This is a genomic window from Pseudomonas sp. WS 5010 (assembly GCF_012985565.1).
GTDB lineage: Bacteria > Pseudomonadota > Gammaproteobacteria > Pseudomonadales > Pseudomonadaceae > Aquipseudomonas.
In genome coordinates this window covers 282727-340397 of sequence record NZ_JAAQWQ010000003.1, presented here as the reverse complement: position 1 = coordinate 340397, position 57671 = coordinate 282727, and the positions used below count along the sequence as shown (strand labels likewise).

Here is a 57671-nt window from a genome sequence, read left to right as displayed (position 1 = left end):
CTGCCATCAGCGCCAGGTAAATCAGCATGCCGAACACCCATACCAACTCACGCGGCTTCTGGTACGAGCCGTAGAGCAAGCCACGGAACATGTGCAGATAGACCACGATAAAGAACGCCGAAGCGCCGGTGGAGTGCAGCAGGCGCAGGATCGAGCCGTACTCGACGTCGCGCATGATGTATTCGACGGAGGCAAACGCTTCTTCCGCCGACGGGGTGTAGCTCATGGTCAGCCAGACACCGGTAACGATCTGGTTGACCAGTACCAGCAATGCCAGGGAACCAAAGAAGTAGAAGAAGTTGAAGTTCTTCGGCGCGTAATACTTGCTGAGATGGTCTTCCCACATTTTGGTAGCGGGGAAGCGCGCATCCACCCAATCCATGAACTTGCTCATTACGCGCTCTCCTTATCGACACCAATGACAATAACGTCGTCAGATTCGTAGTTGTGCGGCGGAACCGGCAGGTTCAACGGAGCAGGCTGGGACTTGTAGACGCGACCGGCCAGGTCGTAGTGGGAACCGTGGCAAGGGCAGAAATAGCCACCGACCCAGTCCTTGCCCAGGTCCACTGGCGCGACTTCCGGGCGGAAGGTCGGCGAGCAACCCAGGTGTGTGCAAAGACCGACCAGCAACAGAATCTCTGGCTTGATCGAACGCACTTCGTTTTGGGCGTAGGCGGGTTGGTCGGAATTCTTGGACTCGGGGTCAGACAACTGGCCCTCGATCTTCTTCAGATTCCCCAGGATTTCCTCGGTACGACGAACGATGAATACTGGCTGGCCGCGCCATTCAGCAATCATCTGCTGGCCTGGCTCGATCTTGCTGACATTCACCTTCACCGGTGCACCTGCGGCTTTCGCCTTGGCACTGGGAAACCATGACCCCACGAACGGGACCGCAGCCCCCACCGCTCCTGCAGCACCCACCACGGATGTGGCTGCTACCAAGAAGCGACGCCGGCCTGCATTCACGCCGTCATTGCTCATTCAGTCCTCTCCCATCAGCTTTTTGGCCTGTTAAATCAGGCGTCTACTAAGTATTAAATCTGAACTTATAAAAATTTTGCCGAATGGTAATGAAAAGCCCCACCTCTGACAAGGTAATTACCCGCAGCCTAGCTTCCAAGCCTTGTAGTATAGGGGGTCTACGGATGTGGCAAGTTGTCACACAGAAAAAACCCGCATAAAACGCGGGCAATAAAAAACGCCCAGCTCCGTGAGGAGGCTGGGCGTTTTTGTGGAACGTAAAGCGAATTAACGCTTCGAGTACTGCGGACGCTTACGCGCTTTACGCAGACCGACTTTCTTACGTTCAACTTCACGGGCATCGCGAGTCACGAAGCCAGCTTTGCGCAGAGCGCCGCGCAGGGTTTCGTCGTACTGCATCAGAGCGCGAGTGATACCGTGGCGGATTGCGCCAGCTTGACCACTTACACCGCCACCGATAACGGTGACGTAGATGTCGAACTTTTCAACGGTCTCGGTCAGTTCCAGCGGCTGACGAACTACCATGCGGGCAGTTTCGCGGCCGAAGAAGTTGTCCAGAGTGCGGTTGTTGATCGAGATGTTACCAGTGCCCGGACGCAGGAAAACGCGTGCGGTTGCGGTTTTGCGACGGCCAGTGCCGTAATTTTGAGTCGCCGACATAATGAACTATTCCGTTAAAACTTCAGTTCTTGGGGCTGCTGAGCAGCATGAGGGTGAGCAGCGCCCGCATAGACTTTCAGCTTGCGATACATGTCGCGACCCAGTGGGCCCTTCGGCAGCATACCTTTAACCGCGATCTCGATCGGGGCTTCAGGCTTCTTGGCAATCAGGCCTTCGAAGTTCGAAGACTTGATACCGCCTGGGAAACCGGAGTGACGGTAGTACATTTTGTCGCTTGCTTTGTTGCCGGTTACACGAACCTGCTCAGCGTTGATGATCACGATGTAGTCACCGGTATCGACGTGAGGGGTGTACTCAGGCTTGTGCTTGCCACGCAGACGGCTGGCGACTTCAGTGGCCAGACGACCCAGGGTCTGACCAGCGGCGTCGACGACAAACCAGTCGCGCTGAACTGTTTCCGGTTTTGCAGTAAAAGTTGTCATTCTTTAATAGCCTCAGGGGCCGCCCTGTAAATTAGACGGCGGATCTTACTGAATAGTGCGTACTTTGACAAGTCAAAGGCAGCCGGATACAGACGCTATCGGGGGCTCGGGTCAGCGCGTCCGTTCAACGGCAAGATTCTTCGGCAGGCGGCGCATCACTTCCACTGCAGAAAGAGGTGGGCAATTATGCAGATTGCGAAAAAAAATTCAACCTGCTTTTATGATTGTTTTCCCCAAAGGAGTACCCGATGGATTATCGAAAGCTGGGCCGGACCGATCTGAACGTAAGCACGATCTGCCTCGGGACCATGACCTGGGGCGAGCAGAACACCGAGGCAGAGGCCTTCGCCCAGATTGAGCGGGCCAAAGGCGCAGGGATCAACTTCCTCGATACCGCAGAAATGTACCCGGTGCCGCCCAAGGCCGACACCTACGCCACCACCGAGCGCTACATCGGCAATTACTTCAAGAGCCGTGGCGACCGCGCCGACTGGATCCTCGCCAGCAAGATCGCCGGGCCCGGCAACACCATCGACTACATCCGCGACGGCCAGCTCAAGCACAACCGCAAACACATCATCGACGCCCTGGACGCGAGCCTCAAGCGCCTGCAGACCGACTGGATCGACCTGTACCAGTTGCACTGGCCGGAACGCAGCACCAACTTCTTCGGCCAACTGAGCTACAAGCACCAGGAAGAACCCGACCTGACGCCACTTGAAGAAACCCTCGAAGCCCTCGACGAGCAGGTCAAGGCCGGCAAGATCCGCCATATCGGCCTGTCCAATGAAACGCCGTGGGGCACCATGAAGTTCCTGGCCCTGGCCGAGGCCCGTGGCTGGACCCGCGCGGTGTCGATCCAGAACCCCTACAACCTGCTCAACCGCAGCTTTGAGGTGGGCCTGGCGGAGATTGCCATCCGTGAACAATGTGGCTTGCTGGCGTACTCGCCGTTGGCGTTCGGCATGCTCAGCGGCAAGTACGAAGGCGGCGCACGGCCGGCCAAGGGCCGCTTGAGCCTGTACAGCCGCTTCAGCCGCTACTTCAACCCGCAATCGGAAGCTGCGTGCAGCCGCTATGTGGCCCTGGCCCGCGAGCACGGCCTGGACCCGGCGCAGATGGCCCTGGCGTTTGTCACGCAACAGCCGTTTGTGACCAGCAATATCATTGGGGCGACGACGCTTGCGCAGTTGGACAGCAACATCGCCAGTGCTGACCTGAAGCTGTCGAAAGAGGTGCTGGAGGGGATCGAGGCGATTCAGAAGGATCATCCCAATCCTGCGCCTTGATTGATCTCTAGAACGCCATAGCCGGCAAGCCGGCCCCTACATTTGGAACCCATTCCCCTGTAGGAGCCGGCTTGCCGGCGATAGCAGCACCAACGATTCAAAGCGCCCGCGCAATGATCTCCTTCATGATTTCATTGGTCCCCGCATAAATACGCTGCACCCGCGCATCCGCCCAGGCCCGGGCAATCGGGTATTCCCACATGTAACCGTAGCCGCCGTGTAACTGCACGCACTCGTCGAGCACCTTGCATTGCAAGTCAGTAGTCCAGTATTTGGCCATCGCCGCCGTCGGCACATCCAGCTTGCCTTGCAGATGCTGTTCCAGGCACTTGTCGACGAATACCCGGCCGATCTGCACCTCGGTGGCGATCTCCGCCAGCTTGAAGCGGGTGTTCTGGAAGTCAGCAATCGCCTTGCCAAACGCCTTGCGCTCGCGGGTGTAGTCCAGGGTCCATTGCAACGCCGCTTCGGCCGAGGCCAGGGCGCCAATCGCCACGGTCAGGCGCTCCTGGGGCAGTTCCTGCATCAGGTAGGCAAAACCCATCCCCGCCTGGCCCAGCAGGTTCTCCTTGGGCACCCGCACGTCCTGGAAGAACAGCTCGGAGGTGTCCTGGGCCTTCATCCCCACCTTCTCCAGACGCTTGCCCTTGTCAAAGCCCGGCGTATCGGCCTCCACCAGAAACAGGCTGGTGCCCTTGGCGCCGGCCTTGGGGTCGGTCTTGGCGACCACGATCACCAGGTCCGCCAGGAAACCATTGGTAATAAAAGTTTTGGAGCCGTTGATCACATACTCATCGCCATCCAGCACGGCGGTGGTCTTGACCCCTTGCAGGTCCGACCCGGCGCCCGGCTCAGTCATGGCAATGGCCGTGACCATCTCCCCGGAAACGAGCTTGGGTAGGTACCTGTGCTTCAGCGCCTCACTGCCGTAATGCAGGATGTACGGCGCAACAATGTCCGAGTGCAGGGAGAAGCCAATCCCGGTCAGGCCCAAACGGCCGATCTCTTCGATCACCACGGTGCTGTAGAGAAAGTCCGCGCCCAGGCCTCCGTATTCTTCCGGCAGGTGGGAGCAGAGCATCCCCGCCTCCCCCGCCTTGCTCCACAGGGCGCGGTCAATATGGCCCTGCTTCTCCCATTGCGCATGGAACGGCACCGCGTCTTTTTCGAGGAAGGTGCGCACGCTCTGACGGAAGAGTTCGTGCTCGGAGCTGAACAAGGTTCTGGGAATCATGAGTCACCTGCGTCGATTGTCAGACAAAAACAAGATCACAGAGCCTAAGCTGCACGGACGTCACGGGACACTGGACACATGCGACAAAAAATAAGACGATCCAGCCGTTAGTTGACCACTTTCCCCTATAAGAATAATCGAAATTATGTCTAGCCTCGTCTCCACGCCCTTGCGGCGCGTCAGCATTTTGGCCATTGATCGGGTGTTTGCTTCTACCCTCATGCAAGCCAAGGATTTCTTCCACCTCGCCAGCCTGCGTTACGGCAAACAACAGGGCCTGGGCCTCACGCCGGCCTTTGAAACCCGCCTGGTAAGCCCCGACGGGCAATCGGTATGCAGCTTCAGCGATGTGATCATGCCGGTGGACGGTGGCCTGGAAAACGCCGACATCATTGTGCTGCCGGCGTTCTGGGACGACTTCGACGCCCTGAGCAGACGTTACCCGCAGATCCTGCCATGGCTGCGCGAGCAGCATGCCCGGGGGGCGGTGCTATGCGGTGAGGCCACCGGGGTGTTCTGGCTCGCCGAAGCCGGCCTGCTCGATGGCAAGGAGGCGACCACCTACTGGCGCTTCTTCAACGCCTTCAGCGAACGCTTCCCCAAGGTCCAGCTCAATCAGGACAAGCATCTGACCGACGCCGACAACCTGTACTGCGCCGGCGGCACCACGTCGGCCTGCGATCTGTATATCTATCTGATCGAGCGTTTCTGCGGCGCCAACATCGCCCAGGCCGTGGCCCGCGACATTCTCTACGAAGTGCAGCGCAACTACGCGCCGGGGCGCATCGGTTTTGGCGGGCAGAAGCTGCACCAGGACGTAATCATCCTGCAGATCCAGCATTGGCTTGAGGAGCACTTCGCCGACAAATTCCGCTTTGAAGACGTGGCCCGCGAACACGGCATGAGCATCCGCAACTTTATGCGAAGGTTCCAGACGGCTACCGGCGACAAGCCGTTGCATTACCTGCAACGGCTGCGGATCGAGACGGCCAAGGGCTTGCTGTCGGGCAGCCGCAAGAGCATCAAGACCATCAGCTATGAGGTGGGGTATGACGATGCGAGCTTCTTTGCGCGGCTGTTCAGGCAGCACACGGAGTTGTCGCCGAACCAGTATCGCCAGCAATTCCAGCAGGCCGCCTGAGTAAGGCCACATGCAATCGACTGTGGGAGCTGGCTTGCCTGCGATGGCGGCAAGTCAGTCACTGATGAGCTGGCTGATACACCGCTATCGCAGGCAAGCCAGCTCCCACAATTGATCTTCATTGCTGCCCGCAGCGCATACAAAAAGGCCTGCATCGCTGCAGGCCTTTTTGTCAGGGCTTGTGCGCCCGCGCCAGGAATTCGTGGGACTGCATCTCCAGCAAGCGGCTCAAGGTCCGTTGGAACTCGAAGTTCAAGCGCCCACCGGTGTAGAGGTCCTTGAGTTCGACTTCAGCCGAGATGATCAGCTTGACGTTCCGGTCATAGAATTCATCGACCATGTTGATAAAGCGCCGGGCGATGTCGTCGGTGGTGACGCTCATTTGCTCGACGCCACTCAAGATCACGGCGTGAAAGATCTTGCCCAGTTCGATGTAGTCGTTCTGGCTGCGCGGGCCGTCGCACAGTTCGCGGAAGTCGAACCAGGCCACGTCATCGCAAGTACGCAGGGCAATGATCTGGCGATTTTCGATCATCAACTTATCGTTTTCCACCGCCTGGGTGCATTCCGGGGTCAGCGCGCGGAAGCTCTTGCGCAGGCTTTCGTGGGCCGCGTCGTCCAGGGGGAAGTGGAACAGCTCGGCTTGCTCAAGGTGACGCAGGCGGTAGTCGACGCCGCTGTCGACGTTGACGATATCGGTGTGCTGCTTGATCAGGGCGATGGCCGGCAGGAAGCGCGCGCGCTGCAGGCCGTCCTTGTACAGGCCGTCCGGCACGATGTTCGAGGTGGCGACCAGGGTCACGCCGTTCTTGAACAACTCCTCCATCAGGGTGCCGAGAATCATCGCGTCGGTGATATCGGACACGAAGAACTCATCGAAACAAATCACCCGCGCCTCTTGGGAAAAGCGCTTGGCGATGATAGTCAGCGGGTTCTTCTCGCCGTGCAGGGTCTTCATCTCTTCGTGCACGCGCTTCATGAAGCGGTGGAAGTGAGTGCGTGACTTTTCCTTGAACGGCAGCGCTTCGAAGAAGGTGTCGACCAGGTAAGTCTTGCCGCGACCCACGCCGCCCCAGAAGTACAAGCCCTTGACCGGCGTCTGGTCTTTCTTGCCAAACAGCTTGCTGAGCATCCCCGGCTTGCTCTGGGAAGAGGCGACCAGGTCTTCGTACAGGCGCTGCAAGTGGCGCACCGCCGTTTCCTGGGCAGCATCATGGAAGAAGTCGGGGCGCTTCAGATCAGCTTGATATCGTTCTAGGGGCGTCATAATTTCGTTAGCAAGGCAACAAAAACGGGCCGTCACTGTAACGACGGCCCCGGATAATGGCAATCAACCCTTGGTCGGGTCAGTCTTCGATTGGGGTCAACGCCACGCGCACAGCTTCGATGGCGGCATCCCGCGCAGCGCTATCGGCAAAGGCCGGGCTGTCGGCGATACACGCGCCGTCGAGCCACACCGTAAAACCAAGGGCCTCGCTGCGCACATCCAGCGCCTGGCCGGATTGCAACTGCTTGGTGACAGCGCCCGCCGCCTTGCCATCTGCGAAGTTGCGCGACAACAACAGTTGTTCGCCGTCGGCCGCCAGCAGGCGGAAACGGAAACTGCCGTCGTCTTCACGAAAGCTGACAAAACGCGCAGCCTTGACGGCCTTCTTCTTGGTGCTGGCAGCCTCGGGGGCCTGGTTGACGAACGAGCGCAGGCCTACCGCCTCACGCAGTTCTTGCAGGAATGGACCGGCAACGGCGCGGGCCTTCGTGGCGCCGATCAGCAGCAAGTCTTCCATGTCCGAAGGACGCGCCATCAATTGATGGTAACGCTCGCGGGCTTCGCCCAACTGGCCGTCCAGCAGTTGGAACAGGCGGCTCTTCGCCTCACCCCAACCCAGGCCATCGAGCAGTTCGCTGCGCAGTTGCTGCTCCTGTTCAGGCGTGGCGAACGCCTGGTACAGAGTGAACAGGTGCGAGTTGTCCGGATCCTTGGCTTCACCCGGCGCACGGGAGTCGGTGACGATCCGCGAGATCGCGTCCTTCATGTCCTTGGCGCTGGTGAACAACGGGATGGTGTTGTCATAGCTTTTCGACATCTTGCGCCCATCCAGGCCCGGCAAGGTGGCGACGCTTTCTTCGATCAACGCCTCGGGCATGGTGAAAAACTCCCTGCCCTTGCCAAACAGGTGGTTGAAACGCTGGCCGATATCACGGGCCATTTCCACGTGCTGGATCTGGTCGCGGCCGACCGGCACCTTGTGCGCGTTGAACATCAGGATGTCCGCCGCCATCAATACCGGATAGCTGTACAGGCCCATGCTGATCCCGGCATCCGGGTCTTCGCCGTTTTCCAGGTTCTTGTCCACCGAGGCCTTGTAGGCGTGGGCGCGGTTGAGCAGGCCCTTGGCCGCGACGCAGGTGAGCAGCCAGGTCAGCTCGGGAATTTCCGGGATGTCGGACTGGCGGTAGAACGTCACCCGGTTCACATCCAGGCCACCAGCCAGCCAGGTCGCGGCGATTTCCATGCGCGAGCGCTGGATGCGCTGCGGGTCATCACACTTGATCAGGGCATGGTAGTCGGCCAGGAAGTAGAACGAATCGGCATTGGCATCCTGGCTGGCGAGGATCGCCGGGCGGATGGCACCGGCGTAGTTGCCCAGGTGCGGGGTGCCGGTGGTGGTGATGCCGGTGAGGATACGGGTACGAGTCGTCATGGGTAATCGCTTATCAGACTGCTATCAATTCGAAAGGCGCGGCAGCACCAGATCCTTGAGATCGGTGAGCTTGCCATGAAAAAAGTGCCCGCATTCTGCCACTTTCAGCAGCTCATGGGGGCGTTTGAGGGCCGCGGACCAGTCGTAGACCAGTTGCGGGTCGACCACTTCGTCGGTTTGCGGCTGGATCACGGTCAGCGGGCAGCCCTGTGGAAGCTGGTCCTCATCACGCAAACGCATGACGGCCGGAGCGACCATGAACAGGTGCGCGAGTTTTTCGCCCTTGGCTTCCAGGCGCCCGCCCAGGCTTGCGGCCACAAATCCACCGAACGAGAAACCCAGCAAGGTGATGGGCAGGTCCGGGTGTTTTTCACGCAGCCAACTGACGGCAGCTTCGGCATCGTCCACTTCACCGGTGGCCATGTCATGGGTACCGGCACTGGCACCCACGCCACGGTAATTGAAACGCAAAGTAATCAAACCGGCGTCGCGGGCGGTGCGTTGCAGGGTCGATACGACTTTATTGAGCATGGTCCCACCCTGCACCGGGTTGGGGTGGCAGATCAGCGCCAGGCCACGCGGCTCGGGGTGATCCAGGTACAAGGCTTCCAATTGGCCTAGCGGGCCATCGATCAAAACGGGGGTTTCACGCATGAGCAAGGAATGAACTCCGTGACCTCTCAAGGGGTCGACTCGTCTAGCTAAAAGTCTGTGCATGGCATCATTGCGAGCTTAATCGCGGTATACAGCGCAGGTCCGAGCCGTTAACGTAAAGCAAAGCCGTTTATAGAGGAAGGACTCGTGGAACACTCGCTCTTAGTTTGGTTGTTGCCGACTCTTGCCCTGGTTGCCGGTGTCGCCATTGGATTCCTGGTTGCTCGCCTGCTGCCGAATGCCGCGCCTAACCGCACGCAGCGTCAGCTGGATGACATTCAGGAACGTTTTGACAGTTATCAGAACGAGGTTGTTACCCACTTCAACAGCACCGCGACCCTGGTCAAGAAGCTCACCCAAAGCTACCAGGAAGTACAGGATCACCTCGCCGATGGCGCCAACCGCCTGGCCCTGGACGACATCACCCGTCAGCGCCTGCTGGCCGCGCTGCATTCCGATGCCACGCAAACCCCACGGGAACGCCTGACCCCGCCGCGGGAAAACCAGGAACCGCCGCGGGACTACGCGCCAAAAACGCCGAACGCCCCCGGCATGCTGGATGAGCATTACGGCTTGAAAAAGTAAGGCGTTTTCAAACCATACAAAAAGCCCGGCTGATCGATGATCAGCCGGGCTTTTTGTTGGAACTGGATCGGCAGAACAATGGAGATCCCATGTGGGAGCGGGCTTGCTCGCGAAGGCGCAGTGTCAGTTATTAAAGACTTGACTGACATTCCGCCTTCGCGAGCAAGCCCGCTCCCACACAAGCCCACTCACCGTAGTTCAGCGCCGTACCGGACGCTTCTGCAACTTGCGCTGCAAGGTCCGGCGATGCATGCCCAGGGCGCGGGCAGTGGCCGAAATGTTGCCTTCATGCTCGGTCAGCACGCGCTGGATGTGCTCCCACTGCAGGCGGTCCACCGACATCGGGTTCTCCGGCACGAGGGTGTCGAGGTCGGCATGCTCGGAGAGCAAGGCGGCCAGCACATCATCGGCGTCCGCCGGCTTGCACAGGTAGTTGCAGGCGCCGCGCTTGATCGCCTCGACCGCAGTGGCAATGCTCGAGTACCCGGTGAGGATCAGCACGCGCATTTCCGGGTCCAGCTCCAGCAACTTGGGCAACAGCACCAGGCCCGAGTCCCCGTCCATTTTCAGGTCCAGTGCCGCGTAGTCCGGCAGGTCGGCCTGGGCGATGGTCAGGCCTTCTTCGGCGGAACCTGCGGTGCTGACGCGAAACCCGCGACGGCTCATGGCTCGCGCCATCACGCGGGTAAAGGTGGCATCGTCATCTACCAGCAACAGGTGCGGCAGTTCTTCGCCTTCGACTTGGATCTCGTCACTCATCGATGTCTCCTCGTGCAGCACGGGGCAGGCGCAGCTCGGTGAGCGTGCCGCCTTCCTCATGGGGGTAAAGTTTCACCGAGCCGCCAGCACGGGTCACGCTGGCCTTGCTCAAGAACAGGCCCAGGCCGAAGCCTTTGCCCTTGGTGGTAAAGAATGGCTTGCCGATCTGCTCGGCAATGGCCAACGGCACACCGGCACCGTGGTCGCGAATGCTGATGGTGAGGTTTTCCCAATCCCAGTCCAGCTGCACTTCCAGCCCTTCCGGGCAGGCGTCGGCTGCATTGTTCAACAGGTTCAACAACGCCTGGGTCAAATCCGGTGGTGGCGCCATGCGCGGCACTGCGCCCTGCCCCAGCAGGTGGAAACGGTAACTGGCTTCGGGCCGCATCAAGTGCCAGCGGTTCAGGGCTTCGTCCAGCCACTGGGTGACGTCTTGCATATCCACCGCCAGGCGCCGGTTGGCTTCAGCGGCGCGCACCAGTTGCTGCAGGGTTTGCTTGCACTGCTTGACCTGTTCCTGCAGCACGCTGAGGTCGTCCTGCAAGGCCGGGTCGTGATGGTCCTGGCGCATTTCCTTGATCAGCACGCTCATGGTTGCCAGCGGCGTGCCCAGTTCATGGGCCGCGCCTGCGGCCTGGGTCGCCACTGCCAGCAGTTGCTGGTCGCGCAGGCCTTCTTCACGGCGGATAGCGCGCAGTTCTTCCTGGCGCCGCAGTTCTTCGGCCATGCGCGCGGCAAAAAACGTGATCACCGCCGCCGACAGCGCGAAGCTCAGCCACATGCCGTAGATCTGCAGGTTTTCCCGGGCGATCGGGAAGGTTTCCAGGGGATAGAACTGCGCCAGCAACAAGGTGTACAGCGCCAGGGCAATCCCCGACAGGATCACCGAATAGCGCCACGGCAAGGTCACGGCGGCGATGGTCAGCGGTACCAGGTAATAGGAAACGAAGGGGTTGGTGGAACCACCGGAGAAATACAGCAACACACTGTGGATAAACAGGTCGCAGGCCAGTTGCAGGGCGTACTCAAGCTCGGTCACTGGCCAGGTGGTGCGCAGCCGGATGGCGGTGAACACACACAGCACCGTGGAAAAGGCCAGGGTCACCCACAGTTGCAGCCAAGGCAGCGGCAGCAGTTCAAACCAATAGGCGAGCCCGACGGAACCGGCCTGTGCGGCCAGCACCAGGGTGCGGATAAACGTCAGGCGCCAGAGGTTCTGGCGAGTGGCGGAAGTCAGTTTTACGGGGGCGAGCATGAGCTCTCCTGATGAGCGCTCCAGGCGGATCGCAGCAAGTATAAACGAAGCGACAGTACAGGCAGCGCGTGTGTGGCCCTTTGACGCAGGTCATGGCTTATATGAAGGGTCAAGGCGGATTTTACCGTTCGTCGGCATCGTACCCAGATGTAGAGAATTTGTAACCCGCCGAACCCCAATCGCCCGTCTACAGTCTTACCGAACACGATCACCCTCAAGGAGCTTCCATGTCACGTTTCACTCGCAGTGCCGCCCTTATTGCCCTCAGCGTTGGCAGCGTAGCCAGCCTGCCTGCGCTGGCCGCCGATCAACTGCACTACAACCAGATTTCCCTGCGGGCCGAAGTCAGCCAGGAAGTGGCCCGTGACAAGATGATCGTCACTCTCTACACCGAGTCGCAAAACACCGACCCGGCCAAGCTCGCCGCCGAAGTCACGACCATCATGAACAAGGCGTTGGGCGAGGCTCGCGAAGTAAAAGGCGTGACCCTGCGCCAGGGCAGCCGCAACAGCTATCCGATCTACGACAACAAGAACCAGAAGATCACCGGCTGGCGCGAGCGCGCCGAACTGCGCCTGGAAAGCGCGGACTTCCCGGCGCTGTCCAAGCTCACCGGCGAGCTGCTCAACACCCTGAAAATGGACAATATGGACTTCGCCATTGCCGACCCAACCCGCAAGGCCAGCGAAGATGCCCTGCTCAAGGATGCGGTCGCCGCGTTCAAGGCCCGCGCCCAACTGGCCACCGATGCACTCGGCGGCAAGGGCTACAAGATCGTTAACCTGAACTTCAACACCAACGGCTACCCAATGCCGTACGCGCGAAATGGCGGCATGATGATGAAGGCGGCGGCAATGGATTCGGCGCCGACACCTGAAGTCGAAGCCGGCACCAGCCAGGTCAGCATGAGCGCCGATGGCGTGATTGAAGTACAGATGCCATAAGCCTTACCTGATGACCCACAACGGCGGTAACCTCGGTGACCGCCGTTTTTTTTGGCCGTTGTTTACCTGCCATCTCAGGGGTCACCATGGATAGAACTGTCTTCAAGCCGCTCCTTCTCGCTGCCAGCCTGCTGGCGTGCATGCCCACGGCCCAGGCGGCAAGCACCCTGGTCTACTGCTCCGAAGCCAGCCCCGCCGGGTTCGATCCAAGCCAGTACACCAGCGGCACCGATTTTGATGCCTCGGCCGAAACCGTGTTCAACCGCCTGACCCAGTTCAAGCGCGGCGGGACCGAAGTCGAGCCGGGCCTGGCGACCCGTTGGGAGGTGTCCAAGGACGGCCTGGCCTACACCTTTCACCTGCGCGACGGGGTCAAGTTCCACAGCACCGAGTACTTCACCCCGACCCGCGACTTCAATGCCGACGATGTGCTGTTCACTTTCCAGCGCCTGCTGGACGCCAACCATCCATTCCGCCAGGCCTACCCGTCCGAGTCGCCGTACTTCACCGATATGGGCCTGAACACCACGATCAAAAGTGTGGAAAAGCTCGACGAGCAAAGCGTGCGCTTCAACCTCAATAACGTCGATGCCGCTTTCGTACAGAACCTGGCCATGAGCTTTGCATCCGTGCAATCGGCCGAGTACGCGGCGCAGTTGCTTAAAGACGGCAAGGCCGCCGATATCAACCAGAAACCGATCGGCACCGGGCCGTTTGTGTTCAAGCGCTACCAGAAGGACTCGCAGATTCGCTACGTCGCCAATAAAGACTATTGGAAGCCTGAGGATGTGAAACTCGACAGCCTGGTATTTGCGATCACCCCGGACGCCGCGTCGCGCCTGCAAAAGCTCAAGGCCGGCGAATGCCAGGTCAGCGGCTATCCGCGCCCCTCGGATATCGAGGTGATGAAGCAGGATCCAAACCTGCGTGTGCTGCAGCAGGCGGGCTTCAACCTGGGCTTCCTGGCCTACAACGTGACCCATCCGCCGCTGGACCAGCTCAAGGTGCGCCAGGCCCTGGACATGGCCATCGATAAGCCGGCGATTATCCAGGCGGTGTACCAAAGTGCCGGGCAATTGGCGCAGAACGCACTGCCGCCGGCCCAGTGGTCTTATGACCCCAGCATCAAGGACGCACCGCACGACCCTGCCAAGGCCCGGGCGCTACTAAAAGAAGCAGGGGTTGCACCAGGTACCACCATCAATCTGTGGGCGATGACTGTGCAGCGCGCCTCCAATCCCAACGCGCGAATGTCGGCGCAGATGATCCAGCAGGATTGGGCCAAAGTCGGGATCACTGCCAATATCGTCAGCTATGAGTGGGGCGAGTACATCAAGCGCGCAAAAAACGGCGAGCACGATGTGATGATCTACGGCTGGACCGGCGACAACGGCGACCCGGATAACTGGCTGGGCGTGCTCTACAGTTGTGCCGCGGTCAAGGGCAGCAACTATGCAAAATGGTGTAACCCGCAGTACGACCAACTGGTGCAGAAGGCCAAGCTCAGCAGTGACCGTGACCAACGCATCAAGTGGTATCAGCAGGCGCAAAAAATACTTAAGGATCAAGTACCTATAACGCCTATTGCGAACTCGACGGTTTTCCAGCCGCTGCGCAAGGAAGTCCATGACTTCAAGATCAGCCCGTTTGGCCTGACACCGTTCTACGGCGTAAGTCTGAATAAGTAACAACCATGCCCCAACCGGGTGCGCCAGACACCTCGGTTGGGCTTATTCGGTGCACTCCACGCACCGAAAAAAGCCCTCGAAAATACAGTTTCGTGTCGAAAATTACATGAATGCGACATTCCTGTACGTTCGTACCACTCTTTGGCAGTTGTAGCCTCTCAACGTCTTGCAATGGGTATGGGGCCTGCATAAGTATCCGCAGGCCGACTCACGAGGTCGCCCTCAATTCCAAAAATGACAACAAATCATGAGGCCAACATGCTTAAACACGCAGTCATTCCGTTTTTAGTCAGCGCCGGTTTAATGGCCGCTGCACCTTTCGCCCAGGCGGCGACTAATCTGGTGTTCTGCTCCGAAGGGAGCCCGGCGGGTTTCGACCCAGGCCAGTACACCACCGGAACAGACTTCGATGCTTCGGCCGAAACCATGTTCAACCGGCTCAGCCAGTTCGAACGCGGCGGCACCGCCGTGATTCCTGGCCTGGCCACCAGTTGGGACGTTTCCGAAGACGGCCTGACCTACACCTTCCACCTGCGCGAAGGGGTCAAGTTCCACACCACGCCGTACTTCAAGCCAACTCGTGAATTCAACGCCGACGACGTCCTCTTCACCTTCAACCGGATGATCAATAAAGACGATCCATTCCGTAAGGCCTACCCCACCGAGTTCCCGTACTTCACGGACATGGGGATGGACACCAACATCAAGAACATCGAGAAAATCGACGACCACACCGTCAAGTTCACCCTTGGCACCGTGGACGCCGCGTTTATCCAAAACCTGGCCATGAGCTTCGCCTCGCTACAGTCGGCTGAGTACGCCGCCCAACTGTTGAAGGAAGGCAAGCCCCAGGACATCAACCAGAAGCCGGTCGGCACTGGTCCGTTCGTGTTCAAGAGCTACCAGAAAGACTCCAACATCCGCTACACCGGCAACAAGGACTACTGGAAGCCTGAAGACGTGAAGATCGATAACCTGATCTTCGCCATCACCACCGACCCATCGGTGCGTATCCAGAAGCTCAAGAAGAACGAATGCCAGGTGACCTTGTTCCCACGTCCGGCCGACCTCAAGGCACTGGGCGAGGACAAGACTTTGAAACTGCCGCACCAGGCCGGTTTCAACCTGGGCTATATCGCCTACAACGTCATGCCTGTGCTCAAGGGCCAGACTGCTGCCAACCCATTGGCCGACCTGCGCGTGCGCCAAGCCCTGGACATGTCGGTCAACAAGCAGCAGATCATCGACTCGGTATACCAGGGCGCAGGCCAACTGGCGGTCAACGCCATGCCGCCGACCCAGTGGTCCTATGACGAGACCATCAAGGACGTCCCGCACGACGTGGCCAAGGCCAAGGAACTGCTCAAGCAAGCCGGCGTCAAGGAAGGCACCGAGATCACCTTGTGGGCCATGCCCGTCCAGCGTCCGTACAACCCCAACGCCAAGCTGATGGCCGAGATGCTGCAAAACGACTGGAAGCAGATCGGCTTGAAGGTCAACATCGTCAGCTACGAGTGGGGTGAGTACATCAAGCGCTCCAAGGGCGGCGAGAACCAGGCCATGATCATCGGCTGGAGCGGTGATAACGGTGACCCGGACAACTGGCTGAACGTGCTGTTCGGCTGCGACTCCCTGTCCGGCAACAACTTCTCCAAATGGTGTGACAAGAAATTCGACGGCATCGTAAAAGAAGCCAAGGCCACCTCGGACGTCGCCAAGCGCACCGAACTGTATAAACAGGCGCAACACGTCCTCAAAGATGCAGTCCCCATGACACCTATCGCGCACTCGACGGTGTATCAACCCATGCGTTCCAACGTGCAGGACTTCAAGATCAGCCCATTTGGCTTGAATTCCTTCTACGGGGTGAGCGTCAGCAAGTAGTGATCTTTGACGGCGACGTTTCATAACGTCGCCGTTATTGCATCCGCCAAGATCCTAGGAATCGAACTACTTTCGCAGAGGCTGCCGTCCTACAGCAGCTAACTGCGCAGGTTCCGTCCGATACCTACACGGTCTGTCCGGTTCTGCGCATTTACTGCCCTGCCCTCGTTCCCTAACGTCGAGGTAGGCAAACGCGTAGTTCCGATACGGCATTTGCTGTGGATGGGAGCAGTGCTTTCGCCAAGCCAGGTAAGGCGTGGCGACTGTTCACTGACGAAAACGATAAACATGGATTGGGGGACAGTCATGCGCCATACCACCGTTCTATCCGCGATATTTGGCACCGGCCTGTTGGCCGTCGCCTCGATAGGCCAGGCTGCCGAGAAGAAAAGCCTGGTGTTCTGCTCCGAAGGCAGCCCGGCCGGGTTCGACACCGCGCAATACACCACCGCCACCGACAACGATGCGGCCGAACCGATCTACAACCGCCTGGTTGAGTTCGAAAAGGGTGAAACCGGCGTCGTACCAGGGCTGGCTACTAAGTGGGATATTTCGCCAGACGGCCTGACCTACACCTTCCACTTGCGCGAAGGGGTGAAGTTCCACAGCAACAAGGAATTCAAGCCAACACGGGATTTCAACGCCGATGACGTGCTATTCACCTTCAATCGCATGCTTGACCCCGACCACCCGTTTCGCAAGGCCTACCCCACCGAGTTCCCGTACTTCAACGGGATGAGCCTGAACAAGAACATCGCCAAGGTCGAGAAAACCGACCCGCACACCGTGGTGATGACCCTGAACACGGTCGACGCCGCGTTTATCCAGAACATCGCCATGAGCTTCGCCGCGATCCTCTCGGCCGAATATGCCGAGCAACTGCTCAAGGCCGGCAAACCCAGCGATATCAACCAGAAGCCGATCGGCACCGGGCCGTTCGTGTTCCAGCGTTACCAGAAGGATTCGCAGATCCGTTTCGCCGGCAACAAACACTACTGGGACCCGAGCAAGGTCAAGCTCGACCAGCTGATTTTCGCCATCAACACCGACGCCTCGGTGCGCGTGCAGAAGCTCAAGGCCAACGAATGCCAGGTCACCCTGCATCCACGCCCCGCCGACGTCGACGCCCTCAAGGCCGACCCGAACCTGCAACTGCTGACCAAGCCCGGCTTCAACCTCGGCTACATCGCCTACAACGTGCGACACAAGCCCTTCGACCAGCTCGAAGTGCGCCAGGCCCTGGACATGGCGGTGAACAAGCAGAGCATTCTCAATGCCGTATACCAGGGCGCGGGGCAACTGGCGGTCAACGGTATGCCGCCAACCCAGTGGTCCTATGACGACACCATCAAGGACAGCGCCTACAACCCGGAAAAAGCCAAGGAATTGCTCAAGGCTGCCGGCGTCAAGGAAGGCACCGAGATCACCCTGTGGGCCATGCCCGTCCAGCGCCCGTACAACCCCAACGCCAAGCTGATGGCCGAGATGCTGCAAAGCGACTGGGCCAAGATCGGCCTCAAGGTCAAGATCGTCAGCTATGAGTGGGGCGAGTACATCAAGCGCATCAAGAACGGCGAGCACGATATCAGCCTGATCGGCTGGACCGGCGACAACGGCGACCCGGACAACTGGCTGGGCACCCTCTACAGCTGCGACGCCATCGGCGGGAACAACTACTCGATGTGGTGTGACCCGGCGTACGACAAGCTGATCAAGCAAGCCAAGGTCGTCACCGACCGTGAACAAAGGACTGTTCTGTACAAACAGGCGCAGCAACTGCTCAAACAGCAGGTGCCGATCACGCCTGTCGCCCACTCGACGGTCAACCAGCCGTTAAGCACCAAGGTCGAAGGTTTCAAAGTGAGCCCCTTCGGCCGCAACGTGTTCTCGGGCGTCAGTATCACCCCATAAAAAAATAACCGGATGCGCAGGGCCACGTTGGCCCTGTCGCAAACGTGTAGCTGTAATTCGCGAAATCTCCTACAGCAAACGTTTGCAAATGCTTGAAGAGTTACACACCCAATAGCCGGTTCACCCAATAAGGCCGGCATAAAAAAAAGAGAACCAAAGGAGCTCCACCCATGAAATTGAGCAGCAAAGTGCTACTGGCCATGGCCATCAGCAGCATCACCGCCACCGCTTACGCCGAACCTGCAAGCCAGCAATTCGTGCCGACCACGCTGGCCAGTGCCAGCGCCCAAAGCGAGGCCAAGGGCTTTATCGAAGATTTCAGCCTGGGCGGCACCACGCGTAACTGGTACTCCCACGAGAGCCTGTACCGTGGTGGCAAGTTCAAATACAAAGAGCACGGTGTGGCGAAGACCGACCGCAACCGTACCAACTGGATCCAGGGCACCATCCTCAACGCCAGCTCGGGGTTCACCCAGGGCACTGTTGGCGTCAAGACCGAAGTAGCGGTGTACAACGCTCTGGTTCTGGACCGCAGCAAACGCGATATCAAGGGCGGCTCTAACCGTACCTTGGCTGACTCTGACGGTAATGCCGTAGACCAGTGGAGCAAACTGGGCCTGGCCAACGTGCAGTTCCGTGTCTCCAACACCACCTTGACGGCCGGTCGCCAGAACTTCAGCAGCGGCATCGTCGATACCATCGGCAACCGTCCCCTGCCATCGAGCTTCCAGGGTGTGAGCTTCAACAGCGAAGAGTTCAGCAACCTGTCGTTCCAGGGCGGCGTGTTTGACCGCGTCTCCCCACGTTCCGAACAGAGCCTGTCGAAGTTCCGCAGCGAGTACAGCCAACAAGGCGCCAACAGTGCGACAACCGACAAGGTCTACACCCTGGGCGCCAACTACCAGCCGTTCGAGAGCCTGAAAACCAGCTTCTTCGGCGCCAACGTCAAGGACTTCTGGAACCAGTACTACTTCGGTGCAACCCACCAGCTGGGTGACAGCCAAGTCCTGGCCTTGACCACCGGCCTGAACTATTACAAGACCGTCGATGAAGGCAAAAAACTGATGGGGGAGATCGACAACGATACCTACTCCCTGTCCCTTGGATTGGCTCACCAGGCTCACAGCCTGACCTTCTCCTACCAGCAAGTGAACGGTAACGAGTACTTCGACTACCTGCACGAAACCAACGGCATCTACCTGGCCAACTCCCTGACGTCGGACTTCAACGGCCCGAACGAGAAATCCTTCCAGGTCGCCTACGCCATCAACATGGCCGAATACGGCGTGCCGGGCCTGAAGTTCAACATCTACTCCGCACGCGGCTGGGGCATCGACGGTACCCACTACACGGGGAACAGCAACGGCGCCTACGCCTACACCGGCATCGAGACCCAGGACGGCGAAAAACACCAGGAATACGGCGTGGGCGCGGCATACGCGGTCCAGAGCGGCCCGCTCAAGGCCACCGCGATTCGTGCCACCTACGTCGAACACCGTGGCAGCGCCAACCAGTTTGACGGCAGCGTCAAAGAATTCCGTCTGGTTACCACCGTCCCGTTCAACATTCTTTAAATCGCACCAGGTAGACGGCGGGCTCAGGACGAGCCCGCCGTCTACGCTTGCCTGGTCCCATCGATTGCAGAGGGCTCTGAATGAAAATGCTCCCGCTACAAGCTGCCGTTGCCGCTGCGCTATTAAGCGTCGCTATCGGCGTATCGGCCAAACCCCTGGTGGTCTGCACCGAAGCCAGTCCGGAAGGCTTCGACCCGGTCCTGTACACCACGGCCGTCACCGCCGATGCCGCCGCCGAAACCATGTTCAACCGCCTGGTGGACTTCAAGCCCGGCACCACTGAAATCCAACCCGCACTCGCCAAATCGTGGGACATCAGCGAGGACGGCCTGACCTATACCTTCCACCTGCGAGATGACGTCAAGTTCCACACCACCGACTACTTCAAGCCCACGCGCAACCTGAATGCCGACGACGTGCTCTGGAGCTTCCAGCGCCAACTGGACCCCAAACACCCGTGGCACAACAAGTCCACCACCGGCTTCCCCTATTTCGAAAGCATGGGTTTCAAGGAACTGCTCAAAAGCGTCGAGAAGACCGATGACCACACCGTGGTCTTCACCCTGACCCGCCCTGAAGCTCCGTTCCTGGCCGATGTCGCGATGCCCTTCACCGCCATCCACTCTGCCGAGTACGCCGACAAGCTGCTGGCCGCCAACAAGACCGGCGAGCTCAACAGCAAGCCGATCGGCACCGGCCCGTTCATCTTTACCCGCTACCAGAAGGACGCCCAGGTGCGCTTCAAGGCCAACCCGGAATACTTCCGTGGCAAGCCGCCCGCCGACCCGCTGATCCTCGCCATCGCGGTGGATAACAACGTGCGCCTGCAAAAGCTCAAGGCCAATGAGTGCCAGATCGCCCTGTATCCCAAGCCTGACGACCTGCCCAGCATCAAGGCCGATCCAAACCTGAAGGTCGCGGAACTGGCGGCGATGACCACCGCCTACACCGCCATGAACACCACCCACAAGTACATGAGCGACGCGCGGGTACGCCACGCAATCAACATCGCGTTCGACAAACATGGCTATAACGAATCCCTGTACGGCAAAGGCAATGCCATCGACGCCACCGGCCCGTACCCGCCGACCCTGCTAGGCTTCAACGACAAGCTGAAAAACCCGGCCCGCGACCTGGACAAGGCCCGTGCCCTGCTCAAGGAAGCCGGCGTGCCGGAAGGCACCGAGTTCAGCCTGTTCACCCGCAACGGCGGCGGCCCGACCAACCCCAACCCGATGCTCGGCGCCCAGCGCATGCAGGCGGATCTGGCGCAGATTGGCCTCAAGGTCAATATCAAGGTCATGGAGTGGGGCGAGATGCTCAAGCGCGCCAAAGCCGGCGAGCACGACATGGTTTCCGCCGGCTGGGCCGGGGACAACGGCGACCCAGACAACTTCCTCACGCCGAACCTGAGTTGCGATGCAGCGAAAAACGGCGAAAACTACGCCCGCTGGTGTAACGAAGAGTTTCAGGGCCTGATCGACAAGGCCCGCGCCGTGGCTGAACCCGCCGCGCGCGCCACACTCTATGAACAAGCGCTGGACGTTTTCGACAAGGACCAACCGTGGATCCCCATGGCTTACCCGAAAATGTTCACTGCCATGCGCAAGAACGTCGAGGGTTATACCCAAAGCCCCCTGACCAACAATAACTTCGCCACCACCCAGGTGAAGTAATAAGAGACGCCCGGCCCCGTCGACGTTGACGGGGCCGGACCTGCCTAACCGGCTGATTGAGGTACACAACACGATGTTTAGTTTTATTGCCCGCCGATTGGGGTTATTGATCCCCACATTCTTCGGCATCACGCTGCTGACCTTTGCGTTGATTCGCATGATCCCTGGCGACCCCGTAGAAGTCATGATGGGCGAAAGGCGGGTTGACCCCGAGATGCACGCCCAGGCAATGGAACGCCTTGGCTTGAACAAACCCTTGTATGCGCAATACCTGGACTACGTCGGCAAGCTCGCCCAAGGCGACCTCGGCGAATCCCTGCGTACCCGCACCAGCGTGTGGACCGAGTTCAGCGCCCTGTTCCCCGCGACCCTGGAACTGTCCATGGCCGCCCTGTTGTTCGCCGGCATCCTCGGGCTATTGGCCGGGGTGATCGCGGCACTCAAGCGAGGATCCCTGTTCGACCATGGGGTGATGGGCATCTCCCTGGCGGGATATTCGATGCCGATCTTCTGGTGGGGCCTGATCCTGATCATGTTCTTCTCGGTAAGCCTGGGCTGGACCCCGGTTTCCGGGCGTATCGACCTGCTCTACGACATCGAGCCACGCACCGGCTTCATGCTGATCGACACCCTGCTGGCCGACGAACCGGACGCGTTCTGGGATGCACTGCATCACCTGATCCTGCCGGCCATCGTGCTCGGCACCATCCCGCTGGCAGTGATTGCGCGGATGACCCGCTCCTCGATGCTTGAAGTCCTGCGCGAAGACTACATCCGCACCGCCAAGGCCAAGGGCCTGTCGCCGGCGCGCGTGGTGTTCGTGCACGGCCTGCGTAACGCGCTGATCCCGGTGCTGACCGTGGTCGGCCTGCAAGTCGGCACGCTGCTGGCCGGTGCGGTCTTGACCGAGACCATCTTCTCCTGGCCCGGCATCGGCAAATGGCTGATCGAAGCCATTGGCGCGCGGGACTACCCGGTGGTGCAAAACGGCATCCTGCTGATCGCCTGCCTGGTGATCCTGGTGAATTTCGTGGTGGATATCCTCTACGGCTTCGCCAACCCACGCATCCGTCACCAGCGCTGAGACCATGACCATGACCACACCAACTCAAGTGTCAGCAGTCGATCAGAGCCTGCTGTACCCGTCGCCGTACAAAGAATTCTGGCAAGCCTTCTCCAAGAACAAGGGCGCGGTTGCCGGCCTGCTGTTTATGTTGCTGATCGTGTTCTGCGCGATTTTCGCCCCCTGGGTCGCGCCCCATAACCCCAGCGAGCAATACCGCGACTTCCTGCTGACCCCGCCGTCGTGGCTGGAGGGCGGGCAGATGCAGTTTTTGCTGGGCACCGACGAACTGGGCCGTGACTTGCTGTCGCGCCTGATCCAGGGCTCGCGCCTGTCATTGCTGATCGGTTTGTCGTCGGTGGTGATGTCGCTGATCCCGGGGATCCTGCTGGGCCTGTTCGCCGGGTTCTTCCCGCGCTTACTCGGCCCGACCATCATGCGTCTGATGGACATCATGCTGGCCCTGCCCTCGCTGCTGCTGGCCGTGGCGATTGTCGCCATCCTCGGCCCTGGCCTGATCAACACCGTGATCGCGATTGCCATTGTGTCGCTGCCGTCCTACGTGCGCCTGACCCGCGCGGCGGTGATGGGCGAGCTCAACCGTGACTACGTGACCGCCGCGCGCCTGGCCGGTGCCGGCCTGCCGCGCCTGATGTTCGTCACCGTGCTGCCCAACTGCATGGCGCCATTGATCGTGCAGGCCACCTTGAGCTTCTCCTCGGCGATTCTCGATGCCGCCGCCCTGGGCTTCCTCGGCCTTGGCGTGCAACCGCCGACGCCTGAGTGGGGCACCATGCTGGCTTCGGCCCGTGACTACATCGAACGCGCCTGGTGGGTTGTAAGCCTGCCTGGCTTGACCATTTTGCTCAGCGTGCTGGCAATCAACCTGATGGGCGACGGACTGCGCGATGCGCTGGACCCGAAACTCAAGAATGCCGCGTGAGGAGATTCCCATGTCACTGCTAGAAATCAAGAATCTCAATGTGCGCTTCGGCGACAAAACCGCTGTGCCGGTGGTCGATGGCCTCGATCTGGCCGTGGACAAAGGCGAAGTACTGGCCATCGTTGGCGAGTCGGGTTCGGGTAAATCCGTGACCATGATGGCGCTGATGGGCCTGATCGAGCATCCCGGCATCGTCACCGCCGACTCCCTGACTTTCGACGGCAAGGACATGCTCAAGCTGAGCAACCGCCAGCGCCGGCAGATCGTCGGCAAAGACCTGGCGATGGTGTTCCAGGACCCGATGACCGCGCTGAACCCCAGCTACACCGTGGGTTTCCAGATTGAAGAAGTACTGCGCCTGCACCTGAAGATGTCCGGCAAGCAAGCACGCAAACGTGCCATCGAACTGCTGGAAAAGGTCGAGATCCCAGGCGCTTCCAGCCGCATGGATGCCTACCCGCACCAGCTGTCCGGCGGCATGAGCCAGCGTGTGGCAATTGCCATGGCGATTGCCGGCGAGCCAAAACTGCTGATCGCCGACGAGCCGACCACGGCCCTGGACGTGACCATCCAGGCGCAGATCATGGAGCTGCTGCTGGCCCTGCAAAAAGAGCAGAACATGGGCCTGGTGCTGATCACCCACGACCTCGCGGTAGTGGCCGAAACCGCCCAGCGCGTGTGCGTGATGTACGCCGGCCAAGCGGTGGAAGTCGGCCAGGTGCCCGGCCTGTTCGACGTACCGGCGCACCCGTACAGCGAGGCATTGCTGGCCGCGATCCCGGAACACAGCATGGGCGCTGCGCGTCTGTCGACGCTGCCGGGCATCGTCCCCGGCCGTTATGACCGCCCGCAAGGCTGCCTGCTGTCGCCACGCTGCCCGTATGTGCAAGACAGCTGCCGCCAGACCCGTCCGACCCTGGACCCGCAAGCCCACAGCCTTGTGCGCTGCTTCTACCCCTTGAACCAGGAGGTGGCGTAATGGCCGTCGTTCTTACCGCCCGCGACCTGACCCGTCACTACGAAGTGTCCCGTGGCCTGTTCAAGGGCCACGCCACCGTGCGCGCCCTCAATGGCGTGTCGTTCGAACTGGAAGCCGGCAAGACCCTCGCCGTGGTGGGTGAGTCCGGGTGCGGCAAATCCACCCTGGCCCGCGCGCTGACGCTGATTGAAGAGCCGTCGTCCGGCTCCTTGAAAATCGCCGGCCAGGAAGTCGCCGGCGCCGACAAGGCCCAGCGCAAGCAACTGCGCAAAGACGTGCAGATGGTGTTCCAGAGCCCCTACGCCTCGTTGAACCCACGGCAGAAAGTCGGCGATCAACTGGGCGAGCCGCTGCTGATCAACACCAATCTGTCCGCCGCCGAGCGCCGTGAAAAGGTCCAGGCGATGATGAAGCAGGTGGGCCTGCGCCCTGAGCATTATCAGCGCTACCCGCACATGTTCTCCGGGGGCCAGCGCCAGCGGATCGCCCTGGCCCGCGCGATGATGCTGCAACCCAAGGTGCTGGTGGCGGATGAACCGACCTCGGCGCTGGACGTGTCGATCCAGGCCCAGGTGCTCAACCTGTTCATGGACCTGCAGCAGCAGTACAACACCGCGTATGTGTTCATCTCCCACAACCTGGCGGTGGTGCAACACGTTGCCGACCACGTGATGGTGATGTACCTCGGCCGCCCGGTGGAAATGGGCGCGAAGAACGACATCTACGAGCGCCCGCTGCACCCTTATACCCAGGCGTTGCTGTCGGCCACCCCGACCATTCACCCGGACCCGAACAAGCCGAAGATCAAGATCGTCGGTGAGTTACCCAACCCGCTGAACCCGCCGTCCGGCTGCGCCTTCCACAAGCGCTGCCCGTACGCGACCGAGCGCTGCAGCAGTGAAGAACCGCTGCTGCGCGAACTGGACAACCGCCAGGTGGCTTGCCATCACGCGGAGCAGTTCGTCGCCTAACCCCCTGGAGGGGTGGGCTTGTGTGGGAGCGGGCTTGCCCGCGATAGCATCAGCGCGGTTTAACTGACAGTGCAAGGTGCCTGCATCGCGGGCAAGCCCGCTCCCACACAAGCCCGCTGCCACAGGGCAATACAGCGTTGTACAGCCTCTCCCGCCAGATTGCGCATCAGTCTGGCGGGAGGGGCTTTTTTGTTTTTAGCTAAGTGTAAAAATTGTAAATGATATTTACTTGTATTTGATAATGACTAGCATTCCGGCGCGTAGAGCGCGCCGAATCCTGCTGGAAGGCAATTCTGGTGCATCTCGCTCAGTTGCCACCTTTCATAAAGGATTTTGCGGACATGTCACCTCGATTCAGGCTCAGCCACTTCTCCCTGGCGTTTATCGCCGCCCTTTCATCCCCTGCGCTGCTGGCGGACACCCTGGAAAGAGAGCGCGACAAAGTGCCGGTAGAAGCTAGCGACCTGCCCGTCGATGGCACCTCCCAGGCCCTGGAGCTGAGCGAAACGCGCATCCTGGGCACCGCCGCCGAAGAGCTCAAGCAGGCACCCGGCGTGTCGATCATCACCGCCGAAGACATCAAGAAACGCCCACCCACCAACGATCTGTCGGACATCATCCGCCGTGAACCCGGCGTCAACCTGAGCGGCAACAGTTCCAGCGGCAGCCGTGGCAACAACCGCCAGATCGACCTGCGCGGCATGGGCCCGGAAAACACCCTGATCCTGATCGATGGCAAGCCGTCGACCTCGCGCAATGCCGTGCGCTACGGCTGGAGCGGCGACCGTGATACCCGTGGCGAAACCAACTGGGTACCGGCCGAGGAAGTCGAACGCATTGAAATCCTGCGCGGCCCGGCCGCCGCGCGCTACGGCTCCGGGGCCATGGGCGGGGTGATCAACATCATCACCAAGCGCCCCACCGACCAGTTGCACGGCTCGCTGACCACTTACGTGTCGCTGCCCGAAGACGATGCCGAAGGCATGAGCAAGCGCACCAACTTCAACCTCAGCGGGCCGCTGAGCGATACCCTGGCGTTCCGGGTGTATGGCGGCCTGAACAAGACCGATGCCGACGACTCCACCATCAACCAGGCTGAACAGGCCACCGCCGACTCGCTGGTTGCCGGCCGCGAGGGTGTGCGCAACAAAGACGTCAACGGCTTGCTCAGTTGGCAATTCACCCCTGAGCAAACCCTGGACCTGGAAGCCAGCTACAGCCGCCAGGGCAATATCTTCGCCGGCGACACCATGCTTAACGGCGGCGGCGTGTTCGTTAACAGCCTGGTCGGCAAAGAAACCAGCGTGATCCAGCGCAGTAGTTTCTCCGCCACCCACCGTGGCGAGTTCGACTGGGGCTCGACCCTGGCCTCCCTGAGCCACGACCTGACCCGCAACGCACGCCTCAACGAAGGCCTGGCCGGCTCCGGCGAGGGCGCACCCTCCGCCACCGCTGGCCGTTTCGAATCGCGCCTGCGCAACACCCGGGCCACCGCCGAGGTCAACCTGCCCCTGAGTTTCGGCACCGAGCAGGTGCTGACCCTGGGCAGCGAATACCTCTACGAGTCGATGAACGACCCAGGCTCGCTGCGCCCACAAAGCTACGACCCAGGCACCGGCGGCGTGCCGAGCATTCCGGGGATGAGCCGCAGCAGCACCAAGACCACGGCCTCGAGCTACGCGCTGTTCGCCGAGGACAACATCGAAGTCGGCAGCAAGACCATCATCACCCCCGGCCTGCGCTACGACGATCATGAAGAATACGGCGGCAACTGGAGCCCGAGCCTCAACGCCTCGCACCAGTTGACCGATGAACTGAGCCTCAAGGGCGGGATTGCCCGGGCCTACAAGACGCCCAACCTGTACCAGTCCAACCCCAACTACTTGCTGTACAGCCGTGGCAACGGCTGCAACGCCGGCGAAACCAACTCCGGTGGCTGCTACCTGGTGGGCAACCCGGACCTGAAACCGGAAATCAGCGTCAACAAGGAAATTGGCCTGGCCTATGACAAAGGCACCTGGCGCACCAGCGCGACTTACTTCCGTAATGACTACAAGAACAAAATCAACGCCAGCAACACCGCCGCCTACCGCCTGGACGGCGGGCGCCGTGTGCTGGAATGGGAAAACAGCGGCGCCGCGCTGGTGCAGGGGGTCGAGGGCAACCTGTTCATGAGCTTGCGCGACGACCTGGACTGGAACACCAACCTGACCTACATGATCGACTCCAAGGACAAGGACACCGGCGAGCCGCTGAGCGTCATTCCCAAGTACACGGTCAACACCACGCTGGACTGGCAGGCCACCGACAAGCTGTCGTTCCAGGTCAGCGGCACCTACTACGGCAAGCAGGAGTCGCCAACCCTCAACTCGCGCAGCGCCAGCAACTATGATCGCAGCGCCCAGCAGGACGTGGACCCGTACGGCTTGATGGGCTTGAGCAGCGGCTACGAGTTCAACAAGAACCTGAGCGTACGCGTGGGCATCGAAAACCTGCTGGACAAGCGCCTGTATCGCAAAGGCAATGCTGATGATGCGGGCGCCCAGACGTACAACGAACCGGGTCGGGCGTATTTTGCGTCGGTGACGGCTTCGTTCTAAGGCCAGTTACCTGCGCCTGTATCTCTGCTCCGCCCGGCATGCCTGGCGGAGCTTTTTTAATGGTCATTCTGACGCACGTAATTACCGCCTATTCGCGATAAAACCAACGACAAGTCCGACATTAAAAACAGCACCAATCCCCGCCTCACAGACTAACTTTCTGTAACTTGTAACCTCTATGTTTCCGCAATTGCGCAACGCCACGCGCAAAGAATAAAGTCCGCCCGCTGCAACTTCTTATATTCTTTGCGAGGGCTGTCATGCGAGACATTTCAAAATCCCTGGAAAAGCTGCTGTCTGATATCTACGAGGACGGCGACGTGTCGCTGGCGGAGTTCAAGGCCTTGCAGGTCGAGTCTGACCGGCGCTGGGAAAGAGTGGTCGATGAACTAGGGAATAACAATACACTGCTGTCTTTTCAAAGTGCGATGGATGTTGCCATGCACCTATTGTTCTTGAGTGTGAACTATATAAAAAATCAGGAAATCACTGACGTGGGCGAAGCAATTGTCAAAGATGCAATAGCCGCACAAGTTGAAACCCTAAGAGCGGGGGCTGATCTAAGCCTGAAACAACTTAAAGTTGGGCCCAACACCTAATAATCTACCGCCAAATAAAAAGGCGAAGCCATCACAGCTTCGCCTTTTTTCGTACCGCTAACCCTTAGTGATGCTCGCGCGTCGCCCGGAATTTCACATCCGGCCAGCGCTCTTCCATCAGCGCCAGGTTGACCCGCGTCGGCGCCAGGTAGGTCAGGTGACCGCCGCCGTCGATGGCGAGGTTTTCCACGGCCTTGTTGGAAAACTCTTCGAGCTTCTTCTTGTCGCTGCAATCAATCCAGCGCGCGGAGTACACGGTGATCGGCTCGTAGGAGCATTCGACCTTGTATTCCTCTTTCAAGCGGCTGGCCACCACATCGAACTGCAGCACACCCACGGCGCCGAGGATGATGTCGTTGCTGCGCTCGGGGAAGAACACCTGGGTGGCGCCCTCTTCCGCCAACTGCTGCAAGCCCTGGCGCAGTTGCTTGGACTTGAGCGGGTCGCGCAGGCGTACGCGGCGGAACAGTTCCGGGGCGAAGTGCGGGATGCCGGTGAAGCCCAGCGCTTCGCCTTCGGTGAAGGTGTCACCGATCTGGATGGTGCCGTGGTTGTGCAGGCCGATGATGTCGCCGGCAAACGCCTCTTCCAACTGCTCACGCTCCGAGGAGAAGAACGTCAGGGCGTCGCCGATACGCACGTCCTTGCCGGTGCGTACGTGGCGCATCTTCATACCTTTTTCGTATTTGCCGGAGCAGATACGCATAAAGGCGATACGGTCGCGGTGCTTGGGGTCCATGTTCGCCTGGATCTTGAACACGAAACCGCTGAATTTCTCTTCAACCGGCTCCACGGTCCGTTCGTTGGCAACCCGCGCCAGTGGTTTCGGTGCCCAGTTGACCACCGCATCCAGTACGTGGTCGACGCCGAAGTTGCCCAGGGCGGTACCGAAGAACACCGGGGTCAGTTGCCCGTCGAGGAATTCCTGCTGGTTGAACTCATGGCAGGCGCCCTGCACCAGTTCCAGTTGATCGACGAAGCGGTCGTACTCGTCACCCAGGTGGGCGCGGGCCTCATCGGAGTCGAGTTTCTCGATGATCTTCACATCGGTGCGTTCGTGACCGTGGCCAGCGGTGTAGACAATGATGTAGTCGTCGGCCAGGTGGTACACGCCCTTGAAGTCGCGGTAGCAGCCAATCGGCCAGGTGATCGGCGCGGCCTTGATCTTCAGGACGGCTTCGATTTCATCCAGCAGTTCGATCGGGTCGCGGATGTCGCGGTCGAGTTTGTTGATAAAGCTGACGATCGGCGTGTCACGCAGGCGGCACACGTCCATCAGGGCGATGGTGCGGGGCTCGACGCCCTTACCACCGTCGAGGACCATCAAGGCCGAGTCCACCGCGGTCAAGGTGCGGTAGGTGTCTTCGGAGAAGTCTTCGTGGCCCGGGGTGTCGAGCAGGTTGATCATGTGGTCGCGATAGGGGAACTGCATGACCGACGTGGTAATGGAAATACCCCGTTGCTTCTCCATCTCCATCCAGTCGGAGGTGGCATGGCGATCAGACTTGCGGGATTTCACCGTGCCGGCCACTGCGATCGCCTTGCCCATCAGCAGGAGCTTTTCGGTGATGGTGGTTTTACCGGCATCGGGGTGGGAAATAATGGCGAAAGTGCGGCGTTTCGCGACTTCGGCGGCCTGGTGGGTCATGGGAAATCGCCTGGCAGGTGAGTCAAAAAAGGGCGGCGAGTATAGCGCAAACCCAGGGAGCCGGACCACCGTTCACCCGATTGGGGGTGGCTAAATGCTGCCAAGTATGGAACCTTTTAAAAGGTAGAGACGTCCACTCCCCTGCTACCGCACTCGTAACAGGGGCTGAAAAATCAGCAAGTTAGCCTGACGAGGCTGCGCTCATGGCTTGATCGCATACCGCATTGCCGGTATCGGCGAGCTGCTTTTCGCGAACATATTCGCCGACAGCCAGGAATGGCATTGCCGCTCGGAAATGTGTTCGCCGACAAAAGAAAAAAGGAGTCCGCCTGTGGCTATTCGCTATGGCAAAGGGCTGATAGGAGGAGCGGTTGTCGTCGCTCTCCTGGCCCTGCTGGTCCACTGGATCGGCATCAACACGATCGAGATGTACCGCGACGATTTGTTGTTTTACCTGCAAGCTCACCTGATTCTTGTACTTGTCTCCATGCTGGCTGCCCTGATTGTAGGGATCCCCGCCGGTATCCTGCTCAGCCGACCGAATATGGTCGGGCGCGCAGAACGCTTCATGCAGATCTTCAACATCGGCAACACCGTCCCTCCCCTGGCCGTACTGGCCATCGCCCTCGGCGTCCTCGGCATCGGCAGTGGCCCGGCCATCTTCGCCCTGTTCCTCGCCTCCTTGCTGCCCATCGTGCGCAATACCTACGAAGGCCTGAAAAACGTGCAGGGCTCCTTGAAGGAAGCCGCCGTCGGCATCGGCATGACCCCGCGCCAGGTGCTGTTTCGCGTCGAACTGCCCAACGCCGTGCCGATCATCATCGGTGGCGTACGTGTGGCCCTGGCGATCAACGTCGGCACCGCACCGCTGGCGTTCCTGATTGGCGCCAACAGCCTGGGCAGCCTGATCTTCCCCGGCATTGCCCTGAACAATCAGCCGCAATTGCTACTCGGCGCCGCGTGTACCGCGTTGCTGGCGTTGCTGCTTGACGGTCTGGTGACCATGGCCAGCCGCCTCTGGCTGGAACGCGGGTTGCGTCCGTCTTAAGGCTGGGTAAAGGAATCGACATGAAAAAACTGACTTTGATATTGAGCTGCGTCCTGCTGTTTGCAGGTATTGCGCAAGCCGCTGAAAAACCGGTGATCCGTATCGGCGCCCGGGTCTTCACCGAGCAGACCCTGCTCGCCGAAATTACCTCCCAGTACCTGCGCACCAAGGGCTACGACACCCGCGTGACCGGCGGCCTGGGCAGCAACCTGGCGCGCAGTGCCCAGGAGAGCGGGCAACTGGACCTGATCTGGGAGTACACCGGCGTGTCCCTGGTGGCCTACAACCATGTGGACGAGAAGCTCGACAGCGAACAGTCCTACGCACGGGTGAAAGAACTCGACGCAAAAAAAGGCCTGGTCTGGCTGTCGCCGTCGAAGTTCAGCAACACCTACGCCCTGTCCCTGCCGGAAAACGTGGCCAAGGAGTATCCGCAGATCAACACCATCAGCGACCTGACCAAGGCCCTGGCCGAGCCAACCCGTGAAAACCGCCTGGTGGCCCTGGATACCGAGTTCGCCAACCGTTCCGACGGCATGGCCGGCATGGTCAAGCTGTACGGCATGAACCTCACCCGCAAGAACACCCGGCAGATGGACGCAGGCCTGGTCTACACCGCCCTGCGTAATGGCCAGGTATTTGCCGGCCTGGTGTACACCACCGATGGCCGCCTCAACGCCTTCAAATTGAAGCTGCTGGAAGATGACCTGCACTACTTCCCGGACTACACCGCAGCCCCGGTGGTACGCCAGGTTTATCTGGATGCCCACCCGCAATTGGCCGCCGACCTCAAGCCACTGGCGGCGCTGTTCGACGATGAAACCATGCGCCAGCTGAACGCGCGGGTCGACGTCGACCATGAAAGCCCATCGGCCGTTGCCGCTGACTTCCTGCGCCAGCACCCACTCAACTAAAAGAGGAGAAGACATGGAATTTCTGAACGCCTTTTCCCATCTTGATTGGGCCCAAGTCCTGCACCTGACCTGGCAGCACATCACCCTGGTCGGGATCGCCGTGATCCTTGCGATTGTCGTCGGCGTGCCCCTGGGCGTGCTGATGACCCGCTTCCCGACCCTGGCCGGCCCGTTGCAGGCCAGCGCCACGGTGCTGCTGACCGTGCCGTCGATTGCCCTGTTCGGCCTGCTGCTGCCGTTCTACTCCAAGTTCGGCCAGGGCCTGGGGCCGATGCCGGCGATCACCGCCGTGTTCCTCTACTCCCTGCTGCCGATCATGCGTAACACCTACCTGGCCCTGACCGGTGTCGAGCCGGGCATCCGCGAAGCCGCCAAAGGCATCGGCATGACCTTCGGCCAGCGCCTGCGCATGGTCGAGCTGCCCATCGCCGTGCCGGTGATCCTCGCCGGCGTGCGCACCGCGGTGGTGATGAACATCGGTGTAATGACCATTGCCGCCACCATCGGCGCCGGTGGCCTGGGTGTACTTATTCTGGCTTCCATCAGCCGCAGCGACATGTCGATGCTGATCGTTGGCGCCGTGCTGGTCAGTCTCCTGGCCATCTTCGCCGACCTGCTTCTGCAATGGCTGCAACGCTCGCTGACTCCAAAAGGATTGCTCAAATGATCGAACTTCAAAACCTGTCCAAGACCTTCCAAAGCAACGGCAAGACTGTCACCGCCGTTAACGACGTGAGCCTGACTGTCAATGAAGGCGAGATTTGCGTATTCCTCGGCCCCTCGGGTTGCGGCAAGAGCACCACGCTGAAAATGATCAACCGCCTGATCAAGCCCACCTCGGGCAAGATCCTGATCAACGGCGAAGACACCACCGACCTCGACGAAGTGACCCTGCGCCGCAACATCGGCTACGTGATCCAGCAGATCGGCCTGTTCCCCAACATGACCATCGAGGAAAACATCGTGGTGGTGCCCAAGCTGCTGGGCTGGGACAAGCAGAAGTGCCACGACCGCGCCCGTGAGTTGATGAGCATGATCAAGCTCGAACCCAAGCAGTATCTGCACCGCTACCCCCGTGAATTGTCCGGTGGTCAGCAACAGCGGATCGGCGTGATCCGCGCCCTGGCGGCCGACGCGCCATTGCTGCTGATGGATGAGCCATTCGGCGCGGTCGACCCGATCAACCGCGAGATGATCCAGAACGAGTTCTTCGAGATGCAACGCGCATTGAACAAGACGGTGATCATGGTCAGCCATGACATCGACGAGGCGATCAAGCTGGGCGACAAAATCGCCATCTTCCGCGCCGGCAAGCTGTTGCAGATCGACCACCCGGACACCCTGCTGGCCCATCCTGCCGACGAGTTTGTCAGCAACTTTGTCGGCCAGGACAGCACCCTCAAGCGCCTGCTGCTGGTCAAGGCCGAAGACGCGGCGGACAACGCCCCGTCGGTCAGCCCGGAAACGCCGGTGGCCGATGCCCTGGAGCTGATGGACGAGCATGACCGGCGCTATGTGGTGGTCACCTGCGCCGAGAACAAGGCCCTGGGTTATGTACGACGTCGCGACCTGCATCGTCAGACGGGTACCTGCGCCCAATACCTGCGCGAGTTCAACGCCACGGCGGCGTTTGACGAGCACTTGCGCATCCTGTTGTCGCGCATGTACGAGTTCAACCGCTCGTGGCTGCCGGTGATGGATGCCGAGCGGGTGTTTTTGGGTGAAGTGACCCAGGAATCGATTGCCGAGTACCTGAGCTCCGGTAAGTCCCGTGGGGGCAAGACCAGTATCGTGTCGCCTGCCGAGACTGCCTTGGCCTGATAGACCGCTATCACAGACAAGCCAGCTCCCACAGTTGGAATGCAATCCCTGTAGGAGCTGGCTTGCCTGCGATGAATACACCGCAAATCCATCTGATCAGCCCCATCCGGGGAACATCAATCCGTCACACCGGTCGGTTACATAAGTAGCTGCACGGGATCGCGCGACGAACGCGTGCAAAAACGCGACATTTTTAGTTGATCTCAAGCTCCTCACGCCCTAAAGTTCGCGCCGAACGTCCATGCTGGAAACGATCCATCCGGCTCAAGTACTGACGACGAGACAGCAAGGCCAAGGGAAGCTTATCCCGTGGCCTTTTTGCTTTCGGCGACATGCCTTGGGAAGTAGGCGAACCAAAGTGGGGATACGGAGGACGTTCATTTGCACCCATTGATCAATTTAGTTTGCCCTTAGGAGTTCCCAGCATGTCGATCAACGTCGAAGACTATTTCGCGCGCGCCACCTTTGACAAAATGAAGGCGTTCGCCGACAAGCAAGAAACCCCGTTCGTGGTGATCGACACCGCGATGATCAGCCAGGCCTACGATGACCTGCGCGCCGGTTTCGAATTCGCCAAGGTGTACTACGCCGTCAAGGCCAACCCTGCCGTCGAGATCATCGACCTGTTGAAAGACAAGGGTTCGAGCTTCGACATCGCCTCGATCTACGAGCTGGACAAGGTCATGGACCGCGGCGTCAGCGCCGACCGTATCAGCTACGGCAACACCATCAAGAAATCCAAGGACATCCGCTACTTCTACGAGAAAGGCGTGCGCCTGTTCTCCACCGACTCCGAAGCCGACCTGCGCAACATCGCCAAGGCCGCGCCGGGCTCCAAAGTCTATGTGCGTATCCTTACCGAAGGCTCGACTACGGCTGACTGGCCTTTGTCGCGCAAATTCGGCTGCCAGACCGACATGGCCATGGACCTGCTGATCCTCGCCCGCGACCTGGGCCTGGTGCCTTACGGCATCTCGTTCCACGTGGGTTCGCAGCAGCGTGATATCAGCGTGTGGGACGCAGCCATCGCCAAGGTCAAGGTGATCTTCGAGCGCTTGAAAGAAGAAGACGGCATCCACCTCAAGCTGATCAACATGGGCGGTGGCTTCCCGGCCAACTACATCACCCGCACCAACAGCCTGGAAACCTACGCCGAGGAAATCATCCGCTTCCTCAAGGAAGACTTCGGTGACGAGCTGCCGGAAATCATCCTGGAGCCGGGCCGTTCGTTGATCGCCAACGCCGGGATCCTGGTCAGCGAAGTGGTATTGGTTGCACGTAAATCCCGTACCGCCGTCGAGCGCTGGGTGTACACGGATGTGGGCAAGTTCTCCGGCCTGATCGAAACCATGGACGAAGCCATCAAGTTCCCGATCTGGACCGAGAAAAAAGGCGAGATGGAAGAAGTGGTGATCGCCGGTCCTACCTGCGACAGCGCCGATATCATGTACGAAAACTACAAGTACGGCCTGCCGCTGAACCTGGCCATTGGTGACCGCCTGTACTGGCTGTCCACCGGTGCGTACACCACCAGCTACAGCGCCGTTGAATTCAACGGTTTCCCACCGCTGAAATCCTTCTACGTCTGACCCCGTAGGAGCCGGCTTGCCGGCTCCTACAGCTCTTCTGCGCGTTGCTGGTAGGCAGCAGCCATGGCGCGAATCTGCGGATCATTCGCCGCCGCCAGCGCTTTGTGCGCCACCTGCAAAAACTTCAGATTCCCGCCTTCCAGCGCCCGGTGCAGCCACTCCAGCGCCGCCTCGACCTGGCCTTGATCCGCCAGCACCGCCGCATAACTGAACTGCCCGCGAAAATCCCCACCTTCGGCCGAGCGACGATACCAATCGCGCGCTGCGGGCAGGTCTTGCGCGCAAAATTGCCCGTCTTCCAGGTATCGCCCCAACAGGTTCATCGACTTGGCATGCCCCCGTTCGGCAGCCTGGCGATAACAGGCCAGCGCCTGTTGCTGGTCTGGCGTCACACCGCGCCCGGTGGCCAGCAAGTTGGCGTAGTTGTACAACCCCCAATCCAGCCCCGCCTCTGCTGCCTGGCGATACTCGACGGCCGCCGCCCGCTCATCGGCGGCGCAACCCCAGCCGTGTTCCAGGCAGCGCCCCGCCATATTGCGTGCCATCAGGTGCCCGCCCTGTGCCGCAATCCGGAACCAGCGCAGGGCCAGTGCTTCATCGCGCTCGATCCCGCGCCCTTCCAGGAGGATTTGCCCCAGTAGCGCCTGGGCATCGAGCACGCCCTCCTTCGCCGCCATCAGGATCGCCTGGGCCGCGCGGGCCGGTGATTCGTCGAGCATGGCGCGCAGTTGTTCGCCGTCGAGGCGTTCTTCGCGGCGCAAGTGAAAAGCCATGCTCAGACCTCGACCCAGCGACGCAACAGGTTGTGATAGGTGCCGGTGAGCTGGATCAGCGCCGGGTGGTCCGGTACGTCACGGCTCAGTTGCTGGATCGCACCGTCCATTTCGAACAGCAACGTGCGCTGGCTGTCTTCACGCACCAGGCTTTGGGTCCAGAAAAACGCGGCATAGCGCGCACCACGGGTCACGGCGTTGACTTTGTGCAGGCTGGAGCCGGGGTACAGCACCATGTCGCCGGCGGGCAGCTTGACCTGCTGCTGGCCGAAAGTGTCCTGGATCTGCAGTTCGCCGCCGTCGTACTCATCCGGGTCGCTGAAAAACAGCGTGGCGGACAGGTCGGTGCGCACCCGCTCGGGGCTGCCCTTGGGCTGGCGCACGGCGTTATCGATATGAAAGTCGAAGCTGCCCCCCGCGGTGTAGCAATTGAGCAATGGCGGGAAGACTTTGTGTGGCAGCGCCGCCGACATGAATTGCGGGTTTTGCCACAGGCGCTCGAGCATGGCCGCGCCGATTTCCTTGGCCAGTGGGTGGCCTTCGGGCAATTGCAGGTTGTGCTTGGCCTTGGCCGACTGGTGCCCGGCGGTGATCTTGCCGTCTGCCCAGTCCGCCTGCTCCAGGGCTTCGCGGATGCGCAGGACTTCTTCGCGGGAGAACAGGCCGGGAATATGCAGCAGCATGAGACGTTACCTGAGGGCAGAGGGGCGCCAATGGTATTGATTACTATTGACGCTGTAAAACCCTGATCCGACGGGCAGACGTATGAGCCCGCAAAAACCGTAACTCCCGAAGTGTAAATTTTGTAAATAGAGTGCAAATAGCAATACCTCTCAATTGCTATGCATAATTGTTTACAATATATTTCGCGCCCTAACATCCTTGGGGTAGGGAATTTCATGTCGCGCCACATTACAAAAACACCAAACAGTTCACCGCGCTTGCTGGCCTCGGCCATTGGCGTGGCCATCAGCGCCAGCTCTGTCGCCCATATGGCGCAAGCGGCCCAAGAGACCGAACAAAAAGGCGAGCGCAACAGCATTTCCCTGGGGGCCACCAGCATCACCGGCCAGGAACAGGACGCAACCTCCTACCAGACCGAAAAAGCCTCTTCGCAGAAATACACCGCGCCGCTGGTCGACACCCCGCGCTCCGTCACCGTGGTGCCAGCGCAGGTGCTCAAGGACACCGCCGCCACCTCGCTGCAGGACGCTCTGCGTACCGTGCCGGGGATTACCTTTGGTGCCGGTGAAGGCGGCAACCCCCAGGGCGACCGTCCGTTTATCCGTGGCTTCGATGCCCAGGGCGACACCTACCTGGACGGCGTGCGTGATACCGGCGGCCAGAGCCGGGAAATTTTCGATATCGAGTCCATCGAAGTCAGCAAGGGCCCCAACTCCTCGTTCGGTGGACGTGGCTCGGCCGGTGGCAGCCTCAACCTGGTGAGCAAGACCCCACAAGCACGGGACTTCCTCAACGGCGGCTTTACCTACGGCTCCGACCAGACCCGGCGCTATGCCCTCGACGTCAACCGCCAGTTCCTCGACAACGCCGCGTTCCGCCTGAACCTGATGAGCCACGAACAGAACGTGGCCGGCCGCGACGCGGTCAATTACGACCGTTGGGGCGTGGCACCGTCGCTGACCTTTGGCCTGGGCACCCCGACCCGCGTCAACCTCAGCTACTACCACATGGAAAGCAACGACCTGCCGGACTCGGGCATTCCCTACGGCTACAGCAACAGTTCCGCGACGGCTGTGCATGTGCATGACAAACCCACCGACGGCGGCGACAGCAGCAACTTCTATGGTTTGAAGGATCGCGACTTCCGCAAGACCCGCGCCGATATCAGTACGTTCTCCATCGAACACGACCTGAACGACAACATGACGCTCAAGAACACCCTGCGCCACGGCAGCACCGGCCAGGACTACGTGCTCACCCAACCGGACGACAGCCAGCACAACGTCAACCAGTTCGGTACCGTCTGGCGCCGGGCCAACAGCCGCGTGTCCACCACCACGACCACCACCAACCAGACCGATCTGTTTGGCAGCTTCCAGGCCCTGGGCTTCAAGCACAGCTACTCCACGGGGCTGGAGTTTACCGGTGAAGAAACCCGTGTCAGCGGTTACACCGTCAGCCCCAACAGCAACCCGAGCTGCACCGTGGCCGGCGGCGGCAAGGGCGGCCAGTGCACTTCGTTGAGCGACCCGAACCCCAACGATGCCTGGACCGGCAGCGTCGCCCGCAACTACATGGGCACCAACACCAAGGCCACCAGCCGCGCCGCGTACGTGTTCGACACCATCGAACTCGACCCGCAGTGGCTGCTGAACGTCGGCCTGCGCTACGACACGTTCGACACCGAGGCCAACACCAACGCGGTACCCTCCGCCACGGTAAAAGCCCGCACCAAGCTCAAGGACGACAGCCAGTTCTTCAACTGGCAGGCCGGCCTGGTCTGGAAGCCGATGGAAAACGGCAGCATCTACACCTCCTATGCCACTTCGGCCTCGCCTGCTGGCGGCCTGGTGGGTGAAGGTGTCGACTCCAACGCCATCCCAACCGGCATCAACACCAGCGACATGAAACCGGAAGAAACCGTCAACTACGAGCTGGGCACCAAGTGGGATTTGTTCCACGACCGCCTGTCCCTGACCGCTGCCGTGTTCCGCACCGAGAAGAAAAACGCGCGGGTTCTGGTCAACTCCAACACCTATGAAAACGCCGGTGAGTCCCGGGTCGATGGCCTGGAGCTTTCCGCCAGCGGCAAACTCACCGAGCAGTGGCAGGTATTCGCCGGCTACAGCTACCTGAAAAGCGAGCTGGTGGACCCCGGCAAAAACGGCAACCGTTTGGGTGTCGTCACCGCCGGCTCCAACAAAGGCAACGAAATGCCCAACACGCCGAAGCACTCCTTCAGCCTGTGGACCACCTATGACATCACCTCGAAACTGACCGTCGGTGGCGGCGCGTTCTATGTCGACGACGTCTACGGCGACCCTGCCAACACCGTCTACGTACCGTCCTACACCCGCTACGACGCCATGGCCAGCTACAAGCTGACCAAGAACGTCGACCTGCAATTGAACGTGCAGAACCTGACCGACAAGACCTACTACGACAAGGCCTATGGCGCACACTTCGCCAACCAGGCAGCCGGTCGTACGGCACTGTTGACCACCAGCTTCCACTTCTAAGACGCTGTAGGTTTCATGCAAAAGCCCCGCGCATCGGATGCTCGGGGCTTTCGTATGTAAAAAAGAATCTTTCTCGACAACTCACGGCATAATGCGCGCCGTAAAATTCCTATCCAGCTCAGCGAGGCCGTCCGACGTGTTGAAGAAGACCCTATTCCAGTTGCACTGGTTTTTCGGCATTACCGCCGGGCTGGTGTTGGCATTGATGGGGATTACCGGGGCCGCGTACTCGTTCCAGGATGAAATCCTGCGGGCGCTCAACCCCACGGTACTGACCGTGCACCAGCAACCCGCCGGGGTGCTGCCACCCGCTGAACTGGTGCGCAAACTCGAAGCCACCGAAGGCAAGGCCGTGTCCATGCTGTGGGTGGAAAGCGAAAGCGGCAACGCCGCCCGGGTCTTCTTCACGCCGCCACCGGGCGAACGCCGAGGGCAGATGCGCTACTTCGACCCGTACACCGGCGACTACCTGGGCGACGCCGTCGGCCAGGACTTTTTCGGCCTGATGCTGCAACTGCACCGCTTCCTCGCCATGGGCGATACCGGCCGGCAAATCACCGGCGCCTGTACGCTGATCCTGACTTTCTTCTGCCTCTCCGGCCTGTACCTGCGCTGGCCGCGCCAGGTGGCGAACTGGCGTGCCTGGCTGACCCTGGACTGGCGCAAGAAAGGCCGCAGTTTCAACTGGGACCTGCACTCGGTGTTCGGCACCTGGTGCCTGCTGTTCTACCTGTTGGCCGCGCTCACCGGTTTGTCGTGGTCCTACGAGTGGTACAACAAGGGCCTGACCAAGCTGCTGTCCGATGCCCCGCAAAACGAGCGGGTGCGCAATCGCGGCCCGGCGCCGGCGGGCCCGGCACCCGTGGCCAACTACGAGGCGATCTGGAGCAGCATCTACAGCACCGCCGGCCCGGGCCTGAGTGCCTACAACATCCGTATGCCAGCCGTCGCCGGGCAACCGGCCACGATCTACTACCTGTTGCAGAACTCTCCCCATGACCGCGCGCTGAACCAGATCAACCTGGACCCGGCCACCGGCGTGGTCAAAAGTGTTCAACGCTATGGCGATAAAAGCCTCAAGGCGCAATTGCTGACCAGCATCTATGCGCTGCATGTGGGCAGTTACTTCGGCCTGGTGGGGCGGATCATCCTTACCGTCACTTCGCTGTGCATGCCGCTGTTCTTTATTACCGGCTGGTTGCTGTACCTGGACCGCCGCCGCAAAAAGCGCCAGGTGCGCGATGCACGCAAAGGTCTGGGCGAAAACCCTGGCAATGCACCGGCCTGGCTGATCGGTTTCGCCAGCCAGAGCGGCTTTGCCGAGCAACTGGCCTGGCAGACCGCCGGCCAGTTGCAGGCGGCCGGGTTGCCGGTGAAGGTGCAGCCCCTGGGCAGTGTCAGTGAAGACGACTTGCGCCAGTCGGAACATGCGCTGTTTGTGGTCAGCACCTTCGGCGACGGCGAAGCCCCGGACAGCGCGCGCGGCTTCGAACGCAGCGTGCTGGGCCAAGACCTTGCCCTCCAGGGCCTGAACTACTCGGTGCTGGCTCTGGGCGATCGTCAATACCAGCACTTTTGCGGCTTTGCCCGGCGCCTGCACTTCTGGCTGACCAACCAGGGCGGCAACCCGTTGTTCGCCCCGGTGGAAGTCGACAGCGGCGACCAGGAGGCCCTGTTGCACTGGCAACAGCAACTGGGGCAGATCACCGGCCACGCACCGGCCGCCTGGGCCAGCGCCAGCTACGAAAGCTGGACCTTGGACCGGCGCACCCTGCTCAACCCAGACAGCAGCGGCTCGGGCGTCTACCTGCTGGGGCTCACCCCGCCCGCCCCACGGAACTGGCTGGCCGGCGACCTGGTGGAAATCCTGCCACGCAATTGCCCGTGGGCCGTCGAACATTTCCTCGACGGCCTGGGCATCGCCGGCACGGACGAAGTGCTGATCGATGGCCTGGCGCGGCCCCTGGAACAGGTGCTTGCCAGCCGCCAGTTGCCGGACAACCGCTCCCACCTGGTCGGCCTGCACGCCCAGGCCCTGGTAGAGGCGCTGGTGCCGGTGGGCATGCGCGAATACTCCATCGCCTCGATTGCCAGCGATGGCGTACTGGAACTGATCGTGCGCCAGGAACGCCACGCCGACGGCAGCCTGGGCCTGGGTTCAGGCTGGCTGACCGAACACGCGCCGCTGGGCGCGGCAATCAGCCTGCGGTTGCGGCGCAACAGCGGCTTCCACCTGCCGACTGACCCGGTACCGCTGATCCTGCTGGGCAACGGCACCGGCCTTGCCGGCTTGCGCAGCTTGCTCAAGGCGGGCATCGCCGACGGCCAGCAGCGCAACTGGTTGCTGTTCGGCGAACGCAACATCGCCCACGACTACCACTGCCAGGACGAGCTGCAAGGCTGGCTGGCCAGTGGCGACCTGGCGTTGCTGGACCTGGCGTTTTCGCGGGATCAAGAAGAGAAGATCTACGTCCAGGACCGCCTGCGCGAATCCGCCGATGTATTGCGTAAATGGCTGGCCGAGGGCGCGGCGATTTATGTCTGTGGCAGTTTGCAGGGCATGGCGGGCGGGGTGGACCAGGTGTTGGTGGACGTCCTGGGAAGCGAGGCGGTGGAACGCCTTATCGAACAGGGCCGCTACCGCCGGGATGTGTACTGACGTACACCCATCAAAATGTGGGAGCGGGCTTGGGCGCATTTCAGGTCAGGCGGGTTGGAGTTTTTGTTCGAATACCGACACGCCATCGAGGTCGCGTAGTGTGACCGTCAACTCCGCCGTCTGCCCATCAATCTGCACCTCGCCAAAAAACTGGAACCCCGCAAACGGCGATGTGTTTTGCACCGCCGGGGCCTTTTCAAATACCACCTGCGGGCCAAAGGTCTTATCCAAAGGATTGGGCCCGAAGCTCCCGGCGTTCAGCGGCCCCGCGACGAATTCCCAGAACGGCTCGAAATCCTGGAACGCCGCCCGGTCCGGGTGGTAGTGGTGCGCCGCGCAGTAGTGCACATCAGCGGTCAGCCACACATGGTTACGCACCTGTTGCGCGCGCAGGAAGCCCAGCAATTCGGCAATTTCCAGCTCACGGCCCTGGGCCGCGCCCGGGTCGCCGTTGGCCACCGCCTCCCAGCGCGGCACGCCGGGGCTGACTTCGCCGTCGGGCACGCCGAGGCCGATGGGCATGTCGGCGGCGATCACCTTCCACTGCGCCTTCGACGCCTTGAGTCCGCCCTTGAGCCAGTCCAGTTGCGCCCGCCCCAGAAACGGTTTGGTCCCGCCCAGGTTGTCATCGTTGGCCCCGCGATAGCTGCGCATATCCAGCACAAACACATCGAGTAACGGCCCGTAGCTGAGCTTGCGGTAGATGCGCCCACCCTGGTCGGCGCCCTGCAAGCGCATCGGCGCATATTCCAGCCAGGCCTGGCGTGCGCGGCCCACCAGGGTGGTGATGTCCTTGGTCTGGTAACGCTCGTCCAGTTGCTTGCCGGGCGACCAATTGTTGACCACTTCGTGATCGTCCCATTGCCAGATCTGCGGCACCTGGGCATTGAAGCGGCGCACGTTGTCGTCCATCAGGTTGTAGCGGTAGTTGCCACGGTATTCATCCAAGGTTTGCGCGACTTTGCTCTTGGCCTCGGTAGTAAGGTTGCGCCAGATGCGCCCGCCTTCGGTGGTCAATTGCGCCGGTACCGGGCCGTCGGCGTAGATGGTGTCGCCGCTGTGGATAAAAAAGTCCGGCAGGCGCAGGCGCATGGCTTCGTAGATGCGCATGCCGCCAATATCCGGGTTAATCCCAAAGCCCTGGCCGACGGTGTCGCCGCTCCACACAAAGCGGATATCGCGCCGTTGTTGCGGCACGCTGCGCAGGTGGCCGAACCAGGGCTCGCTGGCCACGCCGGTCTGCGCATCCTCAAATTGCACACGGTAGAAAATCGCCTGGTCGGCGGGCAGCCCGGTCAGCTCGACGCGGGCGGTGAAGTCGCTGCGGCTGTCGGCCAAAGGCGAGATGAAACGGCGCGGGTTGCCGAACAGGCTGCGGGTATCCCACTCGACCACCATCCGTGCCGGGCGGTCGCAGCGGCTCCAGATCATGGCGCGGTCGCCCAGCAAGTCGCCAGACTGCACGCCATCGGTCAACTGCGGCCGGTCCTTGACTGAAGCAATTACCGCCGGCGCCAGCCCCGGCAGCAACAGGCCGGCGCCGACGCCCTGGATCACCCGACGACGGCCGGGATTGAAGTGGCTCATGGGTTTGCCTCTGCACAGCAAAAGGAAAACTAAAGCATGGCCGGATGAAGCACAGATGACAGGTGTCGCTACCTACACTCAGGCAACGGCCAGTTCGACGGCCTCCGGACGCTTGATCACGGCGTACACCAGCCCTGTGAGTACGCTGCCGGCAACGATCGCCAACAGGTACAGCAGCGCATGGTTGATGGTGTTCGGGATCAGCATCACAAACAGCCCGCCATGGGGTGCCATCAACTTGCAGCCGAAGTACATCGACAAGGCGCCGGTCAACGCGCCGCCGGCGATGCTGGCGGGGATCACGCGCAGCGGGTCCTTGGCGGCGAACGGGATGGCGCCTTCGGAGATAAAGCACATGCCCAGGATCAACGCGGCCTTGCCGGCTTCGCGCTCGGTCTGGGCGAACTTGCGCCGGGCCAGGAACGTAGCGATAGCCATGCCAATCGGCGGCACCATGCCCGCGGCCATGGTGGCGGCCATCGGCGCGCCGCTCTGGGAGGCCAGCAGGCCGACGGAGAAGGCGTAGGCCGCCTTGTTGATCGGCCCACCGAGGTCGGCGCACATCATCCCACCCAACAGGATGCCCAGCAGCACCGCATTGGTGGTGCCCATGGTGCTGAGAAAGTCCGTAAGGCCCGCCAGCATCTGCGCCACGGGCGGGCCGATCAGGTAGATCATCGCCAGGCCCGTGACCAGGCTCGCCAGCAACGGGATGATCAGGATCGGCTTGAGCGACTCCAGGCTTTGCGGCAATGGCACCGCGCGGGTGATCAGCTTGACGCTGTAGCCGGCGAGGAAACCGGCGAAGATCCCGCCGATAAAACCTGCGCCCAGGGTACTGGCCAGCAGGCCGCCGATCATCCCCGGCGCGAGGCCCGGACGGTCGGCAATCGAGTAGGCGATGTAGCCGGCGAGCAACGGCACCATCAGGGTGAAGGCGTGGTCGCCGACCGCTCTGAGGGCTGCGGCCAGGGTGCCAGGTTCTTCGTAGGCGTGGATCCCGAAGACGTAGGACAGGGCAATCAACAAGCCCCCCGCCACCACCATCGGCAACATGAACGACACGCCGGTCAGCAGGTGCTTGTAGACCCCGGTTTTCTCCGCCTTGGCCACCGCGCCACTGGCCGCGCTTTCCTGTTGGCCTTCGGCCAGCGCTTTGTCGAGGATTGCGGCGGACTGCTTGAGCGCAATGCCGGTGCCGCAACGGTAGATTTTCTTGCCGGCAAAGCGCTCGGTGGCCACTTCGATGTCGGCGGCCAGCAGCACCACATCCGCGTCGCGAATGGCTTGCTCGCTCAGGGGCGTGCGTGCGCCCACCGAGCCCTGGGTTTCCACCTGCAGCTCATAACCCTTGGCCTTGGCAGCCTGCTGCAAGGCTTCGGCGGCCATAAAGGTGTGGGCCACGCCGGTGGGGCAGGCGGTGATGGCGACAATGCGCGGCACGTTTTTTACCGTCGGCACTGTGGTGCTGGCAACGTACAACTGGGCCTCTTGCGCGCCCCGTTGCAGCACCGCTTCAACGTCCTGCAACGCCTGGGCCGGGGTGCTCTGGTACACGCGCTTGCCGACAAAGCGCTGCATGTCCACCGGCGTGCTGGCGACCAGCAACACCCATTCGGCCGCATCGAGGGTGGCCTGAGAAAGTGCGCGCTCGGGGTGGTTCACGTCCACCACCTCCACGCTGGTGCTCCAGCCCTGGCGCTGGGCGGCGGCGTCCAGCAAGCGGGCGCACAGCACACTGGTGACCATGCCGTTGGGGCAGGCAGTAACAATGGCTAATTTCATGACAATCCCTCTTATTGTTCTGTCAGCGGGCGGACGTGCACACCGCTTTCGAGACGCGCCAGCTGCGCGTCGTCGCTGATGCCAAAACCGATCTGCGTGACGGCCATCGCGGCGATGGCCGTGGCCCGCGCCAGGGTTTGCCGCGGTGCCTCCATCGCCAGCAAACCGTGCAGCATGCCGGCCAACAACGAGTCGCCCGCGCCTACGGTACTGGCGACGGTGACCCGTGGCGGCGTGGCCTGCAGGGCAGCGTCGGGACCGAACCAATTGACCCCATCGGCGCCGTGGGACACCACCACATGCTCGACACCTTGCAGGTGCAGGCGCTGGGCGGCCTGGGCCTGTTGCGCGACGGTAGCGGTCGGGCAATCGAGGGCGTCGGCCAGCTCTTCGGTGTTGGGCTTGACCAGCCAGGGGCCGGCCTGCAACCCGGCGCGCAGGGATTCGCCGCTGGTGTCCAGGGCGACTTTCAACCCGAGGTTTTTCAGGTGCAACAACAGGCCCTGCAACCACTGCGGGCTGACACCTTGGGGCAGGCTGCCGGCGACCACCACCACATCATGGCCCGGGGCAATCTGCGTCAACTGGTCGAGCAGGGCCTGTTGCGCCTGCACGCTGACCACCGGCCCCGGCGCGTTGATATCGGTCACCCGGCCGTCCAGCTCGGCCACCTTGATATTGCTGCGGGTTTCCCCCGGCACACGAATAAAGGCATCAACAAAACCCCGACGGGCAATCAACGCTTCAAATGCCTGGGGATTGTCTGCCCCCAGAAAACCGCCAACCGTCACGTGATGGCCAAGGTCTGCCAACACCTGGGCGACGTTCACGCCCTTGCCCGCCGCATGGGTCAGCATGGCCAGGCTGCGATTGACCGCTCCCGGCTCCAGGCGTGTCAGTTGTACGGTCAGGTCCAACGCCGGGTTCAGCGTCAGGCTTAGAATCCTTGCCATTTACACAGCCTCCACAAGGGCACGCACTTGCGCGGGAGAGCCCACGGCCAAGGCGTTTTGTGCGAGGGCCTGGGCCTCGCCCAGGGTGAACTCACGTACCCGGGCCTTGACCTCGGGAATGCTGCGCGCCGAGACGCTCAACTCATCGACCCCCAGGCCCACCAGCACCGGCACTGCCAGCGGGTCGGCCGCCAGCTCACCGCACACCCCGACCCACTTGCCATGGGCATGGGCGGCGCGCACGGTGATGTCGATCAGTTGCAGCACGGCCGGGTGCAGGCCGTCAGCCTGGGCCGACAAGGTTGGATGACCACGGTCGATGGCCAGGGTGTACTGGGTCAGGTCATTGGTGCCGATACTGAAAAAGTCCACTTCCTGGGCCAAAACCGGCGCCAGCAGGGCCGCCGAGGGGACTTCGATCATGATCCCCAGTTGCAGGTCCGCCACTGGGATCTGCGCGCGCAGGCGCTCGGTCATGTCCCGGGCCTGGCGCCACTCATCAACGCTACCGACCATGGGGAACATGATGCGCAGTGGGCGGCCATCCGCCGAGCGCAACAGCGCACGCAGTTGGGTTTCCATGATCTGCGGGCGTTGCAGGGTCAGGCGGATGCCGCGCACGCCAAGGAACGGGTTTTCTTCCTTGGCAATCGGCCAGTACGGCAGCGGCTTGTCACCGCCCACATCCAGGGTGCGCACCACCAGCGGCCGCCCAGCCAGGCCGTCGAGCACACGACGGTACTCGGCTTCCTGGGTGGCTTCGTCCGGGGCCTGGGAATGGGCCATGAAAATCAGTTCGGTGCGCAGCAGGCCAATGCCTTCGGCGCCCTGCTCGACCGCAGCGGCCACACCGGCGCTTTCGCCGATATTGGCGAACACTTCCACCGCATGCCCATCGCGGGTCAAGGCCGGTTCATGGCGTTGCGCGGCGGCGGCCTGCAAGCGTTGCTCGCGGGTGTCGCGCTCCTGGGTAGCACGCTGCAAGGTGTCGGCATCGGCATCCACATGCAGGCGCCCGCGCTGGCCATCGAGCAACAATGGCGTGCCCGAGGCCAGCAGCAAGACCGCCGGCCCGGCGCCGACCAGCGCGGGAATCCCCAGGGCGCGGGCGACGATGGCGCTGTGGGCGGTGGCACCACCGCGTGCGGTGAGAATCCCGGCCACGCGCGTCGGGTCGAGGCGCGCCACATCCGACGGGCCGACCTCATCCATCACCAGAATGTAGGGCTCGTCGGGTTCCTGCGGGGTATCGATGCCACACAGTTGCGCCAGCACCCGCCGGCCGATGTCCCGCAGGTCGGCGGCGCGTTCGGCGAGCAGTGCGTCCTGCAAGGACTCCTGCTGTTTGGCCGCCGCTTCGATCACGCTCATCCACGCGGCTTCGGCGCTTTCGCCTTGTTTGAGGCGGGTGTCGACTTCGTCGGTCAGCTCCGGGTCGTCGAGCATTTCCTGGTGGGTGATGAAAATCTCGCGGATCGCCTTGGACGTGCTGCGCTCGATCAAGCCCTGGATATCGTGGCGCACATCGCGCAATGCTGCGGATAACCGCTCGCGTTCGACGTTGGCCGACTCGCCGCGCAACGGATAGTCGAACGGCTGCAACACCTGGATATGGGCCGGGCCGATGGCGATCCCCGGTGCCGCAGGGATTGCCTGAATCAGGCTGCCGGAGCGCGGCGCGCTGATCAGTGGTTCCACCTCAAGGGCTTCAACCTGTGCACTGACGGCCGGCAGCGGCTCGACGTCTTCACCCAGCCCCTCTTGCACAGCCGCCAGCAGCGCCGGCAGCGCATCGTCGGCAATCGCCGGCTCGGCGACAAATTCCAGCACCTGGCCACGCCGGGCGCCGAGGCTGAGCAGTTTGCTCAAGCTCTTGACCGACACCGCACCGCCCTGCCCGTCGACGATCCGCACGCGGATCTCGCCGTCGAAGCCTTTCGCCAGTTGGGCCAGGGCCTTGGCCGGCCGCGCATGCAGGCCGTGGGCATTGGCCAGGGCGATACGGGCGCTGGGCCAATCGGCGGGCAACTCGCCACCCAGCACTTCGAGGACCGCCCGGCTGCTGGTGGCGCGCCCCAGTTCCTGGCCACGCCCTTCAATCAGCAAGGCGCACAGGCGCTCAAGCAATGCCTGGTGGGCCTCGCCGAGGCTGGCCAGGCAAAACAGGCCGCTCAATGGCTGGCCCAGGTAGCGCATGGGTTTGTCCGGTGTGACAAAGGCCAGGCCCGGGCGCTTGACCGTTTGTTCGCTGTGCAGCCACCACAGGCCATCGCCCAGGGGCAATGCATCGACTTGCTGCAACACCGCGGCAAAGCCATTGCTCACGCAATCGGCCTGGCGCAACAGGCGGGCGCCGCGCCACACCAGTTCTTCGAAATCGTCGGCAGACACGCCCAGGCCGATCATTTGGGCATCCAGCGCCAGCTCCTGAGGCGCGCCTTGCAGCAGCTTGAGCAAGGCGTCGGCCGAGGTGGCGCGGCACAGCGCCTGGCCCAGGTCGGTTTCACCAAGGGCGCGGGTCAGCAGTTGCAGCAGGCGCAGGTGCTCATCGGACTTGGCGGCAATGCCAATCGCCAGGTAGACGATCTGGCCATCGCCCCAATCCACACCGTGGGGAAATTGCAGCAGGCGCACGCCGGTGGCGAACACCTGGTCGCGGGTTTCGGGGGTGCCATGGGGGATCGCAATACCCTGGCCGAGGAAGGTCGAGCCTTGCGCTTCACGGGCTTGCAGGCCGCTCAGGTAACCCTCGGCGACCAGGCCATCGGCTACCAGTTTTTCGGCGAGCAGTTGCAAGGCAGCAGACTTATCCACAGCCAACTGGCCCATGGATATCTGCTCTACGGTGAGCTCAAGCATGCCTTTCTCCTAGTTAGTGCGGGGTGCGCACTAGGTATTGTTTTGATTAAACCGTGCAAAAATAACTGACTGAGCGGTCAATTGGCAGTAGGCACTCAGCGGCGAACATCGTAAAAATACGCTTGCTGAAACGTTTAATCTAGAATTTATGGCAGATTACTGGGTAATTTTGCATCGTTGAAGCACCACTCGGCGCTTGAGTTGCGACAATGGTCGCGTGCAGGAATCGGTTACGATTGGACAAAATGTCGGGGCAAGCTCTAAAAAACAAGGAAATCCCGGTTTGAAACTCAGTGATATTGCACGTCTAGCCGGTGTGTCCGTGACCACCGCCAGCTACGTCATCAATGGCAAGGCCCAACAGCAACGGATCAGCACCGCCACCGTGGAACGGGTGCGGGCGGTGGTCGAGGAGCATGGCTTCACTCCCAACCCCCAGGCCGCAGGGCTGCGCAGCCGACATACCCGCACCTTGGGCTTTATCCTGCCGGACCTGGAAAACCCCAGTTACGCACGGATCGCCAAGCTGTTGGAACAAGGCGCGCGGGCACGTGGCTATCAATTGCTGATCGCCAGTTCCGACGACGATGCCAATAGCGAGCGCCAGTTACTGCAACTGTTCCGTGCGCGGCGTTGTGATGCGCTGTTCGTCGCCAGTTGCCTGCCTGCCAGCGATGACAGTTATCGCGAGCTGCAAGCCAAGGGCCTGCCGGTGATCGCCATCGACCGGGTGATGGAGGCCGAGCAGTTCTGCTCGGTGGTCAGCGATGACCGCCAGGCCTGCCAGCAGTTGACCAGCAGCCTGCTGCAACCGCTGCCCCGGCAGATCGTGTTGATCGGCGCGCGCCCCGAGCTGAGCATCAGCCAGGAACGCGCGGCGGGTTTCCAGCAAGCGTTGCACGGCTTCAAGGGCGAAGTGCTGATCGAGCACGGCGAAGCCTTCAGCCGTGATTGTGGCCGCAAGTTGATGGAAGAACTCCTGCAACGCCTGGGGCATTTACCCGACGCGCTGGTGACCACTTCCTACGTATTGCTACAAGGGGTGTTTGACGCGCTGCATGACTTCCCGCTCAAGTCCCGGCCACTGCGCCTGGGCACCTTTGGTGACACCCAGTTGCTGGACTTCCTGCCGCTACCGGTCAACGCCATGGCCCAGCAGCACGCGCTGATCGCGCAGACGGCCCTGCGCCTGGCGCTGGCGGCGATTGAAGAACAGCACTACCAGCCGGGCGTGCATGCCATTGGCCGGACCTTCAAGCAGCGGATTCACGAGGCGTAGGCGTGGAGCTGATCGACAGCCACACCCACCTCGACTTCGAGGACTTCGACGCTGATCGCGACGAGGTGCTCAGGCACAGCCGCCAGCTCGGCGTGCGGCGCATGGTGGTGCTGGGGGTGTACCAGCGCAATTGGCAGCGGTTGTGGGACCTGGTGCAACAGGACCCGGACCTGCATGGGGCCTTCGGCCTGCACCCGGTGTATCTGGATGAACATCGTCCCGCAGACCTGATCGAATTGGGCGACTGGCTGAGCCGCCTCAAGGGCCATCGCCAGGTGTGCGCCGTGGGGGAAATCGGTCTCGATTACTTTCTCGAGCACCTGGACCGCGAGCGTCAGCAAATATTGTTTGAAACGCAATTGCAGTTGGCCGTGGACTTCCAACTGCCGGCGCTGCTGCATGTGCGCCGCAGCCACGCGGCCGTGATCGCCACCCTCAAGCGCATCCGCCTGGCACGGGGCGGGATCATCCATGCCTTCGCCGGCAGCCGCGAAGAAGCCCGCGAATACATCAAGCTGGGGTTCAAGCTGGGCCTGGGCGGCGCGCCGACCTGGCCCCAGGCCTTGCGCATGCACAAGGTCATCGCCCAACTGCCGCTGGATTCGGTGGTGCTGGAAACCGACTCGCCAGACATGGCCCCCGCCATGTACCCCGGCCAACGCAATAGCCCGCAACACCTGCCGGCAATCTGCGGCGCCCTGGCCGAACTGATGGGCATCAGCCCTTCAGCGTTGGCCGAAGCGAGCACCCGCAACGCTTGCGAACTGTTCAACTGGCCGCTCGATGGCGGGGTTGACCGCCTGTAGCGTCAGGGTCATGCGATGCCGGTGGCGAGCATGACGCAGGGTCAAGAAGTGAATCAGGATCGCCACCAGCGACACGTTCAATTGCCCGACCTTGCTGATCAAGCCGACCCACTCCACCACCAGGGCCACCAACAAGGCCACGCTGGTCAGCACCAGCATGCTCGGGCGCAGCAAGGCCAGGTTGTCCAGGGACTTCAACTGGCGCAGTTGCCTGGGGCAATTGAGCTGTAGGACTTTGTGACAATACGGACAATCAAAGGGCTCGTTGAGAGCAATGGCATTGAGCTGCCAGGGCTTGAGGCCGAAGGTGATGTCGCAGTGGGCGCAATGCCCTTTCACGCCTGGGGTTGTCGCGGTCATGGCCCTGCCTCCCGGAAGCGCTGGATGGGGTGTGAAACAAATTCTCACCCAATCGCACTACAAAAAAAGCTCACACGGGAAAACAGGACATGCACTACATCACCAACAAACTATACCTACAGACATAACTCACACGCGAAATGCGCCGATCAGCTTTTTCAGCTCAATCACCTGCAGGGACAATTGCCGGCTGGCCTCTTCGGTCTGGTGCGCGCCTTGGGCTGCGTGCTCGCCAGCCCGATTGATCTCGACGATGTTCTGGTCGATGTCGTGGGCCACCGCCGTCTGCTGCTCCACCGCCGCCGCGATTTGCTGGTTCTGATCGACGATCATGCCTACCGCACCGAGGATGTTTTCCAGGGCCAGCTGGACTTTTTCCGACTGACCAACCGTACCACTGGCCATTTTATGGCTGCTGCCCATGGCCTTCACCGCTGCGCTGACGCCCTGGTGCAGCTTGGCGATCATCTGCTCGATTTCTTCGGTGGAGTGCTGGGTGCGTCGGGCCAGGGTGCGGACCTCGTCGGCCACCACCGCAAACCCGCGCCCCTGCTCACCGGCCCGTGCCGCCTCGATGGCCGCGTTCAAGGCCAGCAGGTTGGTTTGCTCGGCAATGCTCTTGATCACTTCCAGCACGCTGCTGATGGATTGGCTGTCGATGGCCAGTTGATTGATCACCAGCACTGACTGATCGATCTCCGATGCCAGCAGCGCGATGCTGCCTTGCTGGGATTGCACCAGGCCACGCCCGCTGAGGGTTTCATCGTTGACGCTGTGGGCACTGCTGACAGCCGCTGCCGCACTGCGTGCCACTTCGTGGGCGGTTGCCGACATCTGGTTCATGGCCGTCGCCACCTGCTCGATCTGGCTGCGCTGGCCCGACACCGCCTGGTTGCTGCGCGCCGACACCGATTCCACTTGCCCGGCCTGATGCTCGACTTCATGGACGGTCTGCCCTACCCGTTCGATCAGGTCGTGGATTTTCGCCACGGTGCCGTTGAACACTTCGCCCAACTCCCCCAGTTCATCGCGGCTCTGGGACTTGAAGCTGACGGTCATGTCCCCGGCAGCGACCTTATCCATCATCGCGCCCAGGCGGCGCAGGGTGGTGCGCGTCGAGGCGTAGAAGCCGCCGTACAGATAGAAAATCAACAGGAACACCGCCGCCAGCGCCGCGACCAGCAGCACCATGTGCGTGCGGTTCTGGGCCAGGCGCTGTTGCAGCTGCTGGTCGAGGAAGGACAGGGTCGCGTCGTCCAATTGATAGGTCTTGGCCATCAAGGCCGTCACGTCGTCATAGAAGGTCTGCCATGGCGCCTCCAGGGTTTCGGCCATCACCACCTGCTCTTCAAACAGTTCGCTGCCCTGCTTGAGGCTGGCCTGGCTGGCTTGGGCCAAGGCATCCAGGGAGCCATGGGCGGCCTTGCTGGAGCCGAGGGCGTCCTGCACTTTCAAGCCGTATTCAGCCTGGAGCTTTTCCAATTGCTGCAGCAGTTCGTCAAAGCGCGTACTGGACGACGAGTTGAGAAAACCCTGGCCCAGGGAGTACGCGCCCATGGCCCGGCCCTCGCCCAGGGCCTGGGTGACTTGCGGGGTGACGCTGGTCACCAGGTCGCTGAGTTGGCGCACATCGCTCTGCACATCACGGCTCAACCCCGACTGGCTGGCAATGATCTGGCTGAACATCTGTGCCTTGTTGAGCAACTTGCCGATCAACGCACTTTTGCTCAACAGTGAAGACTCGGTTTGCTGGCCCTTGAACGCCGCAATCATTTCATCGCGCTTGCTTTCGAACACTGCGACCTGCTCCGGATCGGCCGTCATCGCCTGGAAGCCTTGCAGGCGTTCAAGTACGCGCTGCTCCAATGCCGTGATGCGGCTTTCGATATCCCCCGCCTTGCCTGCCTGGCCGAGGGTGGCGTTGATCTGTACCTGATTGTTCAGGGTTTCCAGGTCGCGGCGCAGGATCAGGCTGCTGCCCAGCAGGTCCAGGCTCTGCAACTCCACCTGCGTGCCCTGGAACTCACGCCAGGAGTCGCGCACCAGGTAATAGTTGGTTACCAGCATCGGCAGGAAAAACAGCACGCTGATCAGGCTGAACTTCATGCCGAAGCTCAGGCGATTCATCAACGCAATGGCGGGATAGAGCAAGCTCTTCACAGATGAACTCCCTTTTCTTTTATTTTTATTGAAGGCGCAGGGCAGCGGCAGAAAGCCACTATTGGGCGCGCTGTCTGTATAGCTTAAATCGGCGGGGAGTTTTGTAACTTAAGGTTAACGCGATCAGTGGGGATTGGCGGCGGGCCGATTTTTGAAGCCACAACAGACTCTATGTGGGAGGGCTTGTGTGGGAGCGGGCTTGCCCGCGATAGCGGTGTGTCAGTACCGGATTTTTGACGGCTACACCGCATCGCGAGCAAGCCCGCTCCCACACAAGCCTGCTCCCACAAGAGGTATTTTTCAGGGCAAGACGGTCCAGATCGCAAACCCGGCGTACCACAACACGGCAGCGCGCAGCAGCAGTTCCCACAACCGGTCCAGGCTGTTGATACCTTCGGCACCGACCACCGGCGCAGGAATTTCGCCGGCCACCAGGCCGACCTTTTCCACCAGTTGCGCTGCGCTGATATCCCAGCTCAGCAGCTCATGCAGCATCACCCGGCTGACCGCGACAAAGTTGCCGACCAGGGCAAAACTTGCCGCCAGCAACCGCACCGGCAACCAGTCGAAGGCATGGCGCAATTGCCCGGCGCGCTCGACCACCAGCGGGTTTTGCCCGTGTTCGGTAGCCAGTGCCAGCAAGCGGTAGGCCAGGACGACCACCGGGCCAAGGAGGAAGTACCAGAAAATCACCGCGAAAAAGCTCTGGTAGGCCTGCCACAGCAAATGGCCCTGGACCCGCTCCAGCAGTTGCTCGCCGCTGTCGGCGCCAATGGCCAGGTCGCGCTCGGCAACGTGTTCAGCCGCTTGCAGGTCACCCCGGCGCCAGGCATCACGAAACGGCCCCAACTGGCCCAGCAGGTCACCACGGCCCAGGCTGTAGATCACCACCAGCAGGTGCACCGGCAGTGCCAGCAAACCATAGGCCACCGGCTCCAGGACCAGCAGCAACAGCCCCAGCAGCGCGACTGGCAGCAATACCAGCAACACCAGGATCAGCCAGGGTTGCTTGCCCAGCCGCGCGCTCGACTCAAGCCGGGCCAGTTCGCGCAGCCAAAGGCCATCGCGTTGTACCCGCGAACGCAAGGCCGAGAACTTCTCGATCCATACCGCCAGCACCAACACCAGGAAACTCATTGTGCATGTCCTCCTTCCTGCAAGGCGCCGCGAAAACGCGCCCAATCAAAAGCCGGTCCAGGATCGGTCTTGCGTCCTGGGGCGATGTCACTATGACCGCAAATGCGCTGGAGCGTGATGCCCGGGTAGGCGGCCAGCAATTGGCGACTCAGTTCGATCAAGGATTGGTACTGGGCGTCGGTAAAGGGCTGGTCGTCGGTCCCTTCAAGCTCGATCCCCAGGGAAAAGTCGTTGCAGGTCTCGCGCCCCTCGAAACAGGAGACGCCGGCATGCCAGGCACGGTCCTGGCAGGAGACAAACTGCGTCACGGCGCCGTCGCGCTCAATCAGAAAGTGCGCAGAAACCCGTAGGTCGGCAATACCTGCAAAGTAGGGATGCTCCGTGACATCCAGGCGATTCTGGAAGAACTCCTGCACTTTGCCCGTGGCGAACTGGGCCGGTGGCAAGCTGATGTTATGCACCACCAACAGGGAAATCTCGCCGCCCGGGCGTTCATTGAAGTTGGGCGACGGGCAATGGGCAATGCCCTGGCACCAACCGCTGGTGGGGTCCAACTGCATACAGGTTCCTTGCGCAAGACGTGGGAGCGTCCAGTATGCCGTGATCCGCCAGGTGGTTGCGATCACTTGGCGCGATTGAGTTGCCGCAGATTGCCAATCACCGACGCCAGCGCGCGGTCGAACAGCAGTGCATCATCGAGGGTACGCACCCCGCCACGCTTGAACTCCAAGGCCAGTTCAGTGCAGGTTTTCTCCAGCACCTTGAGGCCTGTGCGATTGACAAATATATAGCTGTTGGCGGGCGCGATAATCGCTGTCAGCTTGCAGCGCAGGGTGTTTTCCTCATCTTCGCGAAATTCGACCCAACTGCCGATGCGCAGTTGTCGGACCTTGAGCAGATCGGGATCGTCCTCCGCCAGGCTGACCGTCTGCCCTGGCGCCCCAGCCGCCGCGTCCTCGCGCACTTGGACCAGTGTCACGCCGGGCAGCGCCGCCCCCTGGAACGCCTGGGTATGCAGGGCCTGCAACTGGACAAAAAACTCCCGGGTGACAAACGAATCAAACGCCGCCTCGCTCAACCCTTCACGCAGGGCCTTGAGCAACGCGGGCAACTGTTCCAGCAGGCGGTGGCCAGCCTCCGTGTCTTCACTCAGGCCGACACTCCAGATCAATTCGTCCATGGCCCGCAACCGCGCCTGCCATTGCGGCGAGTGTTGCCCGTGCTTGAGGCATTCGAGCAACAAGACCTGGCTCCACGCCTGTTGCAGGAACTGCACCACGAACTGCGGCAAGACCTTGCCCAGCAAGCGTTGGCTAACCGCATCGGCGACCCGTTGCCGGGCCTGTTCGGTGCGGGCGCGCCCTTCTTCGGCGTCGCGGGTGCGCTGTTCGAGCAACTCACTGCGGCGGCGCTCGTCCTGGGTGTAAGCGGTGAATTCCTGCAGCAGCACGGAGAAAATCGCCGGGTCGTCGACAAAATCATTCAACAGGCACTGCACCACCTGCTCGATGCGCACGTAGAGGCTGTCACGCTGATAGTCGTCACGTTTGCCCCAGCCCATGGCGGCGGTCCCGATTTCATTGAGCAAGCGCCGCGCCGGGTGGCTGCCACGACTGAAAAAACTCTTGTCCAGCACGGCCACTTTCAACATCGGAATCTGTAGGCGCGCGATCAACGCCTTGAGGGAATCGGGCAGGGTGCGGTCGTCGAGGATGAATTCGAACAACATGGCGATCAGGTTGATCACATCCTCGTCGGCATCTTCCACTACCCGCGACTTACCACTCTTGACGCTGACCCGGGTGAGCAGTTCTTCCAATTGGCGGCGCAGGTCGAAATCGTCCTCGACCGCAGGTTCCGGCACATACTGCTGCAGGTGAGACAGCAGGCGCAGCAGGTCACGGGTAGAAATCGGCTGGGCCTGGGCGCTGGCCTCCAGGGTCGGGGCCACACTGCCGCGCACGGTCAGTAGCAGTTCTTGCAGAGCCGCGAAGACTTGTTGCTCGGCCTCATCGGCCTGCGGGTCGGCAGCAGGGGCCGCTTCGACCGGCGGGCGGGCCCTGCTGGCGCGCTCGCCGGCACGCCGCGAAGGGACGGCCTTGAGTTCGGGCAGCACGCCGGTGGCGACCAGCAACTGATTGGCCTCGCCGTAGAGCAGGTCGGCATCGCTGAGCACGTACTTTTCAAACAGTTTCAAAATGATCAGCTTGACCCGGATCTCCACCCCCAGGCTGCGCCCGGCCCGCAGGAAGTACTCGCAGAGCATCGCCGGGCCAAGGGGGTTTTCCCGATCGTCGAGGCGCTTGCCCAGCAGCGCACCGAGGCGGGCGGTCAGTTGCCCCAGGGCCAGGCCATCACGGTGCATGACCTTGTCGAGCATGGCCTCCAGGGCCACGGCTTTTTCCAGGTCATCGGCGCACGCGCCGGGCACTGCTTCGTAGGAAACCGTCGGCAACAGCAACTCGCCTTGCCCGGCCTGCCCCAGGTTGGCGAATGCGTCGAAGAATTGCTCCATGAACACGCGCTCGAAGTTCTTGCGCTTGAGGCGC

At 61.3% G+C, this 57671-nt stretch carries 46 protein-coding genes (2 of these 46 only partly in view); 24 read left to right on the top strand and 22 right to left on the bottom strand.

What is annotated here, in order from left to right; all coding sequences use genetic code 11:
- The 4 genes from HBO11_RS10460 to rplM form a co-directional block, all read right to left on the bottom strand.
- A protein-coding gene (locus HBO11_RS10460; RefSeq protein ID WP_003188526.1) for a cytochrome bc complex cytochrome b subunit crosses the window boundary here: on the bottom strand, positions 1 to 394 show its start. It extends 818 nt beyond the left edge of the window; the window shows 394 of its 1212 coding nt (coding positions 1-394); the start codon lies at positions 392 to 394; its stop codon lies beyond the left edge, outside the window.
- Positions 394 to 987 (bottom strand): ubiquinol-cytochrome c reductase iron-sulfur subunit, encoded by a 594-nt coding sequence (gene petA / locus HBO11_RS10455; protein ID WP_038443372.1) that lies wholly within the window; start codon positions 985 to 987, stop codon positions 394 to 396. Before petA ends, HBO11_RS10460 begins: the two co-directional genes overlap by 1 nt.
- 267 nt (positions 988 to 1254) lie before the next feature.
- Positions 1255 to 1647 carry a 30S ribosomal protein S9 gene (gene rpsI / locus HBO11_RS10450; RefSeq protein WP_003171743.1) on the bottom strand — a complete coding sequence of 131 codons (393 nt, stop codon included), beginning with the start codon at positions 1645 to 1647 and terminating at the stop codon, positions 1255 to 1257.
- 14 nt (positions 1648 to 1661) lie between these two features.
- Positions 1662 to 2090, bottom strand: a complete 429-nt coding sequence (rplM, locus tag HBO11_RS10445) for a 50S ribosomal protein L13 (protein ID WP_029291908.1) — start codon at positions 2088 to 2090, stop codon at positions 1662 to 1664.
- Positions 2091 to 2338: 248 nt separating this feature from the next.
- On the opposite strand from rplM, the gene HBO11_RS10440 reads away from it, so the two are divergent.
- Complete coding sequence (locus HBO11_RS10440; protein ID WP_169950945.1) at positions 2339 to 3379, top strand: NADP(H)-dependent aldo-keto reductase; 1041 nt, start codon at positions 2339 to 2341, stop codon at positions 3377 to 3379.
- Between the two features lie 97 nt (positions 3380 to 3476).
- Here HBO11_RS10440 and HBO11_RS10435 read toward each other — a convergent pair whose 3' ends face one another.
- Positions 3477 to 4613, bottom strand: coding sequence for an acyl-CoA dehydrogenase family protein (locus tag HBO11_RS10435; RefSeq protein WP_169950948.1), 1137 nt, complete (start codon positions 4611 to 4613; stop codon positions 3477 to 3479).
- 220 nt (positions 4614 to 4833) lie between these two features.
- Here HBO11_RS10435 and HBO11_RS10430 point away from each other — a divergent pair, with 220 nt between their 5' ends.
- Positions 4834 to 5754 carry a GlxA family transcriptional regulator gene (locus HBO11_RS10430; protein WP_169951391.1) on the top strand — a complete coding sequence of 307 codons (921 nt, stop codon included), beginning with the start codon at positions 4834 to 4836 and terminating at the stop codon, positions 5752 to 5754.
- Positions 5755 to 5926: 172 nt separating this feature from the next.
- Here the strand turns inward: HBO11_RS10430 and zapE are convergent, their stop codons facing one another.
- The 3 genes from zapE to HBO11_RS10415 all read right to left on the bottom strand — a co-directional run bounded on the left by zapE (position 5927) and on the right by HBO11_RS10415 (position 9110).
- Complete coding sequence (gene zapE, locus HBO11_RS10425; protein ID WP_115129004.1) at positions 5927 to 7021, bottom strand: cell division protein ZapE; 1095 nt, start codon at positions 7019 to 7021, stop codon at positions 5927 to 5929.
- 79 nt (positions 7022 to 7100) lie between these two features.
- Positions 7101 to 8456 carry a tryptophan--tRNA ligase gene (locus HBO11_RS10420; protein ID WP_169950950.1) on the bottom strand — a complete coding sequence of 452 codons (1356 nt, stop codon included), beginning with the start codon at positions 8454 to 8456 and terminating at the stop codon, positions 7101 to 7103.
- Between the two features lie 24 nt (positions 8457 to 8480).
- Positions 8481 to 9110: an alpha/beta fold hydrolase gene (locus HBO11_RS10415; protein ID WP_169950952.1), complete on the bottom strand. Its 630-nt coding sequence runs from the start codon at positions 9108 to 9110 to the stop codon at positions 8481 to 8483.
- A gap of 147 nt (positions 9111 to 9257) precedes the next feature.
- Between HBO11_RS10415 and HBO11_RS10410 the strand changes: the two genes are divergently transcribed.
- On the top strand, positions 9258 to 9695 hold the full coding sequence (locus HBO11_RS10410) for a DUF1043 family protein (RefSeq protein ID WP_169950954.1): 438 nt from the start codon (positions 9258 to 9260) through the stop codon (positions 9693 to 9695).
- 198 nt (positions 9696 to 9893) lie between these two features.
- Here HBO11_RS10410 and HBO11_RS10405 read toward each other — a convergent pair whose 3' ends face one another.
- Positions 9894 to 10454, bottom strand: coding sequence for a response regulator transcription factor (locus HBO11_RS10405; RefSeq protein WP_029291924.1), 561 nt, complete (start codon positions 10452 to 10454; stop codon positions 9894 to 9896).
- Positions 10447 to 11709 carry an ATP-binding protein gene (locus HBO11_RS10400; RefSeq protein WP_169950955.1) on the bottom strand — a complete coding sequence of 421 codons (1263 nt, stop codon included), beginning with the start codon at positions 11707 to 11709 and terminating at the stop codon, positions 10447 to 10449. Before HBO11_RS10400 ends, HBO11_RS10405 begins: the two co-directional genes overlap by 8 nt.
- Before the next feature lie 227 nt (positions 11710 to 11936).
- On the opposite strand from HBO11_RS10400, the gene HBO11_RS10395 reads away from it, so the two are divergent.
- The 12 genes from HBO11_RS10395 to HBO11_RS10340 all read left to right on the top strand — a co-directional run bounded on the left by HBO11_RS10395 (position 11937) and on the right by HBO11_RS10340 (position 28541).
- Positions 11937 to 12653, top strand: a complete 717-nt coding sequence (locus HBO11_RS10395; protein WP_099167563.1) for an SIMPL domain-containing protein — start codon at positions 11937 to 11939, stop codon at positions 12651 to 12653.
- A gap of 86 nt (positions 12654 to 12739) precedes the next feature.
- On the top strand, positions 12740 to 14341 hold the full coding sequence (locus tag HBO11_RS10390) for an ABC transporter substrate-binding protein (RefSeq protein ID WP_169950956.1): 1602 nt from the start codon (positions 12740 to 12742) through the stop codon (positions 14339 to 14341).
- A 258-nt stretch (positions 14342 to 14599) separates the two neighbouring features.
- Positions 14600 to 16225, top strand: a complete 1626-nt coding sequence (locus HBO11_RS10385) for an ABC transporter substrate-binding protein (RefSeq protein ID WP_169950957.1) — start codon at positions 14600 to 14602, stop codon at positions 16223 to 16225.
- A 306-nt stretch (positions 16226 to 16531) separates the two neighbouring features.
- A complete protein-coding gene (locus tag HBO11_RS10380) occupies positions 16532 to 18136 on the top strand; it encodes an ABC transporter substrate-binding protein (protein WP_169950958.1) in 1605 nt (534 codons plus the stop codon).
- A gap of 170 nt (positions 18137 to 18306) precedes the next feature.
- Entirely contained in the window at positions 18307 to 19710 is a 1404-nt protein-coding gene (locus tag HBO11_RS10375; protein ID WP_169950959.1) for an OprD family outer membrane porin, read from the top strand.
- Positions 19711 to 19790: 80 nt separating this feature from the next.
- The gene (locus HBO11_RS10370) at positions 19791 to 21386 is read left to right on the top strand and encodes an ABC transporter substrate-binding protein (RefSeq protein WP_169950960.1); all 1596 of its coding nucleotides are present in this window, start codon (positions 19791 to 19793) and stop codon (positions 21384 to 21386) included.
- Between the two features lie 73 nt (positions 21387 to 21459).
- Positions 21460 to 22470, top strand: a complete 1011-nt coding sequence (locus HBO11_RS10365) for an ABC transporter permease subunit (RefSeq protein ID WP_032860135.1) — start codon at positions 21460 to 21462, stop codon at positions 22468 to 22470.
- A gap of 10 nt (positions 22471 to 22480) precedes the next feature.
- Positions 22481 to 23392 carry an ABC transporter permease subunit gene (locus HBO11_RS10360; RefSeq protein WP_169950961.1) on the top strand — a complete coding sequence of 304 codons (912 nt, stop codon included), beginning with the start codon at positions 22481 to 22483 and terminating at the stop codon, positions 23390 to 23392.
- Positions 23393 to 23402: 10 nt separating this feature from the next.
- Positions 23403 to 24371 carry an ABC transporter ATP-binding protein gene (locus HBO11_RS10355; protein WP_169950963.1) on the top strand — a complete coding sequence of 323 codons (969 nt, stop codon included), beginning with the start codon at positions 23403 to 23405 and terminating at the stop codon, positions 24369 to 24371.
- Entirely contained in the window at positions 24371 to 25342 is a 972-nt protein-coding gene (locus tag HBO11_RS10350) for a peptide ABC transporter ATP-binding protein (protein WP_057958423.1), read from the top strand. Before HBO11_RS10355 ends, HBO11_RS10350 begins: the two co-directional genes overlap by 1 nt.
- Before the next feature lie 341 nt (positions 25343 to 25683).
- A complete protein-coding gene (locus HBO11_RS10345; RefSeq protein WP_169950965.1) occupies positions 25684 to 27942 on the top strand; it encodes a TonB-dependent siderophore receptor in 2259 nt (752 codons plus the stop codon).
- Positions 27943 to 28202: 260 nt separating this feature from the next.
- The gene (locus tag HBO11_RS10340; RefSeq protein WP_169950967.1) at positions 28203 to 28541 is read left to right on the top strand and encodes a hypothetical protein; all 339 of its coding nucleotides are present in this window, start codon (positions 28203 to 28205) and stop codon (positions 28539 to 28541) included.
- Positions 28542 to 28605: 64 nt separating this feature from the next.
- On the opposite strand, the gene HBO11_RS10335 is transcribed toward HBO11_RS10340, so the two are convergent.
- Entirely contained in the window at positions 28606 to 30189 is a 1584-nt protein-coding gene (locus HBO11_RS10335) for a peptide chain release factor 3 (protein ID WP_169950969.1), read from the bottom strand.
- A 331-nt stretch (positions 30190 to 30520) separates the two neighbouring features.
- Here HBO11_RS10335 and HBO11_RS10330 point away from each other — a divergent pair, with 331 nt between their 5' ends.
- The 5 genes from HBO11_RS10330 to HBO11_RS10310 all read left to right on the top strand — a co-directional run bounded on the left by HBO11_RS10330 (position 30521) and on the right by HBO11_RS10310 (position 35561).
- A complete protein-coding gene (locus tag HBO11_RS10330) occupies positions 30521 to 31237 on the top strand; it encodes an ABC transporter permease (protein ID WP_169950971.1) in 717 nt (238 codons plus the stop codon).
- 20 nt (positions 31238 to 31257) lie between these two features.
- The gene (locus HBO11_RS10325; protein WP_169950973.1) at positions 31258 to 32151 is read left to right on the top strand and encodes a glycine betaine ABC transporter substrate-binding protein; all 894 of its coding nucleotides are present in this window, start codon (positions 31258 to 31260) and stop codon (positions 32149 to 32151) included.
- A 13-nt stretch (positions 32152 to 32164) separates the two neighbouring features.
- Complete coding sequence (locus tag HBO11_RS10320; protein ID WP_027604864.1) at positions 32165 to 32818, top strand: ABC transporter permease; 654 nt, start codon at positions 32165 to 32167, stop codon at positions 32816 to 32818.
- Entirely contained in the window at positions 32815 to 33972 is a 1158-nt protein-coding gene (locus HBO11_RS10315) for an ABC transporter ATP-binding protein (protein ID WP_029291958.1), read from the top strand. Before HBO11_RS10320 ends, HBO11_RS10315 begins: the two co-directional genes overlap by 4 nt.
- Positions 33973 to 34397: 425 nt before the next feature.
- On the top strand, positions 34398 to 35561 hold the full coding sequence (locus HBO11_RS10310; protein WP_032861941.1) for a type III PLP-dependent enzyme: 1164 nt from the start codon (positions 34398 to 34400) through the stop codon (positions 35559 to 35561).
- A gap of 26 nt (positions 35562 to 35587) precedes the next feature.
- Here HBO11_RS10310 and HBO11_RS10305 read toward each other — a convergent pair whose 3' ends face one another.
- Both HBO11_RS10305 and HBO11_RS10300 read right to left on the bottom strand, forming a co-directional pair.
- Positions 35588 to 36334 (bottom strand): tetratricopeptide repeat protein, encoded by a 747-nt coding sequence (locus tag HBO11_RS10305; RefSeq protein WP_169950975.1) that lies wholly within the window; start codon positions 36332 to 36334, stop codon positions 35588 to 35590.
- 2 nt (positions 36335 to 36336) lie between these two features.
- Positions 36337 to 37017, bottom strand: a complete 681-nt coding sequence (locus HBO11_RS10300; RefSeq protein ID WP_169950977.1) for a Fe2+-dependent dioxygenase — start codon at positions 37015 to 37017, stop codon at positions 36337 to 36339.
- Positions 37018 to 37233: 216 nt separating this feature from the next.
- On the opposite strand from HBO11_RS10300, the gene HBO11_RS10295 reads away from it, so the two are divergent.
- Both HBO11_RS10295 and HBO11_RS10290 read left to right on the top strand, forming a co-directional pair.
- On the top strand, positions 37234 to 39537 hold the full coding sequence (locus HBO11_RS10295) for a TonB-dependent siderophore receptor (RefSeq protein WP_169950979.1): 2304 nt from the start codon (positions 37234 to 37236) through the stop codon (positions 39535 to 39537).
- 136 nt (positions 39538 to 39673) lie between these two features.
- Positions 39674 to 42196, top strand: a complete 2523-nt coding sequence (locus HBO11_RS10290) for a sulfite reductase flavoprotein subunit alpha (RefSeq protein WP_169950981.1) — start codon at positions 39674 to 39676, stop codon at positions 42194 to 42196.
- A gap of 45 nt (positions 42197 to 42241) precedes the next feature.
- Here the strand turns inward: HBO11_RS10290 and HBO11_RS10285 are convergent, their stop codons facing one another.
- The 4 genes from HBO11_RS10285 to ptsP form a co-directional block, all read right to left on the bottom strand.
- Positions 42242 to 43783 carry an alkaline phosphatase D family protein gene (locus tag HBO11_RS10285; protein ID WP_169950983.1) on the bottom strand — a complete coding sequence of 514 codons (1542 nt, stop codon included), beginning with the start codon at positions 43781 to 43783 and terminating at the stop codon, positions 42242 to 42244.
- A 78-nt stretch (positions 43784 to 43861) separates the two neighbouring features.
- Positions 43862 to 45568: a PTS fructose-like transporter subunit IIB gene (locus HBO11_RS10280; RefSeq protein WP_169950985.1), complete on the bottom strand. Its 1707-nt coding sequence runs from the start codon at positions 45566 to 45568 to the stop codon at positions 43862 to 43864.
- Positions 45569 to 45579: 11 nt separating this feature from the next.
- Complete coding sequence (pfkB, locus tag HBO11_RS10275) at positions 45580 to 46521, bottom strand: 1-phosphofructokinase (RefSeq protein ID WP_169950988.1); 942 nt, start codon at positions 46519 to 46521, stop codon at positions 45580 to 45582.
- A complete protein-coding gene (gene ptsP, locus HBO11_RS10270; RefSeq protein ID WP_169950990.1) occupies positions 46522 to 49380 on the bottom strand; it encodes a phosphoenolpyruvate--protein phosphotransferase in 2859 nt (952 codons plus the stop codon). It abuts the gene before it with no gap.
- Between the two features lie 283 nt (positions 49381 to 49663).
- Here ptsP and cra point away from each other — a divergent pair, with 283 nt between their 5' ends.
- Together cra and HBO11_RS10260 are read left to right on the top strand one after the other, a co-directional pair.
- On the top strand, positions 49664 to 50659 hold the full coding sequence (cra, locus tag HBO11_RS10265) for a catabolite repressor/activator (RefSeq protein ID WP_169950992.1): 996 nt from the start codon (positions 49664 to 49666) through the stop codon (positions 50657 to 50659).
- A gap of 2 nt (positions 50660 to 50661) precedes the next feature.
- Positions 50662 to 51465 (top strand): TatD family hydrolase, encoded by an 804-nt coding sequence (locus tag HBO11_RS10260; protein WP_169950994.1) that lies wholly within the window; start codon positions 50662 to 50664, stop codon positions 51463 to 51465.
- On the opposite strand, the gene HBO11_RS10255 is transcribed toward HBO11_RS10260, so the two are convergent.
- The 5 genes from HBO11_RS10255 to HBO11_RS10235 all read right to left on the bottom strand — a co-directional run.
- Entirely contained in the window at positions 51385 to 51825 is a 441-nt protein-coding gene (locus tag HBO11_RS10255; protein WP_169950995.1) for a hypothetical protein, read from the bottom strand. The genes HBO11_RS10260 and HBO11_RS10255 overlap by 81 nt on opposite strands.
- A gap of 129 nt (positions 51826 to 51954) precedes the next feature.
- Complete coding sequence (locus HBO11_RS10250) at positions 51955 to 53985, bottom strand: methyl-accepting chemotaxis protein (RefSeq protein ID WP_169950998.1); 2031 nt, start codon at positions 53983 to 53985, stop codon at positions 51955 to 51957.
- A gap of 300 nt (positions 53986 to 54285) precedes the next feature.
- Positions 54286 to 55122 (bottom strand): regulatory signaling modulator protein AmpE, encoded by an 837-nt coding sequence (gene ampE, locus HBO11_RS10245; protein ID WP_169951001.1) that lies wholly within the window; start codon positions 55120 to 55122, stop codon positions 54286 to 54288.
- On the bottom strand, positions 55119 to 55682 hold the full coding sequence (ampD, locus tag HBO11_RS10240; protein WP_169951005.1) for a 1,6-anhydro-N-acetylmuramyl-L-alanine amidase AmpD: 564 nt from the start codon (positions 55680 to 55682) through the stop codon (positions 55119 to 55121). Before ampD ends, ampE begins: the two co-directional genes overlap by 4 nt.
- 62 nt (positions 55683 to 55744) lie before the next feature.
- A protein-coding gene (locus HBO11_RS10235; protein ID WP_169951008.1) for a DUF1631 domain-containing protein crosses the window boundary here: on the bottom strand, positions 55745 to 57671 show its 3' portion. 233 nt of this gene lie beyond the right edge of the window; 1927 of the gene's 2160 nt are visible here — the last part of the coding sequence; its start codon lies off the right edge, out of view; its stop codon occupies positions 55745 to 55747.

Excerpts from the sequence above, each read along its gene's own strand:
- HBO11_RS10415 (WP_169950952.1), bottom strand. The coding sequence starts at position 9,110 with ATGCGTGAAACCCCCGTTTTGATCGATGGCCCGCTAGGCCAATTGGAA.
- HBO11_RS10355 (WP_169950963.1), top strand. The coding sequence starts at position 23,403 with ATGTCACTGCTAGAAATCAAGAATCTCAATGTGCGCTTCGGCGACAAA.
- HBO11_RS10285 (WP_169950983.1), bottom strand. The coding sequence starts at position 43,783 with ATGAGCCACTTCAATCCCGGCCGTCGTCGGGTGATCCAGGGCGTCGGC.
- HBO11_RS10320 (WP_027604864.1), top strand. The coding sequence starts at position 32,165 with ATGGAATTTCTGAACGCCTTTTCCCATCTTGATTGGGCCCAAGTCCTG.
- rpsI (WP_003171743.1), bottom strand. The coding sequence starts at position 1,647 with ATGTCGGCGACTCAAAATTACGGCACTGGCCGTCGCAAAACCGCAACC.
- ptsP (WP_169950990.1), bottom strand. The coding sequence starts at position 49,380 with ATGCTTGAGCTCACCGTAGAGCAGATATCCATGGGCCAGTTGGCTGTG.
- HBO11_RS10440 (WP_169950945.1), top strand. The coding sequence starts at position 2,339 with ATGGATTATCGAAAGCTGGGCCGGACCGATCTGAACGTAAGCACGATC.
- HBO11_RS10435 (WP_169950948.1), bottom strand. The coding sequence starts at position 4,613 with ATGATTCCCAGAACCTTGTTCAGCTCCGAGCACGAACTCTTCCGTCAG.
- HBO11_RS10280 (WP_169950985.1), bottom strand. The coding sequence starts at position 45,568 with ATGAAATTAGCCATTGTTACTGCCTGCCCCAACGGCATGGTCACCAGT.
- HBO11_RS10380 (WP_169950958.1), top strand. The coding sequence starts at position 16,532 with ATGCGCCATACCACCGTTCTATCCGCGATATTTGGCACCGGCCTGTTG.
- HBO11_RS10340 (WP_169950967.1), top strand. The coding sequence starts at position 28,203 with ATGCGAGACATTTCAAAATCCCTGGAAAAGCTGCTGTCTGATATCTAC.
- rplM (WP_029291908.1), bottom strand. The coding sequence starts at position 2,090 with ATGACAACTTTTACTGCAAAACCGGAAACAGTTCAGCGCGACTGGTTT.
- HBO11_RS10420 (WP_169950950.1), bottom strand. The coding sequence starts at position 8,456 with ATGACGACTCGTACCCGTATCCTCACCGGCATCACCACCACCGGCACC.
- HBO11_RS10390 (WP_169950956.1), top strand. The coding sequence starts at position 12,740 with ATGGATAGAACTGTCTTCAAGCCGCTCCTTCTCGCTGCCAGCCTGCTG.
- HBO11_RS10385 (WP_169950957.1), top strand. The coding sequence starts at position 14,600 with ATGCTTAAACACGCAGTCATTCCGTTTTTAGTCAGCGCCGGTTTAATG.
- HBO11_RS10360 (WP_169950961.1), top strand. The coding sequence starts at position 22,481 with ATGACCACACCAACTCAAGTGTCAGCAGTCGATCAGAGCCTGCTGTAC.
- HBO11_RS10300 (WP_169950977.1), bottom strand. The coding sequence starts at position 37,017 with ATGCTGCTGCATATTCCCGGCCTGTTCTCCCGCGAAGAAGTCCTGCGC.
- ampE (WP_169951001.1), bottom strand. The coding sequence starts at position 55,122 with ATGAGTTTCCTGGTGTTGGTGCTGGCGGTATGGATCGAGAAGTTCTCG.
- HBO11_RS10325 (WP_169950973.1), top strand. The coding sequence starts at position 31,258 with ATGAAAAAACTGACTTTGATATTGAGCTGCGTCCTGCTGTTTGCAGGT.
- HBO11_RS10430 (WP_169951391.1), top strand. The coding sequence starts at position 4,834 with ATGCAAGCCAAGGATTTCTTCCACCTCGCCAGCCTGCGTTACGGCAAA.
- HBO11_RS10315 (WP_029291958.1), top strand. The coding sequence starts at position 32,815 with ATGATCGAACTTCAAAACCTGTCCAAGACCTTCCAAAGCAACGGCAAG.
- HBO11_RS10375 (WP_169950959.1), top strand. The coding sequence starts at position 18,307 with ATGAAATTGAGCAGCAAAGTGCTACTGGCCATGGCCATCAGCAGCATC.
- HBO11_RS10395 (WP_099167563.1), top strand. The coding sequence starts at position 11,937 with ATGTCACGTTTCACTCGCAGTGCCGCCCTTATTGCCCTCAGCGTTGGC.
- ampD (WP_169951005.1), bottom strand. The coding sequence starts at position 55,682 with ATGCAGTTGGACCCCACCAGCGGTTGGTGCCAGGGCATTGCCCATTGC.
- HBO11_RS10295 (WP_169950979.1), top strand. The coding sequence starts at position 37,234 with ATGTCGCGCCACATTACAAAAACACCAAACAGTTCACCGCGCTTGCTG.
- HBO11_RS10305 (WP_169950975.1), bottom strand. The coding sequence starts at position 36,334 with ATGGCTTTTCACTTGCGCCGCGAAGAACGCCTCGACGGCGAACAACTG.
- HBO11_RS10350 (WP_057958423.1), top strand. The coding sequence starts at position 24,371 with ATGGCCGTCGTTCTTACCGCCCGCGACCTGACCCGTCACTACGAAGTG.
- HBO11_RS10310 (WP_032861941.1), top strand. The coding sequence starts at position 34,398 with ATGTCGATCAACGTCGAAGACTATTTCGCGCGCGCCACCTTTGACAAA.
- zapE (WP_115129004.1), bottom strand. The coding sequence starts at position 7,021 with ATGACGCCCCTAGAACGATATCAAGCTGATCTGAAGCGCCCCGACTTC.
- HBO11_RS10255 (WP_169950995.1), bottom strand. The coding sequence starts at position 51,825 with ATGACCGCGACAACCCCAGGCGTGAAAGGGCATTGCGCCCACTGCGAC.
- HBO11_RS10335 (WP_169950969.1), bottom strand. The coding sequence starts at position 30,189 with ATGACCCACCAGGCCGCCGAAGTCGCGAAACGCCGCACTTTCGCCATT.
- HBO11_RS10405 (WP_029291924.1), bottom strand. The coding sequence starts at position 10,454 with ATGAGTGACGAGATCCAAGTCGAAGGCGAAGAACTGCCGCACCTGTTG.
- HBO11_RS10400 (WP_169950955.1), bottom strand. The coding sequence starts at position 11,709 with ATGCTCGCCCCCGTAAAACTGACTTCCGCCACTCGCCAGAACCTCTGG.
- pfkB (WP_169950988.1), bottom strand. The coding sequence starts at position 46,521 with ATGGCAAGGATTCTAAGCCTGACGCTGAACCCGGCGTTGGACCTGACC.
- HBO11_RS10345 (WP_169950965.1), top strand. The coding sequence starts at position 25,684 with ATGTCACCTCGATTCAGGCTCAGCCACTTCTCCCTGGCGTTTATCGCC.
- HBO11_RS10370 (WP_169950960.1), top strand. The coding sequence starts at position 19,791 with ATGAAAATGCTCCCGCTACAAGCTGCCGTTGCCGCTGCGCTATTAAGC.
- petA (WP_038443372.1), bottom strand. The coding sequence starts at position 987 with ATGAGCAATGACGGCGTGAATGCAGGCCGGCGTCGCTTCTTGGTAGCA.
- HBO11_RS10365 (WP_032860135.1), top strand. The coding sequence starts at position 21,460 with ATGTTTAGTTTTATTGCCCGCCGATTGGGGTTATTGATCCCCACATTC.